At 45.7% G+C, this 57671-nt stretch carries 53 protein-coding genes, 2 pseudogenes and 1 riboswitch (2 of these 56 running past the window's edge); of the genes and pseudogenes, 32 read left to right on the forward strand and 23 right to left on the reverse strand.

The window, feature by feature from the left end:
• Window positions 1–1286: the 5' portion of a glutamate--ammonia ligase gene (gene glnA, locus M4S28_RS01870; RefSeq protein WP_004735585.1), read on the reverse strand. It extends 124 nt beyond the left edge of the window; 1286 of the gene's 1410 nt are visible here — the first part of the coding sequence; the start codon lies at window positions 1284–1286; its stop codon lies off the left edge, out of view.
• Between the two features lie 564 nt (window positions 1287–1850).
• Between glnA and typA the strand changes: the two genes are divergently transcribed.
• Entirely contained in the window at window positions 1851–3683 is a 1833-nt protein-coding gene (typA, locus tag M4S28_RS01875) for a translational GTPase TypA (RefSeq protein ID WP_004735586.1), read from the forward strand.
• Window positions 3684–4042: 359 nt separating this feature from the next.
• Here typA and M4S28_RS01880 read toward each other — a convergent pair.
• Both M4S28_RS01880 and M4S28_RS01885 read right to left on the reverse strand, forming a co-directional pair.
• Window positions 4043–4572 (reverse strand): annotated as a pseudogene (locus M4S28_RS01880) (AAA family ATPase).
• Between the two features lie 20 nt (window positions 4573–4592).
• A complete protein-coding gene (locus M4S28_RS01885) occupies window positions 4593–5234 on the reverse strand; it encodes a DUF2959 domain-containing protein (RefSeq protein ID WP_249632205.1) in 642 nt (213 codons plus the stop codon).
• A 205-nt stretch (window positions 5235–5439) separates the two neighbouring features.
• On the opposite strand from M4S28_RS01885, the gene M4S28_RS01890 reads away from it, so the two are divergent.
• The 3 genes from M4S28_RS01890 to M4S28_RS01900 are packed head-to-tail and all read left to right on the forward strand — an operon-like array spanning window position 5440 to window position 7739.
• The gene (locus M4S28_RS01890) at window positions 5440–6381 is read left to right on the forward strand and encodes a virulence factor BrkB family protein (RefSeq protein ID WP_017086963.1); all 942 of its coding nucleotides are present in this window, start codon (window positions 5440–5442) and stop codon (window positions 6379–6381) included.
• The gene (dtd, locus tag M4S28_RS01895; protein WP_054542071.1) at window positions 6353–6787 is read left to right on the forward strand and encodes a D-aminoacyl-tRNA deacylase; all 435 of its coding nucleotides are present in this window, start codon (window positions 6353–6355) and stop codon (window positions 6785–6787) included. The genes M4S28_RS01890 and dtd overlap by 29 nt, the downstream gene beginning before the upstream one ends.
• 16 nt (window positions 6788–6803) lie before the next feature.
• Entirely contained in the window at window positions 6804–7739 is a 936-nt protein-coding gene (locus M4S28_RS01900; RefSeq protein WP_004735591.1) for a bifunctional GNAT family N-acetyltransferase/hotdog fold thioesterase, read from the forward strand.
• A 99-nt stretch (window positions 7740–7838) separates the two neighbouring features.
• Here the strand turns inward: M4S28_RS01900 and M4S28_RS01905 are convergent, their stop codons facing one another.
• The 4 genes from M4S28_RS01905 to hslR all read right to left on the reverse strand — a co-directional run bounded on the left by M4S28_RS01905 (window position 7839) and on the right by hslR (window position 13219).
• Window positions 7839–9803 (reverse strand): AsmA family protein, encoded by a 1965-nt coding sequence (locus M4S28_RS01905; RefSeq protein ID WP_249632206.1) that lies wholly within the window; start codon window positions 9801–9803, stop codon window positions 7839–7841.
• A gap of 154 nt (window positions 9804–9957) precedes the next feature.
• Entirely contained in the window at window positions 9958–11583 is a 1626-nt protein-coding gene (gene pckA, locus M4S28_RS01910; RefSeq protein ID WP_004735593.1) for a phosphoenolpyruvate carboxykinase (ATP), read from the reverse strand.
• Between the two features lie 337 nt (window positions 11584–11920).
• Window positions 11921–12814: an Hsp33 family molecular chaperone HslO gene (hslO, locus tag M4S28_RS01915; RefSeq protein ID WP_102454243.1), complete on the reverse strand. Its 894-nt coding sequence runs from the start codon at window positions 12812–12814 to the stop codon at window positions 11921–11923.
• Between the two features lie 18 nt (window positions 12815–12832).
• Window positions 12833–13219, reverse strand: coding sequence for a ribosome-associated heat shock protein Hsp15 (gene hslR, locus M4S28_RS01920; RefSeq protein ID WP_004735595.1), 387 nt, complete (start codon window positions 13217–13219; stop codon window positions 12833–12835).
• 317 nt (window positions 13220–13536) lie between these two features.
• Between hslR and gspC the strand changes: the two genes are divergently transcribed.
• From gspC to M4S28_RS01980, 12 genes are all read left to right on the forward strand, one after another.
• The gene (gene gspC / locus M4S28_RS01925; protein WP_249632697.1) at window positions 13537–14433 is read left to right on the forward strand and encodes a type II secretion system protein GspC; all 897 of its coding nucleotides are present in this window, start codon (window positions 13537–13539) and stop codon (window positions 14431–14433) included.
• A 41-nt stretch (window positions 14434–14474) separates the two neighbouring features.
• Window positions 14475–16499: a type II secretion system secretin GspD gene (gene gspD / locus M4S28_RS01930; protein WP_249632207.1), complete on the forward strand. Its 2025-nt coding sequence runs from the start codon at window positions 14475–14477 to the stop codon at window positions 16497–16499.
• A complete protein-coding gene (gspE, locus tag M4S28_RS01935; RefSeq protein WP_004735599.1) occupies window positions 16499–18001 on the forward strand; it encodes a type II secretion system ATPase GspE in 1503 nt (500 codons plus the stop codon). The genes gspD and gspE overlap by 1 nt, the downstream gene beginning before the upstream one ends.
• A gap of 1 nt (window position 18002) precedes the next feature.
• Window positions 18003–19223, forward strand: a complete 1221-nt coding sequence (gene gspF / locus M4S28_RS01940) for a type II secretion system inner membrane protein GspF (RefSeq protein ID WP_249632208.1) — start codon at window positions 18003–18005, stop codon at window positions 19221–19223.
• 88 nt (window positions 19224–19311) lie between these two features.
• Complete coding sequence (gene gspG / locus M4S28_RS01945; protein WP_004735601.1) at window positions 19312–19755, forward strand: type II secretion system major pseudopilin GspG; 444 nt, start codon at window positions 19312–19314, stop codon at window positions 19753–19755.
• Window positions 19756–19872: 117 nt separating this feature from the next.
• Complete coding sequence (gspH, locus tag M4S28_RS01950) at window positions 19873–20466, forward strand: type II secretion system minor pseudopilin GspH (RefSeq protein WP_065682029.1); 594 nt, start codon at window positions 19873–19875, stop codon at window positions 20464–20466.
• Complete coding sequence (gene gspI / locus M4S28_RS01955) at window positions 20453–20848, forward strand: type II secretion system minor pseudopilin GspI (protein ID WP_017086958.1); 396 nt, start codon at window positions 20453–20455, stop codon at window positions 20846–20848. Before gspH ends, gspI begins: the two co-directional genes overlap by 14 nt.
• Window positions 20835–21620 carry a type II secretion system minor pseudopilin GspJ gene (gene gspJ, locus M4S28_RS01960; RefSeq protein ID WP_249632209.1) on the forward strand — a complete coding sequence of 262 codons (786 nt, stop codon included), beginning with the start codon at window positions 20835–20837 and terminating at the stop codon, window positions 21618–21620. The genes gspI and gspJ overlap by 14 nt, the downstream gene beginning before the upstream one ends.
• Complete coding sequence (gspK, locus tag M4S28_RS01965) at window positions 21604–22653, forward strand: type II secretion system minor pseudopilin GspK (RefSeq protein WP_102490901.1); 1050 nt, start codon at window positions 21604–21606, stop codon at window positions 22651–22653. The genes gspJ and gspK overlap by 17 nt, the downstream gene beginning before the upstream one ends.
• A complete protein-coding gene (gene gspL / locus M4S28_RS01970) occupies window positions 22622–23869 on the forward strand; it encodes a type II secretion system protein GspL (protein WP_249632210.1) in 1248 nt (415 codons plus the stop codon). Before gspK ends, gspL begins: the two co-directional genes overlap by 32 nt.
• Window positions 23870–23889: 20 nt before the next feature.
• Window positions 23890–24378 carry a type II secretion system protein M gene (locus M4S28_RS01975; protein ID WP_249632211.1) on the forward strand — a complete coding sequence of 163 codons (489 nt, stop codon included), beginning with the start codon at window positions 23890–23892 and terminating at the stop codon, window positions 24376–24378.
• 1 nt (window position 24379) lies between these two features.
• A complete protein-coding gene (locus M4S28_RS01980; RefSeq protein ID WP_102464457.1) occupies window positions 24380–25159 on the forward strand; it encodes a type II secretion system protein N in 780 nt (259 codons plus the stop codon).
• Window positions 25160–25293: 134 nt separating this feature from the next.
• Here the strand turns inward: M4S28_RS01980 and cysQ are convergent, their stop codons facing one another.
• The 4 genes from cysQ to M4S28_RS26515 all read right to left on the reverse strand — a co-directional run bounded on the left by cysQ (window position 25294) and on the right by M4S28_RS26515 (window position 28506).
• Complete coding sequence (cysQ, locus tag M4S28_RS01985; RefSeq protein ID WP_249632212.1) at window positions 25294–26121, reverse strand: 3'(2'),5'-bisphosphate nucleotidase CysQ; 828 nt, start codon at window positions 26119–26121, stop codon at window positions 25294–25296.
• A 36-nt stretch (window positions 26122–26157) separates the two neighbouring features.
• Complete coding sequence (gene nudE / locus M4S28_RS01990; RefSeq protein WP_017079321.1) at window positions 26158–26709, reverse strand: ADP compounds hydrolase NudE; 552 nt, start codon at window positions 26707–26709, stop codon at window positions 26158–26160.
• 389 nt (window positions 26710–27098) lie between these two features.
• On the reverse strand, window positions 27099–27683 hold the full coding sequence (gene nfuA, locus M4S28_RS01995) for a Fe-S biogenesis protein NfuA (protein WP_004735612.1): 585 nt from the start codon (window positions 27681–27683) through the stop codon (window positions 27099–27101).
• Window positions 27684–27792: 109 nt separating this feature from the next.
• Window positions 27793–28506, reverse strand: a complete 714-nt coding sequence (locus M4S28_RS26515; protein ID WP_339385596.1) for a ComF family protein — start codon at window positions 28504–28506, stop codon at window positions 27793–27795.
• Between the two features lie 93 nt (window positions 28507–28599).
• On the opposite strand from M4S28_RS26515, the gene bioH reads away from it, so the two are divergent.
• Together bioH and M4S28_RS02010 are read left to right on the forward strand one after the other, a co-directional pair.
• Entirely contained in the window at window positions 28600–29376 is a 777-nt protein-coding gene (gene bioH, locus M4S28_RS02005; protein WP_249632213.1) for a pimeloyl-ACP methyl ester esterase BioH, read from the forward strand.
• Window positions 29377–29715: 339 nt separating this feature from the next.
• On the forward strand, window positions 29716–30189 hold the full coding sequence (locus M4S28_RS02010; RefSeq protein ID WP_004735616.1) for a hypothetical protein: 474 nt from the start codon (window positions 29716–29718) through the stop codon (window positions 30187–30189).
• A gap of 154 nt (window positions 30190–30343) precedes the next feature.
• Here the strand turns inward: M4S28_RS02010 and M4S28_RS02015 are convergent, their stop codons facing one another.
• Together M4S28_RS02015 and greB are read right to left on the reverse strand one after the other, a co-directional pair.
• On the reverse strand, window positions 30344–32674 hold the full coding sequence (locus tag M4S28_RS02015; protein ID WP_249632214.1) for a Tex family protein: 2331 nt from the start codon (window positions 32672–32674) through the stop codon (window positions 30344–30346).
• 665 nt (window positions 32675–33339) lie between these two features.
• Complete coding sequence (gene greB / locus M4S28_RS02020; RefSeq protein WP_249632215.1) at window positions 33340–33822, reverse strand: transcription elongation factor GreB; 483 nt, start codon at window positions 33820–33822, stop codon at window positions 33340–33342.
• A gap of 178 nt (window positions 33823–34000) precedes the next feature.
• On the opposite strand from greB, the gene ompR reads away from it, so the two are divergent.
• Together ompR and envZ are read left to right on the forward strand one after the other, a co-directional pair.
• Window positions 34001–34720 carry an osmolarity response regulator transcription factor OmpR gene (gene ompR, locus M4S28_RS02025; RefSeq protein WP_004735642.1) on the forward strand — a complete coding sequence of 240 codons (720 nt, stop codon included), beginning with the start codon at window positions 34001–34003 and terminating at the stop codon, window positions 34718–34720.
• A 145-nt stretch (window positions 34721–34865) separates the two neighbouring features.
• Window positions 34866–36161 carry a two-component system sensor histidine kinase EnvZ gene (gene envZ / locus M4S28_RS02030; RefSeq protein ID WP_017080818.1) on the forward strand — a complete coding sequence of 432 codons (1296 nt, stop codon included), beginning with the start codon at window positions 34866–34868 and terminating at the stop codon, window positions 36159–36161.
• A 209-nt stretch (window positions 36162–36370) separates the two neighbouring features.
• Here envZ and recG read toward each other — a convergent pair whose 3' ends face one another.
• The 4 genes from recG to gmk form a co-directional block, all read right to left on the reverse strand.
• Complete coding sequence (gene recG / locus M4S28_RS02035; protein ID WP_249632216.1) at window positions 36371–38449, reverse strand: ATP-dependent DNA helicase RecG; 2079 nt, start codon at window positions 38447–38449, stop codon at window positions 36371–36373.
• A gap of 481 nt (window positions 38450–38930) precedes the next feature.
• The gene (spoT, locus tag M4S28_RS02040; RefSeq protein WP_004735646.1) at window positions 38931–41057 is read right to left on the reverse strand and encodes a bifunctional GTP diphosphokinase/guanosine-3',5'-bis pyrophosphate 3'-pyrophosphohydrolase; all 2127 of its coding nucleotides are present in this window, start codon (window positions 41055–41057) and stop codon (window positions 38931–38933) included.
• A 45-nt stretch (window positions 41058–41102) separates the two neighbouring features.
• Complete coding sequence (rpoZ, locus tag M4S28_RS02045) at window positions 41103–41375, reverse strand: DNA-directed RNA polymerase subunit omega (protein ID WP_004735648.1); 273 nt, start codon at window positions 41373–41375, stop codon at window positions 41103–41105.
• A gap of 292 nt (window positions 41376–41667) precedes the next feature.
• Complete coding sequence (gene gmk / locus M4S28_RS02050) at window positions 41668–42291, reverse strand: guanylate kinase (RefSeq protein ID WP_017109197.1); 624 nt, start codon at window positions 42289–42291, stop codon at window positions 41668–41670.
• 324 nt (window positions 42292–42615) lie between these two features.
• Window positions 42616–42715: riboswitch (purine riboswitch) on the forward strand.
• 58 nt (window positions 42716–42773) lie between these two features.
• Between gmk and M4S28_RS02055 the strand changes: the two genes are divergently transcribed.
• The 4 genes from M4S28_RS02055 (at window position 42774) to cspE (ending at window position 46334) form a co-directional block, all read left to right on the forward strand.
• Window positions 42774–44144 carry an NCS2 family permease gene (locus M4S28_RS02055; protein ID WP_249632217.1) on the forward strand — a complete coding sequence of 457 codons (1371 nt, stop codon included), beginning with the start codon at window positions 42774–42776 and terminating at the stop codon, window positions 44142–44144.
• 236 nt (window positions 44145–44380) lie between these two features.
• On the forward strand, window positions 44381–44806 hold the full coding sequence (locus M4S28_RS02060; protein WP_249632218.1) for a phosphate-starvation-inducible protein PsiE: 426 nt from the start codon (window positions 44381–44383) through the stop codon (window positions 44804–44806).
• 212 nt (window positions 44807–45018) lie between these two features.
• Window positions 45019–45651: an alternative oxidase gene (locus tag M4S28_RS02065; protein ID WP_017093622.1), complete on the forward strand. Its 633-nt coding sequence runs from the start codon at window positions 45019–45021 to the stop codon at window positions 45649–45651.
• A gap of 470 nt (window positions 45652–46121) precedes the next feature.
• The gene (gene cspE, locus M4S28_RS02070; RefSeq protein WP_004735656.1) at window positions 46122–46334 is read left to right on the forward strand and encodes a transcription antiterminator/RNA stability regulator CspE; all 213 of its coding nucleotides are present in this window, start codon (window positions 46122–46124) and stop codon (window positions 46332–46334) included.
• A gap of 311 nt (window positions 46335–46645) precedes the next feature.
• Here cspE and M4S28_RS02075 read toward each other — a convergent pair whose 3' ends face one another.
• Window positions 46646–47512, reverse strand: coding sequence for a YicC/YloC family endoribonuclease (locus tag M4S28_RS02075; RefSeq protein ID WP_004735725.1), 867 nt, complete (start codon window positions 47510–47512; stop codon window positions 46646–46648).
• Window positions 47513–47795: 283 nt separating this feature from the next.
• Here M4S28_RS02075 and rph point away from each other — a divergent pair, with 283 nt between their 5' ends.
• Window positions 47796–48512, forward strand: a complete 717-nt coding sequence (rph, locus tag M4S28_RS02080) for a ribonuclease PH (RefSeq protein ID WP_004735726.1) — start codon at window positions 47796–47798, stop codon at window positions 48510–48512.
• A 215-nt stretch (window positions 48513–48727) separates the two neighbouring features.
• Entirely contained in the window at window positions 48728–49369 is a 642-nt protein-coding gene (pyrE, locus tag M4S28_RS02085) for an orotate phosphoribosyltransferase (protein ID WP_004735727.1), read from the forward strand.
• Between the two features lie 129 nt (window positions 49370–49498).
• Here the strand turns inward: pyrE and lpxL are convergent, their stop codons facing one another.
• From lpxL to coaBC, 3 genes are all read right to left on the reverse strand, one after another.
• Window positions 49499–50479 (reverse strand): LpxL/LpxP family Kdo(2)-lipid IV(A) lauroyl/palmitoleoyl acyltransferase, encoded by a 981-nt coding sequence (gene lpxL, locus M4S28_RS02090; RefSeq protein ID WP_249632219.1) that lies wholly within the window; start codon window positions 50477–50479, stop codon window positions 49499–49501.
• Window positions 50480–50518: 39 nt separating this feature from the next.
• A complete protein-coding gene (gene slmA / locus M4S28_RS02095) occupies window positions 50519–51109 on the reverse strand; it encodes a nucleoid occlusion factor SlmA (protein ID WP_016768952.1) in 591 nt (196 codons plus the stop codon).
• A gap of 139 nt (window positions 51110–51248) precedes the next feature.
• Window positions 51249–52490: a bifunctional phosphopantothenoylcysteine decarboxylase/phosphopantothenate--cysteine ligase CoaBC gene (gene coaBC / locus M4S28_RS02100; RefSeq protein ID WP_102440946.1), complete on the reverse strand. Its 1242-nt coding sequence runs from the start codon at window positions 52488–52490 to the stop codon at window positions 51249–51251.
• A gap of 223 nt (window positions 52491–52713) precedes the next feature.
• Between coaBC and radC the strand changes: the two genes are divergently transcribed.
• The 6 genes from radC to M4S28_RS02130 all read left to right on the forward strand — a co-directional run bounded on the left by radC (window position 52714) and on the right by M4S28_RS02130 (window position 56882).
• Complete coding sequence (radC, locus tag M4S28_RS02105) at window positions 52714–53388, forward strand: RadC family protein (RefSeq protein WP_249632220.1); 675 nt, start codon at window positions 52714–52716, stop codon at window positions 53386–53388.
• A 292-nt stretch (window positions 53389–53680) separates the two neighbouring features.
• Window positions 53681–53917, forward strand: coding sequence for a 50S ribosomal protein L28 (rpmB, locus tag M4S28_RS02110; protein ID WP_004728407.1), 237 nt, complete (start codon window positions 53681–53683; stop codon window positions 53915–53917).
• Between the two features lie 13 nt (window positions 53918–53930).
• Window positions 53931–54098 (forward strand): 50S ribosomal protein L33, encoded by a 168-nt coding sequence (rpmG, locus tag M4S28_RS02115; RefSeq protein ID WP_002535344.1) that lies wholly within the window; start codon window positions 53931–53933, stop codon window positions 54096–54098.
• A gap of 327 nt (window positions 54099–54425) precedes the next feature.
• A complete protein-coding gene (locus M4S28_RS02120) occupies window positions 54426–54974 on the forward strand; it encodes a hypothetical protein (RefSeq protein ID WP_249632221.1) in 549 nt (182 codons plus the stop codon).
• Between the two features lie 2 nt (window positions 54975–54976).
• Window positions 54977–55786, forward strand: coding sequence for a bifunctional DNA-formamidopyrimidine glycosylase/DNA-(apurinic or apyrimidinic site) lyase (mutM, locus tag M4S28_RS02125; RefSeq protein WP_249632222.1), 810 nt, complete (start codon window positions 54977–54979; stop codon window positions 55784–55786).
• Between the two features lie 91 nt (window positions 55787–55877).
• Complete coding sequence (locus M4S28_RS02130) at window positions 55878–56882, forward strand: NAD-dependent epimerase (protein ID WP_249632223.1); 1005 nt, start codon at window positions 55878–55880, stop codon at window positions 56880–56882.
• A gap of 72 nt (window positions 56883–56954) precedes the next feature.
• On the opposite strand, the pseudogene coaD reads toward M4S28_RS02130, so the two are convergent.
• Window positions 56955–57062 (reverse strand): annotated as a pseudogene (gene coaD / locus M4S28_RS26590) (pantetheine-phosphate adenylyltransferase); the annotation flags it as partial.
• 44 nt (window positions 57063–57106) lie between these two features.
• Window positions 57107–57671, reverse strand: partial view of a glycosyltransferase family 25 protein gene (locus M4S28_RS02135; RefSeq protein ID WP_249632224.1) — the 3' portion only. Its footprint extends 188 nt past the window's final position; only the last 565 of its 753 coding nucleotides appear in the window; the start codon falls outside the window, past its right edge; its stop codon occupies window positions 57107–57109.

Genomic DNA, 57671 nt, shown 5'->3' on the forward strand with positions numbered 1-57671 from the left:
AGGAACTCACGATCGTCGTCTAGCGCTTTAAGTGCTACTTCTAGAGATTCAGCAACGGTTGGGATTTCAGCCGCTTCTTCTGCTGGAAGGTCGTATAGATCTTTATCCATAGCTTCGCCTGGGTGGATCTTGTTCTTGATACCGTCAAGGCCAGCCATCAGCATTGCTGAGTAACATAGGTATGGGTTCGCTGCTGGGTCACCAAAACGTAGCTCGATACGACGTGCTTTCGGGCTTGGTACTACTGGGATACGGATAGAAGCAGAACGGTTACGTGCTGAGTAAGCAAGCATTACCGGAGCTTCAAAACCAGGTACAAGACGCTTGTACGAGTTCGTTGATGGGTTAGCAAATGCGTTGATTGCACGAGCGTGCTTGATTACACCACCGATGTAGTAAAGCGCCATTTCAGATAGGCCGCCGTACTTATCACCAGCAAACAGGTTAACGCCGTCTTTTGCTAGAGATTGGTGAACGTGCATACCAGAACCGTTGTCACCAACCAGTGGCTTAGGCATGAATGTCGCTGTTTTACCAAATGCGTGAGCAACGTTGTGTACAACGTACTTGTAGATTTGAGTCTCATCCGCTTTTGTTGTTAGCGTGTTGAAGCGAGTTGCGATTTCGTTTTGACCCGCAGTTGCTACTTCGTGGTGGTGAGCTTCAACTACTAGGCCCATCTCTTCCATTACTAGACACATTGCTGAACGGATGTCTTGAGATGAATCTACAGGAGCTACTGGGAAGTAACCGCCTTTAACGCCAGGACGGTGACCTTTGTTACCGCCTTCGATGTCAGAACCTGTGTTCCAAGCTGCTTCTACATCATCAATCTTGAAGAAAGAACCAGACATGTCGTTTGAGAACTTAACGTCATCGAATAGGAAGAATTCTGGCTCTGGACCAACTAGTACTGTGTCTGCGATACCCGTAGAACGTAGGTATTCTTCAGAACGCTTAGCGATAGAGCGTGGGTCACGGTCGTAGCCTTGCATTGTTGCAGGCTCAAGGATGTCACAACGGATGTTTAGCGTTGCATCTTCTGTGAATGGGTCCAGTACAGCTGAAGCTGCGTCTGGCATCATTACCATGTCAGATTCGTTAATGCCTTTCCAACCAGCTACTGAAGAGCCGTCAAACATTTTACCTTCTTCGAAGAAGTCTGCATCAACTTGGTGAGAAGGAATAGAGATGTGCTGCTCTTTACCTTTTGTATCAGTAAAACGTAAGTCGATAAATTTAACTTCGTTCTCTTGGATCAGGGATAGTACATTTTCTACTGACATCTTGGATAACCTCCAGTGTTATTAATTCGGTATTAGCTCGATTCGGTTGAAACTAGCATTGATTAATGTCTATAAGTGCATTAATCGATGCTGATTTATCTATAGCCAAAAACGTGCCAATAAAATTATTCCATTAATTTCAATGATTTACTTGTTTTCTTGTTTCGTTCACTTTGGTTTTTGCACCAAAATGATCTTCCAGTGCACCTTGTTGGTGCAGCTGCTTGTCTGTGCACCAATATGAAACATAAGCGAGCACCATTCAGCAATGAATTGCCTAAGTTGTCAATCCACTTTTGTTATTTTGCCGGAGATTTGGCTGTCCATCTTGCGGCTGATGCTTTTTTAGAATCCTACGAATTAGACTGTTAGATACTGTATTGAATCAAAGTTAAGCGGATATGAATCGCTAATAAAGAAAAAAGCCTTGGTTGAGATCACATATTTCTGGGTTTTTGTCTAAAATCTGGTATATTATTGACCGTTTTTTAAATCAAGCTAGCGGTTATTATCCAAACTTTTGAGATAATTGACGGCTACCTTTTATGAGTGAATCGAGAATCCATGTCTACTCCACAGATTGATAAGTTAAGAAATATCGCGATCATCGCGCACGTTGACCACGGTAAAACGACTTTGGTTGATAAACTACTACAACAGTCAGGCACTCTTGAGTCTCGTGGTGAAGCTGAAGAGCGTGTCATGGATTCGAATGACATCGAAAAAGAGCGTGGCATTACAATCCTTGCTAAGAACACAGCAATTGACTGGAATGATTACCGTATCAACATCGTAGATACCCCTGGACACGCGGACTTCGGTGGTGAAGTTGAACGTATCATGTCTATGGTTGATTCAGTTCTTCTGATCGTTGATGCAGTTGATGGCCCAATGCCTCAAACTCGTTTCGTAACGCAAAAAGCTTTCGCACACGGCCTTAAGCCAATCGTTGTTATCAACAAGATTGACCGTCCTGGTGCTCGTCCTGATTGGGTTATGGACCAAGTATTTGACTTGTTCGACAACCTAGGCGCGACTGATGAGCAACTAGACTTTACTGTTGTTTACGCTTCAGCTCTAAACGGTTGGGCAACAATGGAAGAAGGCGAAGTTGGCACAGACATGGAACCATTGTTCCAAGCTGTTGTTGATACAGTAGAAGCACCTGCAGTTGACCTTGAAGGTCCACTACAAATGCAAATTTCGCAACTTGATTACAGCTCTTACGTAGGTGTTATCGGTGTTGCTCGTGTTACTCGTGGTTCTGTTAAGCCAAACCAACAAGTAACTATCGTGAATGCTGAAGGCAAAAAACGTAACGGTAAAGTAGGTACTGTACTTGGTTACCTAGGTCTTGAGCGTCACGAAGTAGAACAAGCTAACGCTGGCGACATCATTGCAATCACAGGTCTTGGTGAACTGAAAATTTCAGACACTATCTGTGACGTAAACAATGTTGAAGCAATGGAACCACTGTCTGTTGATGAACCAACAGTAACAATGACTTTCCAAGTAAACACTTCTCCGTTCGCGGGTAAAGAAGGTAAGTTTGTAACTTCACGTAACATCCTTGAGCGTCTTGAAAAAGAATTGGTTCATAACGTTGCACTACGTGTTGAAGAAACTGAAAGTCCAGACCGTTTCCGCGTATCAGGCCGTGGTGAGCTTCACCTTTCTATCCTGATCGAAAACATGCGTCGTGAAGGTTTCGAGCTAGCAGTATCTCGTCCAGAAGTAATCATCAAAGAAGAAGATGGTCAGAAAATGGAACCGTTCGAAACGGTTACTATCGATGTAGTTGAAGAGCACCAAGGTGCGATCATGGAAAGCATCGGTCTACGTAAGGGTGAGCTAACAGATATGGCACCAGATGGTAAAGGCCGTGTTCGCATGGACTTCATGATGCCTTCTCGTGGTCTTATCGGTTTCCAAACTGAATTCCTTACAATGACGTCTGGTTCTGGTCTTATTTACCACTCGTTCGATCACTACGGTCCTTACAAAGGCGGTATCATTGGTCAGCGTAACAACGGTGTTCTAATTTCGAACGCAACGGGTAAAGCACTGACTTACGCATTGTTCTTCCTTCAAGCTCGTGGTCGTCTATTCACAGAGCACGCTGATGAAGTTTATGAAGGTCAAGTAATCGGTATTCACAACCGTTCAAACGACCTGACAGTAAACTGTCTGAAAGGTAAGCAACTAACGAACGTTCGTGCATCTGGTACTGATGAAGCACAAGTTCTTTCTCCACCGATCAAGCACACTCTAGAGCAAGCTCTTGAGTTTATCGATGAAGATGAACTAGTAGAAGTAACGCCACTAAACGTACGTATCCGTAAGAAACTTCTTACTGAAAACGACCGTAAGCGTGCAGCACGTCCAGCTAAGGCTTAATTGCCAGCTGACTAGCTTCTAGCTATCAAGCAATACGTTTTAGAATAAGTAAGAAAGCCCCGAGTAGCCTAGCTGCTCGGGGCTTTTGTTTTATGTGGTGTTGGAGTAGATACGGGTAAACGAGAGGCGAGATACGAAGAGCATGCTCCATACCAATTCATTTAATCGTCATTCCAGAATTGAGGGACGAGATATCTGGAATCTTTCTTTTAAGGCATCCAAGAGGTTCCCTATCACGCTCGTTCTTCACTGTAGGGAATGACGGTAAGTTTGTTCAGATACGGGTAAACGAGATGAGAGATACGAAGAGCGTTTAAGTATTCGTCATCCTCAAGAGGGAGGGACGACCGAGTGGGGATCTAGCTTTTGATACCTAGGTGGCTTTTAACAAATAGAGCCCGCTCTTCGACTGACATAAATGGCACCTCGACAACCTCATACCCAAGCTCTTGATAGACTCTGACCAACGCGTGGTGAATCTCTAATGCTTCTTCAAGGGGTAAGGGCGCACTTCATCTTGAATATAAATCGATGCCTCAGGGCGACAGAACAAGGCTTGTGAGTGATAGCCTTGGCTAGCTTCTCGGTAGATTTCGTCAATCTCAAGGTTTGCCTGAGTTAAGTAACCGCAGATATCTGGAATGGCGCGATCGAGAAACGCAACCGGATGCTGGTTGGCCTGTTCCTTTTGCTCATTCATGACAGTGAGACACAGGCGAGCAAAGCCCGGTAGGTCGAACCAAGGTAAGATACCGTTCTCAAGTTGGCTCTGCTGTTCTATTAACTGACGAGAGGACTCAGCGAAGGTTGGGTAACCCATGTCACCCAAGGTATTGATCAGTGTTGTCTTCCCGGCTCCGGGGCCGCCAGTAATAATGATAGGTTGCATCGTGTTCTTTATCTGTAGCGCTACTTCTGGTTCAGCTGCGCTAGGAACTTATCTGATTCTGCTATTGCAGCATTCATCTGTTCTATCGCGTAGGCGATGTCTTTTTCTAAGCTCATAAATTCGCCCTGCAACGAACCGACAGCACTCGCATTGAGGTTATGCTTTAGATAAAGCGTATTGTCGCGAAGGGTGTTGAGTACCGGGTCCATTTTCTTCTCGGCGCGTTTCATTGCTGAAAGCATGGTCTTGTAAGACGATTGGGTTTCTCGCAGTTTTTGTTCACTCGAACGGCGCAGTGAAGCACTGGTGTAGAGGTCTAACTCGCTCTGCCACTCTGCAAACAGCGCATCTGACACGTCTTCAATCGCAGCAATGCGATCACTGACATTTTGTGCGGCTTTCTCGCTGTCTTGGTATTTATCGTTGATTTGGTTGTACATCTCTTCAAGGTCGCCGCCACTGAAGTTCGTCAGGCTACTCAAGGCTTCAAGTGCGCTAGTAAACTCTTCCTGAGCATCCTGCTGCGACTCTTTAGCGTCTTCCACTCTATCGACCATAATGTCACGCTTGTGGTAACCCACTTGCTCCATGGCGGAGTAATAAGCTGATTGGCATCCAGTAAGAGTAAAAATAGAGAGGACTATAACTATTAAATAAGGCATCCTAGTTTCCTATAGTTAAATAATATCAATCGTAGTAAATAACTGCTCAACCTAGCTTGTTAAAATGCTCGATAACAGCGTTAGAATTTTTGATTGTAGAATAACTACTTATCAAAAAACTCTGCCTTGTTCTCAAGCCTTTTTCCTACGCTATTTTTGAACCCTTACTTACTGTGATTAATACAACGGAATATTAATTAGGACTATGAACGAGTTACCAGGGAGTTACAAGTTGAAGATAAAAAACGCAGTCACAGGGAGCATTCAGTTTTCCCGCTATCTTTTGGCGCGAATGACGCACGATAGGGTCAATGTGAATGCGGGTTACTTGGCGTACATTACTTTGCTCTCGATCGTACCGATGTTGACGGTTTTGCTCTCTATCTTATCGTCATTTTCAGTCTTTGCTGATGTTGGCCTAGTGATTCAAAACTTCGTTATTACCAACTTTGTTCCAGCATCTGGAGATGCGGTGCATGGTGCTCTACTCGAGTTCGTTGCCAATACCGGCAAAATGACGGCGGTGGGCAGTGTGTTCTTATTCATTGCAGCATTGATGCTGATCTCCAACATCGATAAGAACCTTAACTACATCTGGCGAGTAACAGAAAAGCGTCGGGCTGTGTTGTCCTTTTCAATGTATTGGATGGTGCTAACGCTTGGACCTATTTTGATTGGGGCGAGCATTGCTGCAACGTCGTATGTGACATCATTGAACTTGTTACAAAACGAAGTCGTGTCGAGTGCTTTTAATACCGTGATTCGCAAGCTCCCTTTGATTACCTCATTCTTTGCGTTTTTCGGTCTGTATCTGTTAGTTCCCAACAAAAAGATACACTTTTCTCATGCGGCGGCGGGCTCTCTGGTTGCGGCTCTGTTGTTCGAACTCAGTAAGAAAGGCTTCGCGGCTTACATTACTCAATTCCCTTCTTACCAATTGATTTATGGCGCATTAGCGGCGATTCCCATTCTTTTTGTCTGGGTGTATTTGTGCTGGTTGATTGTGTTGGTGGGTGCTGAGGTGACTGCTGCATTGGGCGAGCAGGAACAGTGGAGTGACTCTCAAGAAATGGTACACTCGTCGGATAAAGAAAAAATCACAGAGCAAGGAAACAACAGTGATAGCACTGATCCAGAGAGTAAGTGAAGCTGCCGTCCGTGTTGATGGCGAAGTAGTGGGTGAGATTGAGCAAGGCTTATTGGTTTTGTTAGGCGTAGAAAAAGGTGATGACGAAGCCAAAGCCAAACGTTTGATGGAACGAGTGACCACTTATCGTGTCTTTGGAGATGAAGACGATAAAATGAATCTCAATGTGAAGCAGGTGGAAGGCAAGGTGCTTGTGGTTTCTCAATTCACTCTGCCAGCCGATACCAAGAAAGGCACACGAGCAGGATTTTCTCGTGGCGCTCCCCCAGAAGATGCCGAGCGTCTTTACAACTATTTCTCTGACCAGTGTGAATCAGTGTTGCCAACGGAACGTGGCCGATTCGCAGCCGACATGAAAGTGTCTTTGGTTAATGATGGCCCAGTAACATTCTGGCTGCAGGTTTAGGCTTAAAGGAATAAGCATGTTTAAACTCATAACACCGACCACCGAAAATCAACTGAACAAGTATTACCATTTTCGCTGGCAGATGCTCCGTGAACCTTGGCGCATGCCGGTAGGTTCAGAGCGCGATGAATACGATGCCATGAGTCACCATCGCATGATTGTCGATGGTCGAGGTCGCCCGATGGCGATTGGTCGTCTCTATATCACCCCAGATCTAGAGGGGCAGATTCGCTATATGGCGGTGAAGAAATCTCGCCAAAGTAAAGGTATGGGCTCACTTATCTTGGTTGCGCTAGAGTCACTGGCACGTCAAGAAGGGGCGAAGCGTTTGGTGTGTAATGCACGTGAAGATGCGATCTCATTCTATGAGAAGAATGAGTTTGAACGTCGTGGTGAAATTAACGATCAACGCGGCCCTGTGCGTCACCAACAGATGGTGAAACCTCTTGATCCAATGGCTGATGTACTGCGCAAACCAGAATGGTGTAATGAGCTTCAGCAGCGTTGGGAAAATCAGATCCCGATCAGTGACAAAATGGGCATCAAGATCAACCAATACACGGGTTATCAGTTTGAGTGTAGCGCTCAGTTGAATCCCAACCTTAACCCTCATAACACCATGTTTGCTGGCTCAGCTTTTACCTTGGCGACTCTAACGGGTTGGGGAATGACTTGGTTACTGATGAAAGAACGTGGGCTGACCGGTGATATCGTACTGGCAGACAGTAATATTCGTTATCGTCACCCAGTCGAGCAAAACCCAGTCGCATCTACGTCATTGGATGGGATCAGTGGCGATTTGGATCGCCTCGCGTCGGGCAGAAAAGCTCGCATCATCATTCATGTGACCATTAACAGTGGCGATGTGGAAGCGGTTGAGTTTACGGGAACCTATATGCTGATCCCTGACTACAAAAAGCGATTATCAACAGACTCCAACGTAAGCGTATAGCTGACACTGGCTAACAGATACAGATACAGATACAGATACAGATACAGATACAGATAAAGATACAGATAAAGATACAGATAAAGATACAAGGCGCTACTCCTATGGAGTGGCGCTTTTTTGTTGGCAGTCGTTAATCTCGGAATACTCAGCTTGGGTGAGCTTTCCTGAGATTTGATGGCATTGGTCCGATAACGAAATGGATAGAGTGTGTTTGCTAGTTTCTAGCAAATCGAGCTCTCCAGAGACCTCACCGTTGAGCGTTTGAACTCTTTGTGTACCTTGCTCTGCTGAGGATGCACCAATAATGTGCATTGGTTCGAGAGTGAAGCGACCACGGTCAAAATTCGCATTAAGCTCTGGGATTTCAAACACGTTATCGGTCGATGTTTCAGAAAGCTTATCGTCAAAGGTCATCACACCTTGGCGAACACTGCCAGTGAGTTGCCCTGTGGTTGAATAACCGAGCATCAACGAATCGCCATACAAGCCTGCGGCTTGAAGTTCAAACTCACCATAGCCGGTTGCATCGAGCGGTAATTCGAGTTGCTGCAGCATGGGTGCTATGGGTAGCCCATCGGCAGAGATATCTAAGCTCCATGGCTTACTGATTTGGTTGAAGTCGAGTGTCGCGTTGGCTTCAATGTAGCCGTGCTTTAGTGGCATAAACAGGCGTGTCAGCGTCCATTTCCCTTGTTCGCTATTCATTTCAACCACGGGTTGAACACTGACAATATTTTGATAGCTTGCATCGTTGGCGCTAACCATCAACTTGCCTTGCCACAGTCCTAACTTTCTCTGTTGCAGCAGTTGAACTTGATGTCCTTCAACATGCAGCCCTGAGACCTGCCAGTAAGGTTTGTTTGCGAGTTGGATAAGTTGGCTACGTTCTATATTAAGTCGGTCAATAGAGGCTTGCTGAAGCTGTGTCAGCCAAGGCAATAGGCGAGCGGATGGTAGAACTTTATCTTGGCTTTCCGTAATCCACTTTATGCCTTGCAGGTCGAGCTGCGCTAATTGAATGCTGCTAGGGGTTACTTCGCCATTAAGCTGAATACTGCCTTGTAAGAATTGAGTATAGAAGTCTTCAATCAGAATCTGGTTCGGATCTAAATTGAGCTTGATACTTGGCTCTATGAAGATGTCATCATCAATGGTCACCCCCTCTGCTTGCAGAGAGAAAATGGCTTTCTGTTGCTTCCACAGCTCAAAAGGCAGTTGGATATTTTCTAGTGAGGCATCAAAAGCTGCGAGGTGACCATCTTGCCATTCCACGTCGCTGCGCAGAATATCTAAGCTATTGATGTGATTGATCTGAATACCGGCTACATCCCACTCTTTGCTTAGTAGGCTTTGGGTCTGTTTCTGATTGAGTCGTAAGCCATCGACGGTCACATTCACCAACGACCAATCTTGCTGATACTGCTCTGCTTGTCCTGAAATCTTGGCACCGCGCCAGTCAAATGAAGCGCCATAAAGCGTGCTATCGCTAGGTTTTAAATCTAGGTCAAACAACAGGTTATCGAAGGCTTCTCCTTGCCAATACAGCTGCGTGGCTGAGAGTTGGATTTTGCCATAAGGCAGCAATGCGTTGTTGTCATCCCACGTTGGCTCGGAGATCTGGAGGTCGATGCCTCGCGCATTAAAGTCTGGGGTCGAAAAGTCGAGATTATTGATGGCTAGCTGGTGGAGCTTGATGTTTGGTTGGGTGAATAACGGCGTGAATGCCTCTAGATCGCTTATTTCCAACTGTAGGCCACTGATCAAGGCGGAGTCCAAGACCAGTTTAGCTTCTGTAATCGAGCTGGGACTGAACCAAAGATCGATCTTGTCGATATAGAGAGGTTTTTGTTTATCAGGTTGGCTTTGGGTAATGCCCATCAAGGTGATGTGATAAGGCGCCTGATACTCAACGTCTTCAATGAGTACAGGTTGTTCAAGCGTATGCTTGATAAAAAAGTTAGCAACATCCGATCGGTATTGAGTTTGTAGGCTTAATAACAACGCTGCGATAGTCGCAACGATGATGGCCACCACAATGCCAATCACCATGAATACCTTTTTCATTCCCTGAAAGCCTTAAATTTCAATAGTCTCAAAACAGAGTGGAACAAAAAGGGGCAAGCAGCAACAAAAAAGCCCCTCAAAAGAGGGGCTTGCTACAAAAATATCATTTTAAATTGGGCGTTCGCTTTTGGCTAAGCCCGAGCAGATGGTTGGGTTAGTCTAGTTGAGGGCCAGCCGCAACCAGTGATTTACCTTCAGCGTTGTCGGTGTACTTATCAAAGTTGTTGATGAAGCGCTCTGCTAGATCTTTCGCTTTGCTTTCCCATTGTAGTGGGTCAGTGTAAGTATCTCGTGGGTCAAGAATCGCTGGGTCAACATCGTGCAACGCTAGCGGTACTTCTAGGTTAAACATAGGGATAACCTTAGTTTCAGCTTGGTCGATTGAGCCATCTAGGATAGCGTCGATGATGCCGCGAGTATCTTGGATTGAGATACGTTTGCCTGTGCCATTCCAACCTGTGTTCACTAGGTAAGCTTCAGCGCCAGCCGCTTCCATACGCTTCACAAGCACTTCAGCGTACTGAGTTGGGTGAAGAGTTAAGAATGCCGCACCAAATGCCGCAGAGAACGTTGGTGTTGGTTCAGTAATACCGCGCTCTGTACCTGCTAGCTTAGCTGTGAAGCCAGATAGGAAGTGGTACTTAGTTTGCTCCGGAGTCAGCTTAGATACTGGTGGTAGCACACCAAACGCATCTGCTGTTAGGAAGATAACTTTTTGAGCGTGACCGGCTTTTGATACTGGCTTAACAATGTTGTCGATGTGGTGAATCGGGTAAGAAACACGAGTGTTCTCTGTTTTTGAACCGTCATCGAAATCGATAGAACCATCACCACGAACCGTTACGTTTTCTAGCAGTGCATCGCGACGGATTGCATTGTAGATTTCTGGTTCTGCTTCTTTAGATAGACGAATCGTCTTCGCGTAACAACCACCTTCGAAGTTGAAGATACCATCGTCATCCCAACCGTGCTCATCATCACCGATTAGCTCACGCTTAGGATCGGTTGATAGGGTTGTTTTACCGGTACCTGATAGGCCGAAGAATACAGCTACGTCGCCTTCTTCGCCAACGTTTGCACTACAGTGCATTGAAGCAATGCCTTGCAGAGGAAGTAGGTAGTTCATCATTGCGAACATGCCTTTCTTCATCTCACCGCCGTACCAAGTACCACCGATGATTTGAACGCGCTCTGTTAGGTTGAAAGCAACGAAGTTTTCAGAGTTTAGACCCTGCTTTTCCCAGTTAGGGTTCGTTGTTTTAGCACCGTTCATTACCACGAAATCAGGTTCGAACGTTGCTAGCTCTTCGTCAGTTGGACGAATGAACATGTTCTTAACGAAGTGCGCTTGCCACGCTACTTCAGTGATAATACGCACACTTAAACGCGTATCTGGATTAGCACCACAATAACCGTCGATGACAAACAGGCGCTTGCCAGATAGCTGAGTTGTCACAAGCTCTTTCAGCTCACTCCATACTTCAGTTGTAATCGGTTTGTTGTCATTTTTGCCTTGATCTGACCACCACATGGTATCGCGCGTAGTGTCATCTTTAACAATGTACTTATCTTTTGGTGAGCGGCCAGTAAAGATACCAGTGTCAACCGCAACAGAGCCTAGTTCCGTTACTACGCCTTTTTCGTAGCCTTCCAAACCTGGCAGTGTTTCTTCAACGAATAACTGCTCGTAGCTAGGATTACGAAGAACTTCAGTAACGCCAGTCAGTCCGTGCTTAGTTAGATCAATTTGTGCAGCCTTAGTATGTTCCATAACGGTCATAGGTGCTCCTTGTAGGATATTTTGTAGGGATTTTGTATTAATTTTTTATTGTTATCTGCTCACCATGCTAGCAACGAGGCTCGGGGGAAACAGGGATACAGCTCAAAAAATATCCATATTAACCGTGAGGTTTTAAGCGTCTCGTCACATATTGGCCCGACTAGTCTATCCTGTACGCAAACCTTTGCGCTAGGGGCGAGAACATTATTAATTGATTAAAATTAAGCGGTGATTTTATTACGAGATGTTACGGGCTTTGCGCTATTTTGATCACAAAAAAGGCCAGCTTAGTGCTGACCTTTTTGGGGTAAATTACGTGTTTTTGGTACGCTGTAAATTAATGAACCGTATTGTCGCCTTTATCTGCTGCTTCTGCGTACAGTGCATCAACGTCGCCCTTATCGAACGAGTAGTTTGTGCCACAGTAATCACAGTGAAGAGCAACACTACCTTCCGTACTCAGGATGTCGTAGATCTCCTCTTGAGCAACGGTAATGATAGCGGCACCACTGCGTTCACGAGAACAACCACAGAAGAACTCGACAGGTTGAGGGGTAAATACCTGAACCTTCTCTTGGTTATATAGGCGGTACAACAAATCATTCGCTTCTAGAGAGAATAGTTCTTCGTTTTTAACCGTGTCAGTTAACTGCTCTAGGTGCTCGAAGTCATCTGGCGAACCAGTGCCGTCTGGCATAACCTGCAGCAACATACCCGCAGCGTGTGCTTTGCCTTCATGTTCACCCGTACGTAGCCACAGACGAGTCTTAAGCTGTTCTGAGTTAGCAAAGTAACCTTCAAGAACGTCAGCAAGTGTTTCGCCTTCAAGACCAACGATGCCTTGGTAACGCTCACCTTTTTTAGGATCGATAGTGATCACTAGGTGGCCTTTACCTATAAGGTCGTGCAGGCCAGCGTCGTCAGCAATATCACCGTCAAAGCGCGCAACACCACGAATCTTCTGATCGTTATCGCCATTAATAACAGCGAGAGATACTGGACCATCACCTTGCAGTTGCATCGTGATAGAACCTTCAAACTTTAGCGTCGCCGTTAGTAGCGTCGTTGAAACCAGTAGCTCACCCAACAGCTTTTGTACTGGAGCTGGGTATTCCTTGCTAGAAATAATCTGTTGGTACGCTTCGTCCATCTGTACCAATTCACCACGTACTGATAGGTCTTCAAATAGGTAGCGATTTAAAACATTACTTGTAGACATTGGGTCTGCCATTTGGCTATTCCTTCTAGCTTATTGAGTCTTGAACTTGATGATGTCACGACGTTGCTTTTTATCTGGGCGACGTTCTGGTGCTGGGCTATGAGCATTTAGCTTGCGTTGTTGTGCAAACTCTTCTCTTTTTGCCAAGCTTTCGGTGGTTTCTTCATAGAGGGTTTGAGCGACTGGCGCCCCGCCACGGTGTGCGGATATTTTCTCTATGGTGACCGTCTTTTCTTCATTCCCTTGGCGCAGGGTAATCACTGCCCCAAGTTCTACGATTTTGCTGGGTTTGCTGCGCTGACCATTATAGTGGACTTTGCCACCATCGACCATGTTGCGAGCAATTGAACGAGTTTTATAAAAGCGTGCTGCCCACAACCATTTATCGAGTCTGACAGCTTCATTAGTCGTTTTCATATAGGACAGTGCCTTTTCAGTTAGAAATGAATGCGGTTTAACTGTTATTCACAGTATGCAACTTATTTTATTTGATGACGCTTATCACATTTAGTAGAAGCTTATGTGGAGGCGATTGGCTTTTTTTTCAAGGAAGATTACAAAATAGCTCAGGTAATGCCGATTTATAGATTTGCTATGATATAGTTCAGGATCTTATGCTTTTAATAAGCAGGAACAGAATTTATGAACAAAAAAGCTGATAGTTTAGTAGGTTACAGCTTTATTCGTTATAGAAAGGGTTAGGGAACGTGAACTTTTTAGAGCTCAAACTTCGCATGGATAACTCTCCGGTGCTGAGCCGATTTTTAGAGAATGGATTTTTACTCCAGCAGAAACTGAGCCTTGTTCTTTGTTGTGTGTTAATCGCAGCTTCCGCATGGATTTTAGGACAGCTTGCATGGTTTATCGAACCTGCCGAGCAAACCGTCGTGCCTTGGAAAGCAACTGCTTCATCGTCTTCTGCTCCTCAATCGACTCTTGATATCTCTTCTTTGCAGCAGAGCAACCTGTTTGGTGCCTATAACCCAACCACGCCTGCTGTGGTTGAGCAGCAAGTTATCCAAGACGCACCAAAGACACGATTGAATCTGGTTTTGGTGGGTGCGGTTGCCAGTTCTAACCCCAAATTAAGCTTAGCTGTGATTGCGAATCGCGGCACTCAAGCAACCTACGGCATTAATGAAGAGATCGAAGGCACACGAGCTAAGTTAAAAGCGGTATTAGTCGATCGCGTGATTATTGATAACTCAGGTCGAGATGAAACCTTGATGCTTGAAGGCATTGAGTACAAGCGTTTGGCCGTTTCAGAACCTGCGCCACCTCGCGCCTCTTCTTCTGTGCGTGGCAACAACCCCGCTTCTGCAGAAGAGAAGCTTGATGAAATTAAAGCGAAGATAATGAAAGATCCGCAACAAATCTTCCAATATGTTCGACTGTCTCAGGTGAAGCGCGACGATAAAGTGATTGGTTATCGTGTGAGCCCTGGCAAAGATTCAGAACTTTTTAACTCTGTTGGGCTCCAAAACGGAGATATTGCCACTCAGTTAAATGGACAAGACCTGACAGACCCTGCTGCTATGGGCAACATATTCCGTTCCATCTCAGAACTGACAGAGCTAAATCTGGTGGTCGAGAGAGATGGTCAACAACATGAAGTGTTTATTGAATTTTAAAACTTTGCGTCTAACGAAGGACGAAAGTGTAGGAGAAGTACGTGAAGCATTGGTTTAAGAAAAGTGCATGGTTATTGGCAGGAAGCTTAATCTGCACACCCGCAGCCATCGCGAGTGATTTTAGTGCCAGCTTTAAGGGCACTGACATTCAAGAGTTTATTAATATTGTTGGCCGCAACTTAGAGAAGACGATCATCGTTGACCCTTCGGTGCGCGGGAAAATTGATGTTCGTAGTTACGATGTGCTCAATGAAGAGCAATATTACAGCTTCTTCTTAAACGTATTAGAGGTTTACGGCTACGCGGTTGTCGAAATGGACTCGGGTGTTCTTAAGATCATCAAAGCCAAAGATTCTAAAACATCGGCAATTCCAGTTGTTGGCGACAGTGACATGATCAAAGGTGACAATGTTGTCACACGTGTCGTGACCGTTCGCAATGTTTCAGTACGTGAACTTTCTCCTTTGCTTCGCCAGCTGAATGACAATGCGGGTGCGGGTAACGTGGTGCATTACGACCCTGCAAATATCATTCTGATTACTGGCCGTGCAGCTGTTGTTAATCGTTTAGCCGAAATCATCAAGCGTGTTGACCAAGCGGGTGATAAAGAGATCGAAGTCGTTGAGCTAAAGAACGCTTCTGCGGCAGAAATGGTGCGTATTGTCGATGCATTAAGCAAAACCACTGATGCGAAAAACACACCTGCATTTCTACAGCCTAAATTAGTTGCCGATGAGCGTACCAATGCGATTCTTATCTCAGGTGACCCTAAGGTACGTAGCCGTTTAAGAAGGCTGATTGAACAGCTTGATGTTGAAATGGCAACCAAGGGCAACAACCAAGTAATTTACCTTAAGTACGCAAAAGCTGAAGATTTAGTCGATGTGCTGAAAGGCGTGTCGGATAACCTGCAATCAGAAAAGCAGACATCAACCAAAGGCAGTTCATCGCAACGCAACCAAGTGATGATCTCCGCTCACAGTGATACCAACTCTTTGGTGATCACTGCCCAGCCAGACATCATGAACGCGCTACAAGATGTGATCGCACAGTTAGATATTCGTCGTGCTCAAGTCTTGATTGAAGCCCTAATTGTCGAGATGGCAGAGGGTGACGGCATCAACCTTGGTGTGCAATGGGGTAACCTTGATACTGGTGCTGTGATTCAGTACGGCAATACAGGTGCATCGATTGGTGGTGTGATGGTTGGTTTGGAAGAAGCCAAAGATACTGAAACGACCACCGCGGTATATGACTCTGATGGTAACTTCCAGCGTAATGAGACCACTACCGAAAAGGGTGACTATTCAACTCTAGCTTCTGCACTTTCTGGCGTAAACGGTGCCGCGATGAGTGTCGTTATGGGTGACTGGACAGCGTTGATCAGTGCGGTAGCAACCGATTCAAACTCTAACATCCTATCTTCTCCGAGTATTACCGTGATGGATAACGGCGAGGCTTCATTCATTGTGGGTGAAGAGGTGCCTGTTCTAACCGGTTCTACAGCAGGTTCAAGCAACGATAATCCATTCCAAACGGTTGAACGTAAAGAAGTGGGTATCAAGCTGAAGGTCGTGCCACAAATCAATGAAGGCGACTCGGTTCAGCTACAAATAGAACAAGAAGTATCGAACGTATTAGGTGCCAACGGGGCAGTAGATGTTCGTTTTGCTAAGCGTCAGCTAAACACGTCAGTGATTGTTCAAGATGGTCAAATGCTGGTGCTTGGTGGTTTGATTGACGAGCGAGCACTGGAAAGTGAATCTAAGGTGCCGTTCTTGGGTGATATCCCTGTTCTAGGACACCTGTTCAAATCAACCAGTACTCAGGTTGAGAAAAAGAACCTAATGGTCTTCATCAAACCAACCATTATTCGTGATGGTATGACAGCCGATGGTATCACGCAGCGTAAATACAACTTCATCCGTGCTGAGCAGTTGTACAAGGCTGAGCAAGGACTGAAATTAATGGCAGACGATAACATCCCGGTATTGCCTAAATTTGGTGCCGACATGAATCACCCGGCTGAAATTCAAGCCTTCATCGATCAAATGGAACAAGAATAATGGCTGAATTGGTAGGGGCGGCACGTACTTATCAGCGCTTGCCGTTTAGCTTTGCGAATCGCTATAAGATGGTGTTGGAATACCAACATCCAGAGCGCGCACCGATACTTTATTATGTTGAGCCACTGAAATCGGCGGCGATCATTGAAGTGAGTCGTGTTGTGAAAAATGGTTTCACGCCACAAGCGATTACTCTCGATGAGTTTGATAAAAAACTGACCGATGCTTATCAGCGTGACTCGTCGGAAGCTCGTCAGCTAATGGAAGACATTGGTGCTGATAGTGATGATTTCTTCTCACTAGCGGAAGAACTGCCTCAAGACGAAGACTTACTTGAATCAGAAGACGACGCGCCAATCATCAAGTTAATCAATGCGATGCTGGGTGAGGCGATCAAGGAAGGTGCTTCGGATATTCATATCGAAACCTTTGAAAAGTCACTTTGTATCCGTTTCCGAGTTGATGGTGTGCTGCGTGATGTTCTAGCGCCAAGCCGTAAACTGGCTCCGCTATTGGTTTCACGTGTCAAGGTTATGGCTAAACTGGATATTGCAGAAAAACGCGTGCCACAAGATGGCCGTATCTCTTTGCGTATTGGTGGCCGAGCGGTTGATGTTCGTGTTTCAACCATGCCTTCTTCGCACGGTGAGCGTGTGGTAATGCGTCTGTTGGACAAAAACGCCACTCGTCTAGACTTGCACAGTTTAGGTATGACAGCAGAAAACCATGAAAACTTCCGTAAGCTGATTCAGCGCCCACACGGCATTATCTTGGTGACCGGCCCGACAGGTTCAGGTAAATCGACGACCTTGTACGCTGGTCTGCAAGAACTCAACAGCAATGAACGAAACATTTTAACCGTTGAAGACCCGATCGAATTCGATATTGATGGCATTGGTCAAACACAAGTGAACCCTAAGGTTGATATGACCTTTGCGCGAGGCTTACGTGCCATTCTTCGTCAAGATCCTGATGTGGTTATGATTGGTGAGATCCGTGATTTGGAGACCGCTGAGATCGCTGTTCAAGCTTCTTTAACGGGTCACTTAGTTATGTCGACTCTGCATACCAATACTGCCGTCGGTGCGATTACACGTCTGCGTGATATGGGCATTGAACCTTTCTTGATCTCTTCTTCACTGCTGGGTGTTTTGGCTCAGCGCTTGGTTCGTACCTTATGTAACGAATGTAAAGAACCTTATGAAGCCGATAAAGAGCAGAAGAAACTGTTTGGGTTGAAGAAGAAAGAAAGCCTGACGCTTTACCATGCCAAAGGTTGTGAAGAGTGTGGCCATAAGGGTTATCGAGGTCGTACTGGTATTCATGAGCTGCTGATGATTGATGACTCAGTACAAGAGCTGATTCACAGTGAAGCGGGTGAGCAGGCGATTGATAAAGCAATTCGTGGCACAACACCAAGTATTCGAGATGATGGCTTGAGCAAAGTTCTGAAAGGGGTAACTTCCCTAGAAGAAGTGATGCGCGTGACCAAGGAAGTCTAGTATGGCGGCATTTGAATACAAAGCACTGGATGCCAAAGGCAAAAGTAAAAAAGGCTCAATTGAAGCAGATAATGCTCGTCAGGCTCGCCAAAGAATCAAAGAACTTGGCTTGATGCCGGTTGAGATGACCGAGGCTAAAGCAAAGATAGCAAAAGGTGCTCAGCCATCGACCAGCTTTAAACGCGGCATCAGTACGCCTGATCTCGCGCTTATTACTCGTCAAATATCCACGCTCGTTCAATCTGGTATGCCATTGGAAGAGTGCTTGAAAGCGGTTGCCGAACAGTCTGAAAAACCTCGTATTCGCACCATGCTACTCGCGGTAAGATCTAAGGTGACTGAAGGTTATTCGTTAGCAGACAGCTTGTCTGATTATCCCCATATCTTCGATGAGCTATTCAGAGCCATGGTTGCTGCTGGTGAGAAGTCAGGGCACTTGGATGCGGTATTAGAACGATTGGCTGACTACGCAGAAAACCGTCAGAAGATGCGTTCTAAGTTGCTGCAAGCGATGATCTACCCAATAGTGCTGGTGGTGTTTGCGGTGACGATTGTGTCGTTCCTACTGGCAACGGTAGTGCCTAAGATCGTTGAGCCTATTATCCAAATGGGACAAGAGCTTCCTCAGTCGACACAATTTTTATTAGCATCGAGTGAATTTATCCAGAATTGGGGCATCCAATTACTGGTGTTGACCATTGGTGTGATTGCGTTGGTTAAGACTGCGCTGAAAAAGCCGGGCGTTCGCATGAGCTGGGATCGCAAATTATTGAGCATCCCGCTGATCGGCAAGATAGCGAAAGGGATCAACACCTCTCGCTTTGCACGAACACTTTCTATCTGTACCTCTAGTGCGATTCCTATCCTTGAAGGGATGAAGGTCGCGGTAGATGTGATGTCGAATCATCACGTGAAACAACAAGTATTACAGGCATCAGATAGCGTTAGAGAAGGGGCAAGCCTGCGTAAAGCGCTTGATCAAACCAAACTCTTTCCCCCGATGATGCTGCATATGATCGCCAGTGGTGAGCAGAGTGGCCAATTGGAACAGATGCTGACAAGAGCGGCAGATAACCAGGATCAAAGCTTTGAATCGACCGTTAATATCGCGTTAGGCATTTTTACCCCAGCGCTTATTGCGTTGATGGCTGGCTTAGTGCTGTTTATCGTGATGGCGACGCTGATGCCAATGCTTGAAATGAACAATTTAATGAGTGGTTAACCTGCTGCTCATCAGACGTTAGTTTTTGGATTATCGAGAAGAAGGACATCATTCCCCTTAACTCGCTATCTGTAATTTGGAGAAAATAATGAAAAATAAAATGAAAAAACAGTCAGGCTTTACCCTATTAGAAGTCATGGTTGTTGTCGTTATCCTTGGTGTTCTAGCAAGTTTTGTTGTACCTAACCTGTTGGGCAACAAAGAGAAGGCGGATCAACAAAAAGCCATCACTGATATCGTGGCGCTAGAGAACGCGCTCGACATGTACAAGCTGGATAACAGCGTTTACCCAACAACGGATCAAGGCCTTGACGGGTTGGTGACAAAGCCAAGCAGTCCAGAGCCTCGTAACTACCGAGACGGCGGTTACATCAAGCGTCTACCTAACGACCCATGGGGCAATGAGTACCAATACCTAAGTCCTGGTGATAACGGCACAATTGATATCTTTACTCTTGGCGCAGATGGTCAAGAAGGTGGTGAAGGTATTGCTGCAGATATCGGCAACTGGAACATGCAGGACTTCCAATAAGCTTCGGCTTGTTGTCGGTTGATACGTTCCTGTTGTTTGATTCGTTATTGTTGCTTGATACGTCATTGTCGCTTGATACGTTATTGATGGTAGTACGCAAAAAATGGAGTCTACAAGGTGAAAACTAAGCAAACACAGCCAGGTTTCACCTTGATTGAGATTCTTCTGGTGTTGGTATTACTGTCAGTATCGGCGGTCGCGGTGATCTCGACCATCCCTACCAATAGCAAAGATGTTGCCAAAAAATACGCTCAAAGCTTTTATCAGCGAATTCAGCTACTCAATGAAGAGGCTATTTTGAGTGGCTTAGATTTTGGTGTTCGTGTTGATGAAAAAAAATCGACTTACGTTCTGATGACTTTGAAGTCTGATGGCTGGCAAGAAACGGAGTTCGAAAAGATCCCTTCTTCAACTGAATTACCGGAAGAACTGGCACTGTCGCTGACATTAGGTGGTGGCGCGTGGGAAGACGATGATCGTCTTTTTAATCCAGGAAGCTTATTTGATGAAGACATGTTTGCGGATCTGGAAGAGGAAAAGAAGCCCAAGCCACCACAGATCTACATCTTGTCGAGTGCTGAAATGACGCCATTTGTACTGTCGTTTTACCCAAATACCGGTGACACAATACAAGATGGTTGGCGCATTCGAGTATTGGATAATGGTGTGATTCGATTACTCGAGCCGGGAGAAGAAGATGAAGAAGAATAACCGTTCTCCTTATCGTTCTCGTGGTATGCCTCTTGGTTCACGAGGAATGACTCTGCTTGAAGTATTGGTTGCGCTGGCTATCTTCGCTACGGCGGCGATCAGTGTGATTCGTGCTGTCACCCAGCACATCAATACGCTCAGTTATCTCGAAGAAAAAACCTTCGCGGCGATGGTCGTTGATAATCAAATGGCCCTAGTCATGCTACATCCTGAGAAGCTTAAAAAAGCACAGGGCACGCAAGAGTTAGCGGGAAGAGAGTGGTTCTGGAAGATTACCCCTATCGATACCAGCGATGATTTATTAAAGGCGTTTGATGTGAGTGCGGCAACCAGTAAAAAAGCGTCTCCAGTCGTTACGGTGCGCAGTTATGTGGTCAATTAAAAGCGTGTGGTCAACTAAAAGCGTGTCGCTAAGTAAGAGCAAGTTGCTAAGTCAGAGCATGTCGGCAAATAAGCGTACGCCGCGTAAACAAGGTCTATCTTCCAAAGGGAGAGGCTTTACCCTAATTGAAGTCTTGGTCTCGATTGCTATCTTTGCCACGTTAAGTATGGCGGCTTATCAGGTGGTTAATCAGGTACAGCGAAGCAACGAGATCTCGATTGAGCGCAGTGCTCGTTTGAACCAACTGCAACGCAGTTTAGTCATTTTAGATAATGATTTTCGCCAGATGGCGGTGCGAAAATTTCGTACCAACGGTGAAGAAGCATCATCTAAGCTGATCTTAATGAAAGAGTATTTATTGGACTCCGACAGTGTAGGCATCATGTTTACTCGTCTAGGTTGGCACAACCCACAACAGCAGTTTCCTCGCGGTGAAGTCACGAAGGTTGGCTACCGTATTAAAGAAGAAACACTTGAGCGTGTATGGTGGCGTTATCCCGATACACCTTCAGGCCAAGAAGGTGTGATTACCCCTCTGCTTGATGATGTTGAAAGCTTGGAATTCGAGTTTTATGACGGGAGTCGCTGGGGTAAAGAGTGGCAAACCGATAAGTCCCTGCCGAAAGCGGTGAGGCTCAAGCTGACACTAAAAGACTATGGTGAGATAGAGCGTGTTTATCTCACACCAAGCGGCACTCTAGATCAGGCCGATGATTCTTCAAACAGTGACTCTTCAGGTAGTAATGAGGGGAATAATGACTCATCGAACTAACAAGCGTGCAGCGAACATACCTGTTCTAGGGCGCAGGCAGCGTGGTGTCGCGCTGATCATTATTTTGATGCTATTGGCGATCATGGCAACCATTGCTGGCAGCATGTCCGAGCGTTTGTTTACGCAATTCAAGCGCGTTGGTAACCAGTTAAATTACCAACAGGCTTACTGGTACAGCATTGGTGTGGAAGCGCTGGTGCAAGACGGTATTAGGCAAAGTTACAAAGACAGTGATACCGTGAACCTAAGCCAACCATGGGCGTTAGAAGAGCAGGTATACCCATTGGATTATGGCCAAGTTAAGGGCCGCATTGTTGATGCTCAGGCATGTTTTAATCTTAATGCCTTAGCCGGAGTGGCTACCACTTCAAGTAACCAGACTCCTTATTTAATCACGGTTTGGCAAACCTTATTGGAAAACCAAGACGTTGAGCCTTATCAGGCTGAGGTTATCGCAAATTCAACGTGGGAATTTGTTGATGCGGATACACGAACCACCTCTTCGTCTGGTGTAGAAGACAGCACGTATGAAGCGATGAAGCCCTCTTATTTGGCGGCGAATGGCTTAATGGCCGATGAATCCGAGCTACGAGCGGTTTATCAAGTCACTGGTGAAGTGATGAATAAGGTTCGCCCCTTTGTTTGCGCGCTGCCAACCGATGATTTCCGCTTGAATGTGAATACTCTCACGGAAAAACAAGCACCGTTATTGGAAGCGATGTTTGCGCCAGGCTTAAGTGAATCGGATGCCAAACAGCTGATAGATAAACGCCCATTTGATGGCTGGGATACGGTGGATGCTTTTATGGCTGAACCTGCCATTGTTGGTGTAAGTGCCGAAGTCAGCAAGAAAGCGAAAGCATATTTAACTGTAGATAGCGCCTATTTTGAGCTAGATGCAGAGGTATTAGTTGAGCAGTCTCGGGTACGTATACGGACGCTTTTCTATAGTAGTAATCGAGAAACAGTGACGGTAGTACGCCGTCGTTTTGGAGGAATCAGTGAGCGAGTTTCTGACCGTTCGACTGAGTAGCGAACCACAAAGCCCTGTGCAGTGGTTAGTTTGGTCGACAAGCCAACAAGAAGTGATAGCAAGCGGTGAACTGTCTAGCTGGGAGCAGCTTGATGAGTTAACGCCTTACGCTGAAAAGCGCAGCTGTATCGCTTTATTGCCGGGAAGTGAATGCTTAATTAAGCGTGTTGAGATCCCGAAAGGTGCTGCTCGCCAGTTTGATTCTATGCTGCCGTTCTTATTAGAAGACGAAGTCGCACAAGATATCGAAGACTTACACCTAACCATTTTAGATAAAGATGCCACTCACGCTACCGTGTGTGGTGTGGATCGTGAATGGTTAAAACAAGCTTTAGACCTGTTTCGCGAAGCCAATATAATCTTTCGTAAGGTATTGCCAGATACGCTAGCCGTGCCTTTGGAAGAGCAAGGCGTCAGTGCACTACAGATCGACCAACATTGGCTATTGCGTCAAGGTCACTCTCAACGTCAAGGTAACTATCAAGCCGTATCGATCAGTGAAGCATGGTTACCGATGTTCCTGAAAAGTGACTGGATTGTCGCTGATGAGCAGGAAGAACCCACTAAAATTTTTAGCTATACCTCATTGCCGAGCGATGACGTTCAGCAGAACAGTGGTATGGAATGGCATGCTAAACCTGCAGAGTTGGTGATGGCTTTATTGAGCCAACAAGCGATCACAAGCGGCGTGAATTTACTGACTGGCACTTTTAAAACCAAATCTTCATTCAGTAAATATTGGCGTGTTTGGCAAAAAGTGGCGGTTGCTGCTTGCTTGCTGGTAGCGGTGATTGTGACTCAACAAGTGTTGAAGGTTCAGCAATACGAAGCGCAAGCCCAAGCCTATCGAATGGAGAGTGAGCGTATCTTTAGAGCCGTACTACCTGGCAAGCAACGGATTCCGACGGTGAGTTACCTCAAGCGTCAGATGAACGACGAAGCTAAGAAGTACGGTGGTTCAGGCGAGGGTGATTCCTTACTTGGTTGGTTAGCTTTGCTGCCTGAAACCTTAGGGCAAGTGAAGACGATCGAAGTTGAAAGCATTCGCTACGATGGCAACCGTTCTGAGGTTCGACTGCAGGCTAAAAGTTCTGACTTCCAACACTTTGAGACCGCAAGGGTGAAACTCGAAGAGAAGTTTGTCGTTGAGCAAGGGCCATTGAACCGTAATGGCGATGCCGTATTTGGCAGTTTTACTCTTAAACCCCATCAATAACCTGCGTAAGGAGATCAGTGATGAGAAATATGATTGAACCACTCCAGGCGTGGTGGACTTCAATAAGTCAAAGAGAGCAACGATTAGTCATTGGTTGTTCTATTTTATTGATACTGGGTGTTGTCTATTGGGGATTAATACAACCACTTAGCCAACGAGCCGAGCTTGCACAAAGCCGCATTCAAAGTGAGAAGCAACTTCTGGCTTGGGTAACCGACAAAGCCAATCAAGTGGTTGAACTACGAGGCAGTGGTGGCATCAGTGCGAGTCAGCCTTTGAACCAATCTGTGCCTGCTTCTATGCGCCGTTTTAACATCGAGCTGATACGCGTACAACCACGCGGTGAGATGCTGCAAGTTTGGATTAAGCCTGTGCCATTTAATAAGTTCGTTGACTGGCTGACATACCTGAAAGCAAAGCAGGGTGTTGAGGTTGAGTTTATGGATATTGATCGCTCTGATAGCCCTGGGGTTATTGAGATCAACCGACTACAGTTTAAACGAGGTTAATGTGAAACGCGGTTTATCTTTCAAATATGGCCTGTTATTCAGCGTCATTTTTATCGTTTTTTTCTCGGTAAGCTTGTTGCTGCATTTGCCTGCCGCTTTTGCTCTCAAGCATGCACCCGTTGTGCGTGGTTTAAGCATTGAAGGCGTAGAGGGCACAGTTTGGCAAGGTCGAGCTAACAATATCGCGTGGCAGCGTGTCAATTACGGCTCAGTGCAGTGGGACTTCCAGTTCTCGAAACTATTCCAAGCCAAAGCAGAACTCGCGGTTCGCTTTGGCCGTAACAGCGACATGAATTTATCAGGTAAAGGACGCGTTGGGTACAGCATGAGCGGTGCTTACGCGGAAAACTTAGTGGCCTCCATGCCAGCTAGCAACGTGATGAAGTATGCGCCTGCTATCCCAGTGCCAGTCTCCATTGCAGGACAAGTTGAACTAACGATTAAGCATGCGGTTCATGCTCAGCCTTGGTGTCAATTAGGCGAAGGTACGCTTGCTTGGTCTGGTGCGGCGATCGACTCTCCGGTTGGTTCGTTAGATCTTGGTCCTGTGATTGCGGATATTACCTGTGAAGACAACACAATTGCAGCCAAAGGTACTCAGAAGAGCGAGCAGGTGGACAGTGAGTTCTCAGCGAGCGTAACACCTAACCAACGCTACACGTCGGCGGCATGGTTTAAACCGGGTGCAGAATTCCCACCGGCGATGCAGAGTCAGCTTAAGTGGTTGGGCAATCCTGATAGCCAAGGTAAGTATCAATTTACCTACCAAGGACGTTTTTAGGCCGGTATCTACTTCTAAGCTAGTATCTGTTGGTTAACCAATCTGGCAATTAAATAATGAGATATAAAAAATGGGCACCTCAGTGAGGTGCCCATTTTGTTTGAATATATCGGTCGTTGCAGAGAACAAGCGGTTTAGTCTTTACCCTGTAATATTTCTGACCAAGGCAAGTCAGCATCACCTAATACAATGAAATTCGGGTTCTCAAGCGTCTCTCTTTCATTGTACGAGAGCGGCTCTAATTGAGTGCTTAGGATTCGGCCTCCGGCTTCTTCAACAATGCACTGGGTTGCCGCGGTATCCCACTCTCCGGTTGGTCCAATACGTAGATAACAATCGACAGCGCCTTCGGCAACCAAGCATGCCTTCAGCGCAGCAGAGCCTAAAGGAACCAAATCATAGTTCCAAGCAGAGCTCATACGGTTAGTGATGCGATTGATGTCTTGGCGACGGCTGATTGCCATCGCGATCGATTGGTTTGGCAGCTCGTGACGATGCGTTTTGATTTTTACACTGTCATTGAGGTCTGGGATCTTCCAAGCGCCTTTACCACTGTAAGCGTAATAGCTCACACCCGAAACTGGCGCATACACCACACCCATAACCGGTTTGTTATGTTCAATTAGGGCGATAATTGTCGCGAAATCGCCACTTCTAGCGATGAACTCTTGTGTGCCATCTAATGGGTCAACCAACCAGTAGCGATCCCATTGAGAGCGTTGCTCTAGGCTGATGTCGGCGTCTTCTTCTGATAATACGGGAATATCAGGCGTGAGTTCAGTGAGTTTTTTTAATATTAGCTTATGTGCTGCAAGATCGGCACTAGTTACTGGAGTGTCATCACTCTTGATGAACTCTTCGTAATCCTTTTTCTCGTAAATCTCTAAGATGAGTTGGCCTGCAGAGCGAGCAATCTCAATGATAGAGGGTAGGAGGTGAGACAAATCTTTTGTTATTGGCATAAATATTCTCTTACTCTTCGAGTGAGCCTGAATGTTCTAATTATTGTTTAATACACGAAGGGCTAATAGCAGGGCAGTAATACTGCGAGCCTCACAGAAGTCGAGATGCGTTAACAGTTCTTCGGCTTGAGCAAGTGGCCAGCGCACAATGTCTAGTGGCTCTGGCTCATCGCCTTCTAGTTTCTCTGGGTAGAGTTCTTCTGCGATAAACAGCGTCATTTTGCTAGAGAAATAAGAGGGTGCAAGGATCACTTCTTTTAGAGGGGTGAGCTTGTTGGCACCAAAGCCAATCTCTTCTTTTAGTTCACGAACGGCTGCTTGATTGGGCTGCTCACCTGGATCAATGAGCCCTTTTGGAAAGCCCAATTCATAGCGTTCAGTGCCTGCTGCGTATTCACGCACTAACAGAATATCGCCTTGTTCAGTAATCGGAACCATCATTACTGCGTTGCGACCGCTGGGCTTCATGCGTTCGTAAGTGCGCTCTACACCGTTTGAAAAGCGTAAATCGAGAGACTCGATAGAGAATAGTTTTGATTGAGCGACAGTTTGTTGAGCCAAAATTTCTGGCTTGGTCCTTTTTGTCATTGCGCTCGCTCCTTAGCTCATTGGAATTCTTTCTTATAAAGTCATTCTAATATAGGGGAAATAGAGTTGAGTTCCTAGATCCTAGTTTTCATATCCTGGAATTATTGGATCAGGAACCGATTGCGATCACTTGAATACCTTACTCCAAATGGTAACGCGCCCGTCATTATTGGCATTGAACGAGAAATAGACGGTTCGGAAGTGCTCTGCTGTTTTAAACATAAAAAAAGGTTGATGCTTGCGCATCAACCTTTTGATTGAATCTTTAACTTTCTACTGGCTCAGACTGCATGAGTACTTAGTCGTAGTAGCACTTAGTTGTAAGGTACTTAGTCGTGAAGTAGCTAATCATGACGTACCTAGTTGTAAGGTGCTTGGTCGTAAAGTGCTTAGTAGTAAGAGTGCTCACCGCGATCGTGCTCAGTTGCATCGCGAACCGCAGTCAGTTCACCTTCAAATTGTTGAAGAAGTTCTTTTTCGATGCCTTCTTTTAGTGTTACATCAACCATAGAACAACCGTTACAACCGCCGCCGAATGCAACGATAGCTGCGCCTTCTTCAGTGATCTCTACTAGGCTAACGTGACCGCCGTGGCCAGCAAGCTGTGGGTTCACTTGTGTTTGGATTGCATACTCAACACGCTCTATCAGAGTTGCGTCGTCTGATACTTTACGCATTTTAGCGTTTGGTGCTTTTAGCGTGAGTTGAGAGCCCATTTTGTCAGTTACGAAGTCAATCTCAGCTTCGTCTAGGAATGGTAGGCTTAGCTCATCAACGTATGCCGAGAAAGCGTCGAAAGAAAGCTTAGTGTCAGATGCTTCGATAGCATCTGTTGGGCAGTAAGAAACACCACACTCAGCGTTTTGTGTGCCTGGGTTTACCACGAACACACGAATGTTTGTACCTTCAGGCTGCTGTGACAGCAGATTGGCAAAGTGAGTTTGAGCTGTTTCTGTAATAGTAATATTTGACACGACGAATACCTGAGTAGATTTGTAGGTTATTAGCGCCATTCTACTCCTGTCAGATTTGTAATTCAGCCCTTTTTTGTTGGATTGCTGTACAAGTAGCGATTCACAGCAATTATCCAGAGGGCTCAGGAGTGCGGCAGATGCAGTAAATATCAATTCTTTTCACGCCCACTTCAAGTAGTAATTGGCATAATTGATACACTGTACTGCCTGTGGTTACAACATCATCAATTATCGCGACGTGAGGGTAATCAATCGCTGAGAAATTCGTATTACGCAGCGTGAAAGCATCTTTGAGATTGCTCTGTCTTGCTGATTTGGTTAATCCTTGTTGTGAAGGTGTTGAGTGAGAACGTCGAAATAACACCGTGTTTTTAACGTTCAGCTCCTGAGCTGTGTAATGTGCCAATAACTGGCTTTGATTGAAGCCTCGATGAATGTATCGAGTCCAATGTAAAGGAACACTGGTAATCAACGGTGCTGGGTGTTGAATACGTGACGCTAGCAGCTTCGCCAGATCACGAGCAAACCAGAACTTATCGGCGTATTTCATCTGTTGGATATAACGTGCCGTTGGGAAGGTATAGTCGCCTACGCAATAGAGACGATGCCAAGGTGGAGGTTGAGATAAACACTGTCCGCACTGTTCTACTGTGAGCAGTGTTTTTAAACCACATCGTTGGCAGCGAGGAATTGACTCAAAGAGATTAAGACAAGAATCACACCATCGAGGGTGAGTATCGCTGTGCGATTTATCTAGCTTGCACAGGTGGCATTGAGGTGTGACCAGACGTGGTGTGTGTTTTTGTAGCCAATCAGATAACATAGCTCGTGATGCTTTTGGGTTATGGTGTTCCTTTTACTCACCATACTGAAAAGCACAGATAATCGCCGATGAAAAAAGTAGGGAATATTGAGAATGAGTGACGCGTTGTATTGGCATGTTTCTGGGCAAGGGCCTGATTTAGTTCTGGTTCACGGTTGGGGTATGAATGGTGCCGTATGGCAGCAAACGGTTACTGCTTTAGAAACTGACTTCCGAGTGCATGTTGTTGACCTTCCTGGGTATGGACACAGCGCGCACTGCCACGCTCAAGATCTGGAAGAGATTGCTCAGCAACTATTGGTCGACGCGCCCAAGCAAGCGATTTGGGTGGGTTGGTCACTCGGTGGCTTAGTCGCGACGCACATGGCTCTCCATCACTCAGATTATGTCAGTAAATTGGTGACTGTCGCCAGTTCTCCTAAATTCGCCGCCGCAAAAGAACCGGTGTTATGGCGAGGCATTCAGCCAAACGTATTAAGCGCATTCACTGAACAGTTGGTTGAAGATTTCCAAACCACCATCGAACGTTTTATGGCACTGCAGGCCATGGGTAGCCCTTCAGCAAGACAAGATGTCAAACAGCTCAAACAAGCGGTGTTGTCGCGCCCATTACCAAATCCTGATTCATTATTGGCTGGTTTAAAGATGCTGTCTGATGTCGACCTCCGTGAACAACTGCCGCAGATCTCTGTGCCTATGCTGCGTTTATACGGTCGATTAGATGGGCTTGTGCCAATCAAGGTTGCAAAAGATTTGGATAAAGCCTTACCTCATACCGAGCAATATATCTTTACGCAGTCTTCGCATGCGCCATTTATGACGGAAGCGGGTGCCTTTTGCAGTGAACTGGTCAGCTTCGCCCAAAAATAATCGCTAAATTTATCGCTGGCTTGGTCGATATATAACCTAATACCAATCACAGTAAGTAAGTGTTCAAAAATAGCGTAGGGAAAAGGCTTGAGAACAAGGCAGAGCTTTTTGATAAGTAGTTATTCTACAATCAAAAATTCTAACGCCGTTATCGAGCATTTTAACAAGCTAGGATGAGCAGTTATTTACTACGATTGGTATAACACCAATGCACAGCATGATACTCAGACCTAACTCTCTCCTGAGCTGATTGCGGTAAGTTGGGCTATGCCTGTTGTGCTGACTCACAGTGCAACAGCGTTATAGCAATAACGATGGGCGATTCTTGAGGAGTTCGCGATGATTGTGTCACCTGCAACTGCAGTGAGTGTGCCACTGATCGCCCCATCCGTTAATGTGCAAACAGAGCAAGTTGCGCGTGATAATAGAGTTCGAGAACCTGTCGCTCCCGCCGTAGCATTGGCGAAAACCAATGCAGAGCGAAAGGTAAAACCGGACGATAAGCGAAGGCAGCAGTCGGCTTGGGATCCTTCAGACCATCCAGGTTATGAAATGGAGAACGAGTCAGAGGCCAATTCGATTAGCCAAGAAGAGCCACAAGATCCTTTTGATAGGTTGTTCAGCTTATTGGCACTGAGAACATACAGTGCTGATCAAGGAAAGGGCTATACCATGCGTTTCCGCCTGCCAAAGCATGTTTTAGATGCGGCGATTCAAGAGGGACAGATGGAGAAGCGACGTAAGGTCATAAAATATCATTATGGTCATGCTGTTGCGCCTCATGCTCCATCAGGAATGCTGGTTGTTTTGTAGCATGATCGTGTTGTGTTTAGAACACGCAGAATACAGCTAAGCTTCGATGTCTTTTTTGAACACATAATAAAAAAACCTGCATACCCTAAGGGATGCAGGTTTTCTGTTTTTACAGGCTATTTATTTCACGACACGCAGTCGTTTCATTGACCTATTATTTCTTCGCTTTAGCAAAAGCAGCGGCAAAAGCACCACCCATCGCCGCGTTTTGTTGCGGTTCCTCACGGCGGCGTTGTCCACCTTGCGAATTTTGATTCGGGCGGTTTTGCGTGCGAGGTGCACTTGAACGTTGTGCGCGGTTGTCTTGGCCGGGTTCATCTTTCATACGCATGCTTAGCGCAATACGTTTGCGTTGAACATCCACTTCCATCACCTTCACTTTGACGATTTCCCCCGTTTTCACGACTTCATGAGGATCAGAGACAAAACGATCGGTTAGCGCTGATATATGCACTAAACCGTCTTGGTGAACACCAATGTCAACGAAGGCGCCAAAGTTAGCTACGTTTGAAACCACACCTTCTAAGATCATGCCGGGTTCTAGGTCAGACATGCTATTTACGCCATCGGCGAAGGTTGCTGTCTTGAATTCAGGACGAGGATCTCGACCCGGCTTATCCAGCTCTTTAATGATGTCGGTTACCGTAGGTACACCGAAGTTCTCATTGGTGTAATCAACCGCATGTAAACCACGTAAGAAGTCTGTATTACCTACCAGAGACTTGATGTCTTTGTGGTTTTTCTCGGCGATGGCTTTCACCAATGGGTAAGCTTCTGGGTGAACTGAAGATGCGTCTAGTGGATTCTTACCATCCATGATTCTTAGGAAACCCGCACACTGTTCAAACGCTTTTGGCCCTAAACGAGCGACCTTTTTCAGTGTTGTACGCGCTTCGAAGCGACCGTTTTCATCACGGAAGTCCACGATGTTCTGGGCGATGGTGTTAGAAAGGCCAGCAACACGAGTTAACAGTGCGGCAGAGGCCGTATTCACATCAACACCAACCGCGTTTACACAGTCTTCGACAATCGCATCTAGGCGCTTAGCGAGCATAGTTTGGCTCACGTCGTGTTGGTATTGGCCCACACCGATCGATTTAGGGTCAATCTTCACTAGCTCTGCCAGTGGATCTTGCAGACGACGAGCAATGGACACCGCACCACGAATCGATACATCCATGTTCGGGAATTCTTTCGCCGCTAACTCAGACGCGGAATAAACCGATGCGCCCGCTTCGCTGACAATAATCTTTTGTGCTGTTAGGTTGCCGCGTTTAATCACATCAGCAACAAAGCTGTCTGTTTCGCGTGAAGCCGTACCGTTACCAATCGCAATCAAATCAACATTGTATTGGCGAACCATCTGCTCAACCACGTGTGCAGATTTGTCGTATTGCTTCTGTGGTGGGTGAGGGTAAATGGTCTCTGTTGCCAGAACCTTACCGGTTGAATCTACAACGGCGATTTTTGAACCGGTACGTAAACCCGGATCCAAGCCCAAAGTTGCTCGAGGGCCAGCAGGCGCCGCCATCAACAAGTCTTTAAGGTTGGTTGCGAACACTTCAATCGCTTCGATTTCACCGCGTTCTTTCATCGCGCCCATCAGCTCAGTTTCCATGTGCATAGAAACCTTGATGCGCCATGCCCAGCTAATCACTTGCTTGCGCCATGCATCCGCAGGAGCGCTGCTCAGGGTAATACCGTAGTGATCAGAGATGATGCTCTCGCAGTAAGAACCACGTACACCTTCTTCTTGCTCAGGGTCAGCATTCATCGCCAGCGTTAGGAAACCTTCATTTCGGCCTCGCAACATCGCAAGTGCACGGTGTGAAGGTACTTTGTTGAGTGTTTCGTTGTGTTCGAAGTAATCTTTGAATTTCTCGCCGGCTTGCTCTTTTCCCGTCACGACACGTGAAACGAGTTCTGAGTTACGCGTGAGATGTTGGCGAATCTTTTCAAGTAGGTTGGCGTCTTCTGCAATACGCTCCATCACGATTGCACGTGCACCATCCAGTGCCGCTTTGGTATCAGCAATGCCTTTATCGCTGCTGATGAAGTTAGCGGCTTCGGTTTCAGGATCGTGCTGTGGTTCATTCCAAAGTGTATCGGCAAGTGGCTCTAAGCCTGCTTCGATTGCGATCTGACCTTTGGTACGACGCTTTGGTTTGTATGGCAGGTATAGATCTTCTAGGCGCGTTTTGCTGTCGGCTTGAGTGATATCACGCTCTAATTCTGGCGTGAGTTTGCCTTGGTCTTGAATCGACTTAAGAATCGTTTGGCGGCGATCGTCAAGTTCGCGAAGGTATGAAAGGCGACTATCAAGGTTACGTAGTTGGGTATCGTCTAAGCCACCCGTGACTTCTTTACGGTAGCGAGCAATAAAGGGAACGGTGTTACCGTCGTCAATTAGGTTTACTGCGGCGGTGACTTGCTCTGAACGAACATTCAGTTCTTCAGCAATCAGTCGACAGATAGCTTGGCTCATCCGATGAATCTCTTATTTAATATCATGACAAATACATGGGGGTGAGCGTACGCTTTTTCTAGCTTTGGCTGTGTAATTATCGTGTCAGAAGTCGAATTTCCGTTTGTGATATCCGCTTTGTGCGAGATCTCTTACACGTGATGTAAGCCTAAGTCGCCTTAAACCTGTAAATATGTCTTAATTCAAATGTAAGTTGTTGATTTTTAATGGCGTGATGTTCTGGGGCGTATTTCTCACTCGAAATGTTTTTTTGGACTACCTAGGAAACTCGCCCAAATACCGTAATATTTAACTTGTCGACAGGGAGTTGGCAGGAACAGGAAAAAGCCTAATGGACTAGGTATCTTCAGGATGAAGATTTGATTACTTAGGATGAGTGGTCAGCAAGGAAGTAATAATCTCTGGATGAGATTCGCCAGTCAGGATGACAGGCTAGAATGGACACCGCTAGGATGGCGATGAACAAAAAGGAAATTGGTTAAAGGATTTAGCCACTATCAAGGACAGATGCAGGGAGCACCTTATCTCGAAGAGATAAACAGTAGCCGGATTGCTGCGATAGAGACTTAACCCCGCCAGGCGCAAGCCTAGCGGGGTTTTCTTTTATCTGGAATTTGGGTTTTGCATAAACACTTGGCTTGTCGCTCAATGTTTATTCGGTCTGGTTATGCGTTGTCTGCGTAGCGAATCGAGTTAATGAACCACTCTTTATCGCCTTCCGGTGTGGTTACCGTAAAATCATCATCCACTTCTTTCTTCAGTAGAGCTCTAGCCATTGGTGAGTCGATAGAGATATAACCTTTAGCATCGCCGTAGATCTCTTCTGGGCCGACAATACGAAACTTCTTAATTTCCCCATCATCATTCTCAATTTCCACCCAAGCACCGAAAAATACCTTACCTTCTTGTTGCGGAGAGTAATCCACGATAGTGACATCAGGTAGGAACTTACGTAAGAAACGTACTCGGCGATCTATTTGACGAAGTAAACGCTTGTTGAAAGTGTAATCTGCGTTCTCCGAGCGATCTCCAAGGCTTGCAGCCCAAGTGACTATTTTGGTGACTTCCGGACGTTTCTCGTGCCATAAGTGGTCATGTTCCGCTTTGAGCTTGTTATAACCTTCTCGGGTGATCAGTTTGGTTTTCATAAATCTGACTTAATGAAATGATGTTCTAAGATAGAATATATAGAAAGGCAACATACGTTAACAATTATTTAGGCGACTTTTTCTCCAATAATGTTACATTTTTAATGTCTTATACCAATATACAATTTACCAAGAATGCTTAACCTTAGGTTTGAGCTTTAATAGGTGGAACCATTACATGCAAGAAAACTACAAAATTTTAGTGGTCGATGACGATGCTCGTTTACGTGCACTGTTAGAACGCTATCTGTCAGAGCAAGGCTTTCAAGTGCGTAGCGTGGCAAACAGTGAGCAGATGGACCGCCTGTTAACCCGTGAAAATTTTCACTTGATGGTATTGGATTTAATGTTGCCGGGCGAAGACGGTCTATCGATCTGTCGTCGTCTAAGAAACGCAAACAACTCGCTGCCTATCCTTATGTTGACGGCAAAGGGTGATGAAGTGGATCGCATTGTGGGCTTGGAAGTGGGTGCTGATGATTACCTGCCAAAACCATTTAACCCGCGTGAACTGCTTGCTCGTATCAAAGCGGTAATGCGCCGCCAAGTGATTGAAGCTCCGGGAGCGCCGAGCACAGAAGAATCTGTGGTTGCCTTTGGTGAGTTCCGCTTGAACTTAGGTACACGTGAAATGTTCCGTGGTGAAGAGCCAATGCCTCTGACCTCAGGTGAATTTGCGGTACTTAAGTCACTGGTCACTAACGCTCGTGAGCCAATGTCTCGCGATAAGCTGATGAACATGGCTCGTGGCCGTGAGTATTCAGCGATGGAACGTTCTATCGATGTTCAGATTTCACGTCTGCGTCGTCTAGTTGAAGAAGATCCAAGTAAACCTCGTTACATCCAAACGGTGTGGGGCTTGGGTTATGTATTCGTTCCAGATGGCAAAGCTGTGTAATCTAGCTTTGCTCGTTCTGTGATTCAGAATTCTTTATTTACGGGTCATCTCATTAATATGCGATGGCCCGTTTTGTATTCAGCACAAGGGTTTACAGCTATAGTTCCCACTATATCCCTTTATCATCCCTCACTTTAGGTCTTCTATGCGCATACGTAGCTCCTTTACTCAGTCGATAGTGCTCTTTTTAACCCTGTTGGTTGCTAGCCAAATTTTTTCTTATTACGCGGTGTTTAACTATGCATTGATGCCGAGTTTGCAGCAGTTTAATAAGATTCTGGCTCACGAGTTAAACCTCGTCTTGGATCAAGGCAGTGATATCGAGATTGATGCGCCACTGCGTCAACGTGTGCTTGAGCAACTCGGAGTGACGGTTCACGCCAAGGACAGCGAAGCTGCAGGTGAGTATTACCATGCGGTAGCAATCGACCTGATGAGTGAGGAGATGACCAAAGAGTTGGGCTCTGAAACCGAAGTGCGATTGATCTTGGGTAAAGAGAGCTACGTGTTGTGGATGGACATCGCGCAGCTGCCTAACTCCTTGATTCGTATTCCTCTGTCTGAGCTGCAAGAAGAAGACTTTGCGCCTCTGTTCCGTAACAGCCTGATCATGGCGATGTTGATTGTTGCGGGTGGCTGGCTGTTCATTCGCTTGCAAAACCGGCCTTTAATAGCGCTAGAGAAAGCCGCCCAAGGTGTGGGGCGTGGTGATATTCCACCACCATTGCCAGTGCAAGGTGCGCAAGAGATCCGCTCGGTAACTCGAGCCTTTAATCAGATGTCGAAAGGTATCCAAGAACTCGAAGAAGACCGCGCTTTGTTGATGGCAGGTATCAGTCATGATTTGCGTACTCCGTTAACGCGTATTCGCTTAGCGACCGAGATGATGTCGCCAGAAGACAGCTATTTAGCGGAAGGGATCATCAGTGATACCGAAGAGTGTAATGAGATCATCAGCCAGTTTATGGATTACCTAAAGCCCGTTGACCGAGATTCATTCCAAGAGGTATTTGTCGATGATATTGCCCGAGAAGTTTCTAGCTCAGAAGGTGGCTACGAGGTACAAATTGAAACCGATATTCCAGAGTCGATGAAGCCTGCGCTAGGTAACCCGATCGCGATGAAGCGTGCCGTGAGTAACTTGGTGGTGAATGCGCTGCGCTATGGCAATGGTTGGGTCAAGGTATCGACTGGCATGACGGCCGATAATAAACTGGCTTGGGTGACCGTTGAAGATAATGGCCCTGGGATCCCGCAAGACCAAGTCGGCAAGTTGTTTGAACCGTTCACGCGTGGTGATACCGCTCGTGGCAGTGAAGGTACCGGCTTAGGCTTGGCGATCGTCAAACGTATCGTCAGCCAACACCAAGGTGCCGTAGTGGTTAATAACCGCAGTGAAGGTGGCTTAAAAGCGCAGATCAGTTTCCCTGTGAAGCCTTAAATATCATCGGTCTGTATTATGGTGACGGGTTCGGTTCGGGAAGCTGTGAAGAGATCCCCGACTCGGTCATTCTTCCCTATCGTGAGGAACGAGCGAATAGGGAATCTCGCTCTTGCTTGATGAAAGTAACGCACACTAAAAAGGCTTCCTTGAGGAAGCCTTTTTTACGTTTGAATGCGGTCTCAGTGTTAACTATGACTTAATGTTAACTACGCCTTAGAGTAAACATCGCGCTCGCCTAGCCAGCGGTTGATGATCGCCTTGGCGTTGTCTGGGTAGCTATCGTGAATATGACGCGCAATACGCTGCACTTCAGGTATCAAACGTTGGTCACGAATTAGATCGGCGATCTTGAAATCAGCCAAGCCAGTTTGTTTGGTACCGAGCAATTCACCGGGGCCACGGATTTCTAAGTCGCGCTGTGCAATCACAAAGCCATCGTTACTTTCACGTAGCACACCTAAGCGTTTCTGAGCGGTTTTAGACAGCGGTGAGTGATACAACAGTACACAATGGCTTGCGACCGAACCTCGGCCGACACGGCCACGCAGTTGGTGCAGTTGCGCTAGGCCAAGACGTTCTGGGTTCTCGATGATCATTAAGCTCGAATTCGGAACATCCACACCAACTTCAATCACGGTTGTCGCAACCAATAGATGCAGCTTGTTCTCTTTGAACTCTCGCATCACCGCTTGTTTCTCGGCGGGTTTCATACGGCCATGGACTAAACCAATTTTTACGTCAGGCAGTTTGCGTTGTAGCTCTTCTGCGGTATCAGCTGCAGCTTGAGCTTCCAGTACTTCCGATTCATCAATCAGCGTACACACCCAGTAGGCTTGCTTGCCTTCATTGAGACACGCATTTTTCACACGTTCAACAATGTCATCGCGCTTGGTATCAGGAATCGCTACGGTTTGAATTGGGGTTCGTCCCGGTGGCAGCTCATCAATAATTGAAGTTTCGAGGTCGGCATAGGCCGTCATTGCTAACGTTCGTGGGATTGGAGTGGCGGTCATGACCAACTGATGGGGGTAGTAGCCTTGTTTTGCGCCTTTCTCACGTAGTTCTAATCGCTGGTGGACGCCAAATCGGTGTTGCTCATCAATGATCACTAAACCAAGGTTTTTGAACTCGACATGCTCTTGGAATAGCGCATGAGTTCCCACCACCATTTGCGCTTCGCCGCTGGCAATACGTGTTAGTTCCGTTTCACGAGCCTTACCTTTGAGTTTACCTGCCAGCCAACCGACTCGAATGCCCATCGCCTCAAACCAGTTAGCAAAGTTAATCGCGTGCTGTTCTGCCAATAGCTCGGTTGGTGCCATCAGTGCCACTTGCTGACCATGTTCGAGTGCGCGAACGGCTGCCAGTGCGGCGACTAAGGTTTTACCTGAACCTACATCACCCTGTACTAAACGCATCATAGGGTGTGGCTTTTCAAGGTCGGCTTCGATCTCTTTAGTCACCCTTACTTGAGCATTGGTTGGTGAAAACGGAAGTTGAGCTAACAACTTATCTTTGAGGGTGTTTACCGGAGGGAAAGGCATCGCTTTGTCTTGCTGCCCTTTACTACGAACAGACAGCATCGATAGGTTTTGCGCCAGTAGCTCTTCCATAATCAGGCGCAGCTGCGCAGGGTGTTTACCTTCATCAAACAGCTCTAGGTCAATGCCTGGAGGAGGCCTGTGAATGGTATGCAGTGCTTGCGCGAGTGTTATTTGGTGGTCGTATAAACCGGATGGGAGAAGCTCGTTAACTGCGGCCTTATCGATTAACTCTAAAGCTTGATCGGTAAGATTACGCAGCGTGACTTGTCTTAGCCCTTCGGTGGTTGGGTACACCGGAGTTAGGTTGGCTTCAACGTCTGGCTGTTGCCTCGGCGCAAAGAATTTGTAGTCAGGATGGACGATCTCAAGCCCCATATTACCGCGCTTGATCTCACCATAAGCATGCACTTGTTTGCCTTCAGCAAAGTTATTCTTCATGCCTGCAGTGAAGTTGAAAAAACGTAGGGTAATAGTGCCATTGCCATCACTGATCTTTACTGCGAGCATCTTACGTTTACCGAAAATGGTATCGACGTGCATTACCTTGCCTTGCACTGCTGCCCATAAACCAGCATGCAGTTTTACGATGGGATAGATACGCGTTCGATCTTCATAGCGCAAAGGCAGGTGAAATAGCAGGTCTTGTACATTGTTAAGCCCAACCTTCTCTAGTTTCTCTGCGACTTTAGCGCCGACTCCAGATAAAGAGTTGAGAGGGATAGCAGATAAAAGCTGTGACATAACAAGGCTCATAAACGTAAGAGAGATAATCTATTCAAGCATTTTACTGGATTTTTGTACAGGGTAAAGCTTAGAAGCAGATGAGGGATGAGAGTGAACGAGATTCGAAGGGAATAAGAGCAGATGCGGGATACGGGTAAACGAAATACGAAAGGATGAAGGGCAGGTTCGGGTTGCTAGTAAGCTAGATGCGAAGGGAATAAGAGCAGATACGGGATGCGGGTAAACGAGATACGAAGAGATAAGAGTAGATTCGGGATGCGAGTAAACGAGATACGAAGAGATTAAGAGCGGATACGGGATTTGGGTAAACGAGATACGAAGAGATAAGAGTAGATGCGGGATACGAGGATACAGAAAACAGGGCAGTACAAAAAATTAAAGCAGACTCGAAATACGAAGAGTTGAGGTGGTGAAAAGTTTTTGCTCTTCGCATCTCGAGACTCGTATCTCTCATCTGCTTTATTTATCTGCTTTTAGATCAGTTCTTACGGCGTTTTACTTTCAGCGCGTGTGGCATCACACGTAGCTTTTTCATAATACTTGCAAGATGAACACGATCTTTGGTCGTCAGCAAGATAGTCACTGTGTACAGGCGTCCATCACGTTCTTCGGTTGAAATACCGTGAATGTTTGAGCCCGTTTTCGAGATAACGTTCGTTAACTCTGCCAGTGCACCTTGGTGGTTCTGGATGTCGATCTGAAGTTCAGCTGTGAACTCTTGATCGTAATCGTCAGACCATTCTACCGCCATGTATTTGTCTGGTTCTTTTTGGTAGCCACGAACGTTTGGACACGTTTCGCGGTGAACCACAAGACCACGACCTGGAGATACATGAGCAATGATGTGATCGCCTGGGATCGGGTGACAACAATTTGCAAAAGTCAGTAGTAGACCTTCAGCTCCGCGGATAGCTAGTTTCTTCCTAGGCGCATCGCTGTTGTTTTTCACTTCAGTCAGTTCGTCAGCATCACCCAGTAGGCGACGAGCAATGACGATACTCATCAGCTCGCCAAGACCAATCGATGCTAGCAAGTCTTCAACGCTTTCTAGGCGTAAGTCAGACAATACATGCTCGAGGTTCTCTTGGCCGATATCGGCAATAGAGTGCTCACCAAGTGCGTGATTCAGTAGACGACGACCTAGGGTAATCGACTCTTCACGGCGCATGGTCTTCAGAACCTGGCGGATCTTAGTACGAGCGCGTGAGGTCACCACGTAGTTGAGCCATGCTGCATTTGGGCGTGCGCCCGGAGCACTGATGATCTCAATAGTTTGACCATTCTTCAGCGATTTGCTGAGTGGGTAAGGGTTCATGTCGACACGAGCCCCTACACACATATTGCCGACGTCGGTATGTACCGCGTAAGCAAAATCGACCGCTGTTGCACCCGCAGGAAGTTCGACGATGCGACCTTTCGGCGTGAACACGAAGATCTCATCTGGGAACAGATCAGATTTAACGTTTTCAATGAATTCGAATGAGTTACCTGCGCTTTGTTGCAGCTCAAGTAAGCTCTGCATCCAACGCTGTGCTTTAACCTGTGCGGTTGTCCCATTGCTACTGCGTGAGCCACTGCCTTTGTAAGACCAGTGCGCCGCGACGCCTTTATCGGCCATTTGCTCCATATCTTCGGTACGGATCTGAACCTCTACAGGTACCCCGTGAGGGCCGATCATTGACGTATGAAGAGATTGGTAGCCGTTGGCTTTTGGTACCGCAATGTAATCTTTCATGCGGCCCGGACGTGGCTTGTACAAGCTGTGAGCCTGGCCAAGTGCGCGATAACAAGTATCTGGGGTATCAACCACTACGCGGAAAGCGTAGATGTCCATAATGGTGTGAAAGCGCTGTTCTTTGGTTTTCATCTTGTTATAGATGGAGAACAAGTTCTTTTCACGACCTACGACGCGAGCAGACAAACCGACTTCTTCAAGACGGCCTTCAATTTCGCTATGGATACGTTGGATCATTTCCTTACGGTTACCACGCGCAGCTTTCACTACATTTCTGAGTACGCGATAACGGTTAGGGTAGAGGGCTTCGAAGCCCAACTCTTCTAGTTCGGTCTTGATGTTATGAATACCAAGACGGTGAGCTAGCGGAGAATAGATCTCTAAAGTTTCACGAGCAATACGACGCTTTTTGTCAGGACGAAGTGCCCCAAGCGTACGCATGTTGTGAGTACGGTCAGCTAATTTGATCAAGATAACGCGGATGTCTTGCACCATGGCGAGAACCATCTTACGGAAGTTCTCTGCTTGCGCTTCTTTGCGATCACGAAATTTAAGCTTATCCAGCTTAGATACACCATCAACCAGTTCAGCAACGGTATTGCCGAATTGAGCTTCTAGCTCCTCTTTTGTAACTTCAGTATCTTCAATTACATCGTGGAGTAGTGCGGCTTGCAGAGTTTCGATATCCAGACGCATTTCTGCCAGGATTCTTGAAACAGCAACAGGGTGGATTATGTATGGTTCACCCGTTGAACGGGTTTGCCCTTCATGGGCATTTCTCGCTACCACATAAGATTGACGCAGAGCCTCAATTTGAGGCTCTGTTAGGTATTCTTGGGCAACGTCTTTGAGGCTATCGAATAGATACAAATTAAAGGCCCGGAAGGTTAATTAGTTCGAATGACGTTGATTCTATCAGCGAGTGTGAGCGATGCTGCTTACTGCTGCAAGTTCAGCCGCTTCTTGCTCTTGTTGCTCTTGACGCTCACGAGCATCTAGTACGTCTTTAGTGATAAGACCTTCTTCGATTTCGCGAAGAGCGATAACCGTCGGCTTATCGTTTTCTTCAGGCACTAGTGAATCTTTGCCGCCAGTTTGCATTTGACGTGCGCGGCGAGCCGAAATAAGAACTAGGTCGAAACGGTTGCCAACTTTTTCAACAGCGTCTTGAACAGTTACGCGTGCCATGAGGACTCCAAATAGTAATTAACTAATAAATTTTATATGACGAGAAAGTATACAAGTTTAACTAGAGACTTTCTAGCTCACCGTATACTTATCTCAATGGAAAATCCAGTTATACCAATCACAGTGAATAAGTGCTCAGAGATAGCATAGGAAAAAAGTTTGATAACAAGGCAGCTTTACTCGACAAAGAGTTCCGATAAGTAGTGACCCTACAATCAAAAATTCTAACGACGTTATCAGGCTTTTTCACAAGCTAGAATGACCAGCTTTTTACTACGATTGGTATCAGAGATTATTCCGCTAGTAGTGCTGTAAGCATGCCGCTGTATTTAGCTGCTTGCTTATCTTCTTTCAAACGTTCCGCACGAATGATTGCTCTGAAGTCCATTAAGGCTGCATCAAAGTCATCATTCACGATCACATAATCGTATTCTGCATAGTGAGAAATCTCTGATTTTGCTTCGCTCATGCGTTTCGCAATAACTTCGTCGCTATCTTGACCGCGAACATTTAAACGACGCTCTAGCTCACCATTTGATGGTGGAAGAATGAAGACACTCTTCGCTTGAGGCATTTGTTCACGGATCTGACGAGCACCTTGCCAGTCGATATCTAGGAATACATCGATACCGCGGTTTAGGTTTTCTTCAATCCAAACACGTGACGTACCGTAGTAGTTGCCGAATACTTCAGCGTACTCTAGGAACTCACTCTTCTTGATGAGATCTTCAAAGTGATGTTTCTCTACAAAGTGGTAGTGAACACCATTTTCTTCACCAGGGCGCATACCGCGAGTGGTGTGTGAAACAGATACCTTCATTGCGTAGGTTGGATTGGTTTCCAGCATTGCTGAGATCAAGCTCGATTTACCTGCGCCACTAGGTGCAGATACGATGTAAAGAGTACCTATGCCCATCTGTATATTTCCACTGTTGGTTGGATTGAGTGAAGGCGATAAACCGACACTATAAAAGATAGCACTGACCCTAATTTTTGTTCCGGTGGTTACGTCTATAAAGGAATAACTAGTAAAACTAATAGGTGCAACTGGTGAAAATTAGGTCAGAAAAATGGAGGCGAAGAGTAGCATATTTAGATGATTGAGAACAACTGGCTTGATCGTTATTTATCAGCGAATGATCTTTTCAAGGATCTTTGTATAACTGCAATGGCTCGTCATCTTCACTTTTTTATGTGATCTGGACAAAATTTGTTGAAGTTTTAATCTCAATCCTTACAATCCGCGCAAACGATTAAATGCTGTATATATCTAGTGATATGGACTAGATGTTTCTACTACCGAGCCTACCTTGGTGACTACAGTTTTTAGTGTAGAGACCCCTCTATTCTCACAGCATTTGAATCTCAAATTTCTTAATTTATTACATAGGTTTTGTTGTGAATACCGACTCCACCCTGAAAGCCCAGAAAACGTCTGGCTCGCTTGACACCCTGTTCAAACTCTCAGAGAGAAAGACCACGATCAGCACTGAGCTCTACGCAGGTTTTATTACCTTCTTAGCGATGAGTTATATCTTGGCGGTTAACCCAGCAATTCTGGGGGGCATCCCGGGGATGGACAAAGGGGCAGTCTTTACGGCTACCGCTCTTTCTGCTGCTATCGCAACGCTTATCATGGGTATTTGGGGCAACTACCCAGTCATGCTGGCTCCGGGCATGAGTATGAACGGATTCTTCAAAGGTCTACTGTTAAGCGGTTCTGTGGCGGTACTTTGGAATGAAGCGCTATTTGGTATCTTTCTATCCGGTATCCTTTATCTCGCTTTCTCGTTGACCAATATCCGTAAGTCGATGATTGAATCGATTCCTGAAGATTTGAAGTTGGCGATTACCGTATCTCTCGGCTTGTTCATTGCTTTCTTAGGCCTTAAGAATGCAGGAATCATCGTGTCTAACCCGTTTGTACTGGTTGGCTTAGGTGACATCTCAGACCCACAAGTGGTTATCGCTTATGTGAGTATCTTCATCGCTCTGGGCTGTATGGTTCGTGACATTAAGCTGGCAACGTTTATCTCGTTTGTTTCAGCGATTGCATTGACGATTCTGGCTGATGTGTTCTTAGGTACATCAAACGCACCAATCCCAGACCAATTCATTTCTATGCCACCAAGCATGGCGGGCAGCTTCGGCGCGATCTTTGATTTCTCAGCTTTCACCCCTGAGAAAATGTTCGACCTATTGTTCATCGTCCTCATTTTCCTGATTGTCGATTTCTTCGATGGCTTAAGCACGATTGTTGGTGTGGGCCGCGATGCAGGTATCATCGACAAAGACGGTAAGGTGCCAAACGCGAAATCGGCGCTAGTGGCAGATGCAGGCGGTACGGTGATTGGTTCGATTCTCGGTACCACATCGATCACTGCGTTCTCTGAATCGGGTATTGCTTCTTCTCAAGGTGCGAAAACAGGTTTAGCGGCAGTCATGGTGGCTGGCTTATTCCTAGTGTCGCTATTCCTATACCCAATCTTCTCTATCTTCTCAGCGGCAATGGTCGCGCCTGCGATGGTAGTGGTAGGCATCTACATGGTGGGTCGCCTTGGTCAGATAAACTGGGAAAAGAAAGAGTCACGCATTGCAGCCTTCTTCACCATCATGTTCACCGTTCTAAGCTTCTCTCCAGCAAACGGTATGGCGATGGGCTTTATCAGCTACGCATTCACAATGGTTGTGGTAGGTAAGCGCAAAGAAGTACACCCGCTTATCTACGGCCTGTGTGTGGTGTTCTTAACTTACCTGATTCTCCTTTAAGGCTAATTAACCACCACCAATTAGCCACTATAAAAGTCGCTAAGTAAAAGACAAACAGATGGCTCTGCAGTGAATGTGGGGCCATTTTTGTATCTGTTGTTTATTACCTTTGCTTCTTCCTGGTGGTTACCGATGAATTGATAGCGTTATCCCCAAGTCGATGCTTTGACAGTACGCGACTTATATTGATGCATGCTATTGTAGAGACTGGATTAATTATTTTTTGAAGAGTGACTATGCCTTCTAACTTACCTAAATCTTTTAGTAAGCCGTTTTTAAAAGTATTCCACATTATGGAAGCGGTATTGCTGGTGGCGATCACACTGGCGACCTTGTTTGCGATGGTCGAAGAGTTCATGCATGTCTTCGCTGAACGCCGAGTGCAATTGACCGACATTCTGCTGATGTTTATCTATTTAGAAGTGTTGGCAATGGTTCAGCAGTTTGTGATGAACGGTAAGATCCCAGTGCGATACCCAATCTACATCGCGATGATGGCAATTGCTCGTTACATCACTTTGGGCATGAAAGAACTCGATGCGGTATTGATCGTTTGGTTATCTTTAGCGGTATTTATCTTGGCCGCAGCAACACTCTTGATTCGTGTGGGACACCATTATTGGCCATATGTCGATCTAAGAACCAAGCAACCGGATGAGTAAATAAATCAGGTTATAAGTTAATAAGAGCCCAGCCATGTTGCTGGGTTTTTTATTGCTCTTGATGTGTCCAAAAGACTCAATAGTGTCTTTTTAATTATCTTAATCATGCTGTCTATATGACTCTAATTGTTATTTTTGCCTTGATGTACAAGGCTTTGTGTCTTGGCATGAATGTTGATTGGTAAGTATTAGACTCATATAAGGAACACGCTATGCATTTTGAAAGCACTCATTATAAACCTGAAATATTCTCCGAAAAGGTTGCACTTCTTGTTACTCGACTTCTCAAAAAGACACTTAACTTGTTTTATGGAAAACACTTAGCCAAACGAGCCATGTTGTTGGAAACCATAGCGGCGGTGCCGGGCATGGTGGCGGGAGTGTTCAACCACCTCAAAGCTCTGCGCCGCATGAAAGACGACGGTGGTTGGATCAAAGAGCTACTGGACGAAGCGGATAATGAACGGATGCATTTGATGATTTTCCTTACCGTTACCAACCCGTCTATTATAGAACGCATCTTAGTGATGCTATTACAGTTCATCTTTCTACTCATCTATGGCGTGATCTACTTAGTCTCATCTAAAACCGCGCATAGGATCGTTGGGTATTTTGAAGAGGAAGCTTGTAATAGTTACTCCGAATATATCTCGAAAATTCAAGATGGCACGTTGCCCAATCATCCCGCTCCTGAAATTGCGATTAAATATTATCGCTTACCCGAGAATGCTACGTTTTTGGATGTGCTTTTCTGCATAAGGGAAGATGAAGCTAAACATAGAGATAAGAATCACGACATTGCCGATCTCTATAAAACCCAAGACTTACCCGATCATCAGTGCTAATCATCAAAAAGACATAATTATGACAAATAAAGCTCAACAACCAGAAAATAAGGTCGTCTTAATTACTGGTTCAAACCCGGGGTGGGGTTGAGCTTTTCTATGCATACTAGAAATACGGACTTACCTGAGGGGGAGTGCTTAGAGAGTCGTACTATGAGTAAATTTCTTAAGATCAAAGCGTTATAAATGAGCTTAATGGCGTAGTAGGGCTGTAATTTAAGCCAACCGAACAAAAAAACATCAATTATTTTCAAATAAAGCTTTACAACCCGACCCAGATCACCAAGAATGGCCTCGCTCTGTTTTCAGAGTTATTAAATGAAACATCAGTTGTAAAGTAAAACCCTTAGTATTGCTTCATTGTTATTCTCAGTGTTTCCCTTGGCTTCATAGATACATTAAATAATTCAAGCTTTCAGCGCATCGCACTTTTGGCGATTAATTTTTTATTTTTATATAAGGGACACATCATGTCTAACAAAACAAACGGCGTAGTAAAATGGTTTAACGAAGAGAAAGGTTTCGGTTTCCTAACTCAAGACAACGGCGGCGCTGACGTATTCGTTCACTTCCGTGCTATCGCTTCTGAAGGTTTCAAGACTCTTAAAGAAGGCCAACAAGTGTCTTTCGAAGTAGAGCAAGGCCAAAAAGGTCTTCAAGCTGCAAACGTTGTAGCTCTATAAGATTTTAAGTCGACGCAAGTTGCATTAGCAACTTGCGTCACTTTCTCCCTTAAATCTTTCCCCTCTAGTTCCACCTGTAATATCCCCCTCAAAATATTCTAAAATCCTTTGTTACATCCGCTTCTCTGTTTTATCTATAGCTGTATCTATCTCTTGGTCCAAACAAATCTCCTGCGTAACAACCTGCTCACTTACTCATCCTGATTGGCATTATTGTATCCATAAAAAAGCCCCTAAAACTAGGAGCTTATCTTGATATAATCAACACTGATTCAGCTAATGGCTATTCACAGCGTGTTACTGACAAACTGTTATTCAATGTTCTGGATCTGCTCACGCATCTGTTCGATAAGAACCTTAAGCTCTACGCCTGATGCTGTGATGTCTGTGCTGATAGACTTAGACGCTAGCGTGTTTGACTCACGGTTGAACTCTTGCATCATGAAGTCAAGCTTACGGCCACAAGCGCCACCTTTCTTCAGTACTACATTTGCTTCTTTCACGTGAGAGTCTAAACGGTCTAGCTCTTCTGCTACGTCTGACTTCTGCGCAAGTAGGATAAGTTCTTGCTCAACACGAGAACCTTCAAGTTCAATTTTAGCATCTTCAAATTTGGTAAGAAGGCGCTCACGTTGCCATTCTAGGATCTCAGGCATACGCGCACGAACTTTAACAACTTCTTCAGTGATTGCATCTAAGCGCTGTACGATGAGCGCTTTCATGTTCTCGCCTTCACGAGCACGAGCATCAATGAACTCTGCGATGGCATCGTTGAATGCTTCTAGCAGGTCTTTGTTGATGGCATCCATGTCTTGCTCTGGCGTTTCCATCACACCAGGCCAATTCATGACTTGGAATGGGTTCAAACGGCTGTCTTCACCTGTCATCGTCATTACTTGGTTCGCAGCATTGATTACTTGTTGAGCCAAACCTTCGTTAATGCTTAGCTCGCCTTTCGCTGCTGGGTTTGCTTCAAAACGTAGGTTACATTCAACCTTGCCGCGAGCTAGACGCTTACGGAAACGCTCACGTAGGATTGGCTCTAAACCACGGAACTGTTCAGGCATACGGAAGTAAGTTTCAAGGTAGCGTTGGTTTACACTACGGATTTCCCATACTGCTGTACCCCAATCGCCTTTTACTTCTTTGCGTGCATACGCGGTCATACTATAAATCATCGAATTTTCCTGTCTTTTATCATTCTGAAAATAACGCGCACGCATAGTATCACGATACGGGGTGCACCCGAAGCCTGTCGCTTTTCGGCGATAAATAGCCTTTCACGGTAAGTATCTTTGAGTCGTAAGTCGCTTTAAGTCGTAAGTCGCTTTGAATGGTAAATAGATTTGAAAGATAAACTGCTATATAATCTTGCCCCAATCAAAACTGTCTCACCCCTTTCTTAGGTGATGCACTCTTTCGATAGTAAATCACTTCAGACTGTTAATAAGGTAGATACCAATGCGTCCAAATGACCGCGCTGTAGATCAAATTCGTCCAATTAAAATTACTCGTAACTACACGGCTTATGCTGAAGGTTCTGTATTAGTTGAGTTCGGCAACACTAAAGTTCTATGTAATGCGACGGTAGAAGAAAACGTACCGCGTTGGTTAAAAGGCCAAGGAAAGGGTTGGGTAACGGCTGAATACGGCATGCTGCCACGTGCAACGCACACTCGTAACCGTCGTGAAGCGGCGAGCGGTAAGCAAGGTGGTCGTACGATGGAAATCCAACGTCTGATCGCGCGTAGCCTACGTGCTGTTGTTGACCTGAAAGTAATGGGTGAAATCATGATCACTGTCGATTGTGATGTTATCCAAGCAGACGGCGGTACTCGTACTGCTTCTATCTCAGGTGCAAGCGTTGCAATGGCTGATGCTATCAACAGCCTACTAGCAAGCGGCAAACTGAAAAAGAACCCAATGAAAGGCCACGTAGCGGCAGTTTCAGTGGGCATCGTTGGTGCACAAGCACTGTGTGACCTTGAGTACGTTGAAGACTCAGCAGCTGATACCGACATGAACGTTGTAATGACGGAAGACGGTAAGATGATTGAGATTCAAGGCACCGCAGAAGGCGAACCGTTCAGCCACGAAGAGCTGATGCAGCTTTTAGCCCTGGCGAATAAGGGTATTACCGATATCGTCGAAGCGCAGAAAGCTGCGTTGGCCGACTAGTTTCTAGATAGCTCCCACATTGGGGGCTATTTTTTTATCTTCTTCGTATTCGCGCCCTCCGCGTTGTTAACTGTGCTTACTCACCCGAATCACTTACTACTCGTAAGCTCACGGGTTTCGTAAGCTTGTTGCCTAGCGGAAAACACGACTACTTAGAAGATACTAAGAAGAGTTTAAGTTAATTAAGTTTTATTGGATAAACGTAGAGGAAAAACATGAAAGCATATCAACGTGAATTTATTGAATTTGCACTAGAGAAAGAAGTACTTAAGTTTGGTGAGTTTACTTTAAAGTCTGGCCGTAAGAGCCCTTACTTCTTCAATGCTGGATTGTTTAATACAGGTCGTGACTTAGCGCGTTTAGGTCGCTTCTACGCAGCAGCATTGGCAGATTCAGGCATTGAGTTCGACGTACTATTTGGCCCTGCGTACAAAGGTATTCCTATCGCAACGACAACAGCGGTTGCACTTGCTGATCACCACGATGTGGACACGCCTTACTGTTTCAACCGTAAAGAAGCGAAGAACCACGGTGAAGGTGGCAACCTAGTGGGTAGCGAACTTGAAGGTCGCATCATGCTAGTGGATGACGTGATCACTGCAGGTACTGCGATTCGTGAGTCGATGGAAATCATCCAAGCAAACGGTGCTGACTTAGCGGGCGTGCTTGTTGCGATTGACCGTCAAGAGAAAGGCAAAGGCGAATTGTCTGCGATTCAAGAAGTAGAGCGTGACTTCGGTTGTGCAATTATCTCAATCGTTAGCCTGACTGACCTTGTGACTTTCCTTGAAGAGAAAGGCACAGACGCAGCACATCTAGAATCAGTAAAAGCATACCGCGCTCAATATGGTATCTAATTCGTAAACTGAAGAAGTTGAACCTGATGGTTTAGCGCTCTAGGTTAAGAATCGAAAAAGCAAAAAGGCCCGAGAGAGATAACTCTTTCGGGCCTTTTACTTTTCTATTGAGATGAGCAGCTTTCTTATCTATTTATAACGAATACCGCGCTCAATTTCTGAGTCTTCCATGGTTTTGAAGCGCTTGTGTAGCCACATCCATTGCTCTGGAGATCGTAAGATAATTTTCTCAAGATAGCGGTTTAGATAAGCGGCCGCGGCTTTTTCATCTTTGCGTGGATAGTCATCTTCGATTGACTCATCCGCCATGATTTCATACTTACCATCGGCATTTCTAAAACCAGACCCCGGAACGAGTGCACATCGGCTAGTGTAAGCCAGAATACTGGTGCCTGTTGTAGTACATGCATCTTCTACAGCGAAGAAAGGCACAAACACAGACTTGTTACGGCCGTAGTCATGATCCGGCAGATAGAAAAGGATCTCACCTTGACGCAGGATTCGAATCATACGCTTCACGTCTTTACGGTGGATAAGACGGTTGCCGTTCTGAGTACGACCACGGTATTGAATGAATTCATAAGCTGGGTTGTTGTGCGGGCGGTAAACACCTAAACCAGAAATACCAAGAACGGCCATTGCTCGCGCAGTGATCTCTAGGTTCAAGGCATGTACACAGCACAACAAAACACCTTTACCGTTGGCTTTGTGAGTGCGCAATGTTTGGGTGTCTTTATCCACTAGGATTCTTTTGAAACGCCACGTTGGCCAGAACCAGGTAATGCCCGTTTCGATCAGCGCCATACCGGTATTTTTAAAGTTTTCACTGACCATGGCAGCGACTTCGTCTGCTGGCTTATCTGGGAAGGCGAGTTCCAAGTTACGTATTGCGACCGCTACGCGCTTTTTACCATAGCGAGCCCCAAGAGAGCCCAATGAACGACCTAGCAGTAATAATATACGGTAAGGGAGAACATTAACGATAAGCGCCAATAGCCCAAAACCGAACCACACTCCCCAGTATTTAGGGTGGAGTAGTGCCAGAGTAAAAGGTGGCTTAGTAATAACGTGTTGTGCCGTACTGTTTGTCGGAGAAGTTTTCGTCGTCATAACCATCACTTAAGATTTGATTGCTACTTAATTTGATTGCTACTTAATCTGAGCGCTCAGCAGTGCCCAATAAGCATCAAAGTTTTCTGTCGGTTGATATTTGAAGTCAGAACGTACAAATCGATTCAAGCTGCCTTCAACCTGACCGAGCAGTTGAGCCGCTAAGATCTTCTCATCAACCGGGAACGATTTCCCTTCACGAAGCTTCCTTTCACGCAAGATCTGGCGAAGTTGAGTTTCAATACGCTCAAAAAGCTGATTGATGCGTTCACGCAGGCGCTCATTCTCAAACATTAGGGCATGGCCCGACAAAATACGAGTCAAACCAGGGTTGCGCTCAGAAAAGACTAAGATAAGTTGCATCACGAGGCGGATACGCTCAAGAGTGTCTTTTTCTTCATCGAGAATACGGTTGATTCGAGACATCAACGCTTCTTCAATGAACTCGATCAGGCCTTCAAACATGCGAGCTTTGCTTGGGAAGTGGCGGTAGAGCGCAGCTTCAGATACGCCGACTTGCTTGGCCAACTTTACCGTTGTGATACGAGAAGCACCTTCGGTCGATTCCAACATTTGTGCGAGAGCTTGTAGGATTTCTTCACGACGGTTTGATTTTCGAGTACCAGCCATCTATTTACTTCCTTTCCTAAAGATGAGGATTGAGTGAAGCAGGATTATAAACACCATTCAATTCTGTTTCCTAGTTTTGTGAGCCCTAGGTCAACAGAATCGAGAGGTGTCAGCAGATTGTCAGAGCAAATTTGTGCGTTTATGCACCAATAAGCTGTTGGATCTGATCGAGGATCTGGAAACCAAGGGTGTCTTTGCTATCCAGTGGCAGAGATTTATCACCGTCTTTCCAATAAAGGTGCAATTCATTGCTGCTGCTATTGAAGCCTTGGCCTTCGACAGAGACATCATTAGCACAAATCATATCGAGGTTCTTTCTTTCCAGTTTGCCGCGCGCGTACTTCTCAACATCTTGAGTTTCTGCTGCGAAGCCTACGGTAAATGGACGGCCTTCCGTCATTGAGGCAACAGAAGCGACAATGTCCGGGTTCTTAACCATTTGAATGGTCATGTCATCTTTACCATCGACCTTTTTAAGCTTTTGGTCTGCAATGGTCTCAGGGCGGTAATCGGCAACTGCGGCGCAGCTGATGAAAATATCGTGTTGAGCCGCGTTGGCACTAACGGCATCAAACATCTGTTGTGCGCTGTCGACATCAATACGATTAACCTTGCTTGGCGTCGCTAATGAAACAGGGCCACTGATTAGAGTCACTGTTGCGCCTTGTTTCGCGGCCGCTTCAGCCAGTGCATAGCCCATCTTGCCTGAGCTGTGGTTAGTAATGTAACGCACCGGGTCGATGGCTTCACGAGTTGGGCCTGCAGTGATTAACACAGAGCGGCCAGCAAGTGGTTTAGGTTGGAAGAAGTCTTCGCAACGGTGCACGAGCTGCATTGGTTCTAGCATGCGACCCATGCCGACATCACCACACGCTTGTTCGCCTGCGGCAGGGCCCCAGATTTCACAGCCTCGACGTTTTAGCGTCGCGATGTTCTCTTGAGTCGCTGGGTGGCTGTACATCTGTTGGTTCATTGCCGGAGATACCGCAACTGGCGCATCGGTTGCTAAAAGTAGCGTGGTCAGCAGGTCGTTGCCCATACCCGCCGTCATGCGAGCAATAAGATCTGCGGTTGCTGGCGCTAGTAATACCAAGTCAGCCCATTTTGCGAGCTCAATATGCCCCATGGAAGCCTCAGCAGCAGGATCAAGCAAACTATCAGACACTGGCCTTCCAGAGACGGCTTGCATGGTGAGAGGAGTGATGAACTCCTTGGCTGCATTCGTCATCACGACTTGTACTTGCGCCCCACGTTCAATTAAGCGTCGAGTCAGTTCGGCACATTTATACGCAGCGATACCACCACTAATGCCAAGTAGGATTTTTTTCCCAGCTAGGCCTTGTAGGTCAGCGTTATCCAGTTGATTAACCAATGTTTGCATGATTCTGTTCCTTAATTTCTCTGGGACTTACGATATCAGAACAAAGGATTAGTGCCTAGAAGCAGAATTCGAACAGACTTGATGCTCATCAAATTGGTGTTATCAAACTTATCAATTACACAGTTTTGCTAGCGACTCGTTTCCTTTTCTCTTTATCAAAGGATCTCTGGTGGCAAGCTCATTAAGCTGACGGGTCGTATTCATGACCCTAAATAGCCTTTATATGCCTATAAGTAAGATGCCTGTTGAGTCGATGCCAAGAGAAAAACTACTGAGTCGAGGGCCAGACTCTTTAAGTGATGCGGAGTTGTTAGCGATATTTCTTCGAACGGGCACACAAGGAATGAACGTTTTAGAGCTTTCTGACAAGTTGATCAAAGATTTTGGTTCGTTGCGCCAACTTTTTTCTGCAACCGAGACTGAGTTTTGTGCTCATAAAGGGATGGGGCAGGCGAAATATGTCCAGTTGCAGGCCGTTTTAGAGATGACGCAACGTTATTTGGCCGAAACTTTATCTCGAGGCGATGCACTCACTAGCCCAAGCCATACCAAGTTGTATCTTTCGAGTATATTGCGCGATCGCCAGCGAGAAGCCTTCTATATCTTGTTCCTAGATAATCAAAACAGGGTAATAAAGGATGAAGTGATGTTTGAAGGAACCATCGATGCCGCATCAGTTTACCCTAGAGAAGTAGTGAAACGGGCACTTCATCATAATGCAGCTGCATTAATGTTAGCGCACAACCATCCTTCTGGTGTCGCGGAGCCAAGCCAAGCAGATAGGCGAATTACACGCAGATTAACCGACGCGTTGGCGCTGGTGGACATCCGAATTCTCGACCATTTTGTGGTTGGAGATGGCGAAGTTATCTCTTTTGCAGAACGCGGATGGATTTGAATCACATTTTAGGTTGTTAGTTGCGTTAAATCTGCTATCATTCCGCCCACATTTTAGAACCTTAAATCAGCTCTGATTACTCAAATAGCTGCCCTGTTCAAAAAAAGATCACGAAATCCTTAAAAAGGATCTGTTCGGGTCTTGAGCAATGCATGTCAAGTTAGTATAATACGCGACCTTTGATAGCCTTGAATGGATTTTCCATTATGGTTTTTACCTCTATTTTCAGAATTGATAGAGAGGTTCGGCCACCAAGGTTGATATCGAGCTGAAACGATTTGGAGAGACATTCATGTCCCGAGTATGTCAAGTAACTGGTAAGCGTCCAGTAACGGGTAATAACCGTTCACACGCACGCAATGCTACCAAGCGTCGTTTTCTGCCGAACCTACAAACTCACCGTTTCTGGGTAGAGAGCGAAAAACGTTTTGTTAAACTACGTCTAACTGCTAAAGGCATGCGTATTATTGATAAGAAAGGCATCGATGCTGTTCTTGTTGATATCCGTGCACGTGGCGAAAACGTTTAAGAGGAATTAAGCAATGGCTAAAGGCATTCGTGAGAAAATCCGTCTAGTATCTTCTGCTGGAACTGGTCACTTCTACACAACTGACAAGAACAAGCGTAACATGCCAGGCAAATTTGAGATCAAAAAATTTGATCCAGTAGTTCGCCAGCACGTTATGTACAAAGAAGCTAAAATCAAGTAATTGATAGCCCCTTTGTATCTTCTTTTATAGAAGAATAAATTAAAAACCCAGCTTATAGCTGGGTTTTTTTATGCCCAAAATTTGGGAAGCCCCATTGTTTGAGAGGTCTAAGGTTTTTCGAGAAGACTAAGTGTTTTTGATTGGCGGTAGTTTCATTGGCTCAATTTGGCACCTACCGCACAGACGTGACACTTGCCGATGGGCTTATGTGATAGAAAATAGCGCAACATAGAAAGTATAGACTTTTTCACGATATACTGAACACTCAATAGGTTAGATGAGCAGAATCAGATGAGATATCGTGGACGCCGATGGAACAACATACTCATGTTCAGTGTGATTGCTTTTATTGGGGTGTTAAACCTTCCAACATTGATCAAAGCTTATTTGATCGAGCCCGAACCTGAAGTTACGGTCAGCAGCCCTTATCCTTCTCTTTTAAATCCAGCAGCTGAGCTTCAAGCTTTGCACTTTGCTCATTGGTCAGTTGTGCTAGAAGACGATCATTGGGTTTATCAATTTAAAGAGACAACACTTCCTCAAACTACCAGTGCACAAGAGTTGTCGCAGCGATGGAAAGAGCTTGTGGGCACCGAAGTCGATTCTCAAACCTATACCGACCTCTCACCACAACTGAATACCCCGCACACCATCGAGGTGTGGTATCAAGATCAAGAAGAACCACAACGCATTACCTATTATCAACTGCCTCAGTTCTGGCTGCTAAAAAACTGGAATGATCAGTGGTTGGCGGTGTCTATTGAAGAGATCTACTTGTTTCCAAGTTTTGGCTCAGACCAGTCCTTTAAATCAGACCAGTCATTTAAGTCAGACAAGCGATCTATATCAGACAAACCACCTAAATCGGACGACTAACTATGCCTGAATTACCCGAAGTTGAAGTAAGCCGTATGGGGATCTCGCCTCATTTAGTTGGTGAGAAGATTAAATCCCTGACTTTTCGCACGCCCAAACTGCGTTGGGATATCCCTCAAGAACTTAAGCGATTAGAAGGGCAGGTGATTCGTTCAATCTCGCGTCGCGCAAAGTACCTATTGATTGAAACCGATATGGGCACAGCTATAGTTCACCTCGGTATGTCTGGCTCACTGCGCGTGTTAGATGCCGATTTTCCGCCAGCAAAACACGATCACGTGGATCTTAAGCTCACCAATGGCAAGGTACTGCGTTATAACGATCCGCGCCGCTTTGGTGCGTGGCTCTGGTCGGCGCCTGATGAGATACATACTGTATTACTGGGATCTGGTCCTGAGCCACTAACCGATGACTTCAACGCTGATTACATTGCTGAGAAAGCAGAAAAGCGTAAAGTGGCCGTCAAACAGTTCATTATGGACAACAAAGTAGTGGTAGGTGTGGGAAACATCTACGCCAATGAAGCGCTATTTTCTTCACGAATTCATCCACTTCGCCCTGCTAACAAGATAAGTCAAGCCGAGTGGGTCTTGTTAACTCAAGAGATTAAAGAGGTGCTTGCGACTGCTATCAAACAAGGTGGTACCACTTTAAAAGATTTCGCGCAAGCAGATGGCAAGCCGGGGTATTTCGCTCAAGAACTGCAAGTTTATGGGAAAGCCGGTGAAAAGTGCCCTACCTGTAAAGCTCTAATCCAAGAGTTAAAAATAGGGCAGCGGAATACGTTCTTTTGTGAAGAGTGCCAAGTTTAAAAAAACTGAACTTACGTTCACTTTTTACTGCTAGTAGATATGCGGGCTAGTCGCTACAATTACATTAATGATACGAATTGAGAATAGTAGAATGAAATATTTAGTAACTGGCGTTGCCGGTTTTATCGGCTCCGCAGTGTCAGAGCGACTATGTGCGGCAGGACATGAGGTTATCGGTATTGATAACTTAAATGATTACTACCAAGTCTCTTTAAAACATGACCGACTAAAACGCATTGAACATGAAAACCTGACCTTTATCGAGTTAGATCTTGCTGATAGAGAAGGAATGGCTTCGCTGTTTGCTGAGCAAAAGTTTGACCGTGTGATTCATTTAGCAGCGCAAGCTGGCGTTCGTTACTCAATTGATAACCCAATGGCGTATGCTGACAGCAACCTTGTTGGACACTTGGCTATTCTAGAGGGTTGTCGTCATAACAAAGTTGAACACCTCGTTTACGCTTCATCGAGCTCTGTTTATGGCTTGAATCAAAAAATGCCATTCCATACAGCAGACAGTGTTGATCACCCGATCTCACTATACGCCGCGACCAAGAAGTCGAATGAGTTGATGGCGCATACCTATTCTCATTTATATGACGTACCGACGACCGGTCTACGTTTCTTTACGGTATACGGCCCTTGGAGTCGCCCTGATATGGCGATGTTCAAGTTTGCGAATCTAATCGTAGCAGGCAAAGAAATCGACATCTATAACAACGGTGACATGATGCGCGACTTCACTTATATCGATGATATTGTTGAAGGTATTATTCGTGTACAAGATCGTATTCCAGCCAAGCAACCAGACTGGACGGTTGAGCAAGGCTCACCTGCAACCAGTTCCGCGCCATATCGCGTGTTTAATATTGGTCATGGTAGCCCAGTTAAACTAATGGACTACATCGAAGCATTAGAAGGCGCTCTAGGTATTGAAGCGAAAAAGAACTTCATGCCAATGCAGCCAGGTGATGTGTACGCAACTTACGCTGATACTGACGATCTGTTTGAAGCAGTTGGCTATAAGCCTCAAGTGAAGATCCAAGAAGGAGCAAAAGCTTTCGCGGATTGGTATAAAGCCTATTACTCGCTGTAGTAATTGATAGCTTTGAATTAAAAATAGCGGCTCAATGAGCGCTATTTTTGTTTTCTGGGTAGGTAAAGGGAATTACTTTGCTGTTTTTAGCTTTATTTCGGCTGCCACTTTTTGTGGCACAAACTGACGAATATCTCCGCCATGAATAGCGACTTCACGGACAATTATCTTAGTAAGGAATTGGTTTATGGTAAGGAGAGAGCCAGTGTTTCGTTTTTCTACCTTTATAACTTTGGTCTGTATTCTTTACCTAAGGCAACAAGGTGATAAAGATTGGTTGTCAGATTGAACGTCATGCTTTTTATTTTGTTAACAATCTTCATAAAGGCTACAAAATAATTTTTTTTACCTTTATGTTTACGGTTGCCAATAATGGAAGGCTGTTTACTACGTTGTAAGCCCGCAATAGAAACGCCGAACATGGGGCGTTTATGGACCCAAGTGTTTCTCAAAAAGACATCTATGGGGTAACTAAAAACTTGGCTATGCTCAATAAAAGATCTTGCTGCATTAGGAGATAAAGCATAGGCAGCAGTACCTTGAGGAACTTTTAAGTACTTTACAAGTTTCTGGCTTTTGTAGCGGCATACAGGATAATGTAATTTGTTCTTACTGTTTTGTAAGCGAATATAGCCGCATTGTTCTATATTTTTTTCTGCAATAGAGAGCGTTTTTTGAAAGGTACTTGATTCAATATCGAGATGGTCTTCAAATACAAAAATTGGCTCGTTAAGTTCCACGCACTTTTGCCAAATAAGGTAATGACTTGCATAGCACCCGACTTCACCG

Source organism: Vibrio sp. J383 (assembly GCF_023503985.1).
In the GTDB taxonomy this organism is placed as follows: Bacteria; Pseudomonadota; Gammaproteobacteria; order Enterobacterales; family Vibrionaceae; genus Vibrio; species Vibrio splendidus.

Excerpts from the sequence above, each read along its gene's own strand:
- hslR (WP_004735595.1), bottom strand. The coding sequence starts at position 13,219 with ATGAAAACGACTAATGAAGCTGTCAGACTCGATAAATGGTTGTGGGCA.
- M4S28_RS01885 (WP_249632205.1), bottom strand. The coding sequence starts at position 5,234 with ATGCCTTATTTAATAGTTATAGTCCTCTCTATTTTTACTCTTACTGGA.
- M4S28_RS02060 (WP_249632218.1), top strand. The coding sequence starts at position 44,381 with ATGCCTTCTAACTTACCTAAATCTTTTAGTAAGCCGTTTTTAAAAGTA.
- lpxL (WP_249632219.1), bottom strand. The coding sequence starts at position 50,479 with ATGACGACGAAAACTTCTCCGACAAACAGTACGGCACAACACGTTATT.
- mutM (WP_249632222.1), top strand. The coding sequence starts at position 54,977 with ATGCCTGAATTACCCGAAGTTGAAGTAAGCCGTATGGGGATCTCGCCT.
- M4S28_RS26515 (WP_339385596.1), bottom strand. The coding sequence starts at position 28,506 with ATGTTATCTGATTGGCTACAAAAACACACACCACGTCTGGTCACACCT.
- rpoZ (WP_004735648.1), bottom strand. The coding sequence starts at position 41,375 with ATGGCACGCGTAACTGTTCAAGACGCTGTTGAAAAAGTTGGCAACCGT.
- rpmG (WP_002535344.1), top strand. The coding sequence starts at position 53,931 with ATGGCTAAAGGCATTCGTGAGAAAATCCGTCTAGTATCTTCTGCTGGA.
- gspK (WP_102490901.1), top strand. The coding sequence starts at position 21,604 with ATGACTCATCGAACTAACAAGCGTGCAGCGAACATACCTGTTCTAGGG.
- recG (WP_249632216.1), bottom strand. The coding sequence starts at position 38,449 with ATGTCACAGCTTTTATCTGCTATCCCTCTCAACTCTTTATCTGGAGTC.
- gspG (WP_004735601.1), top strand. The coding sequence starts at position 19,312 with ATGAAAAATAAAATGAAAAAACAGTCAGGCTTTACCCTATTAGAAGTC.
- M4S28_RS01900 (WP_004735591.1), top strand. The coding sequence starts at position 6,804 with ATGTTTAAACTCATAACACCGACCACCGAAAATCAACTGAACAAGTAT.
- M4S28_RS02075 (WP_004735725.1), bottom strand. The coding sequence starts at position 47,512 with ATGATTTATAGTATGACCGCGTATGCACGCAAAGAAGTAAAAGGCGAT.
- M4S28_RS02015 (WP_249632214.1), bottom strand. The coding sequence starts at position 32,674 with ATGAGCCAAGCTATCTGTCGACTGATTGCTGAAGAACTGAATGTTCGT.
- envZ (WP_017080818.1), top strand. The coding sequence starts at position 34,866 with ATGCGCATACGTAGCTCCTTTACTCAGTCGATAGTGCTCTTTTTAACC.
- M4S28_RS01975 (WP_249632211.1), top strand. The coding sequence starts at position 23,890 with ATGAGAAATATGATTGAACCACTCCAGGCGTGGTGGACTTCAATAAGT.
- M4S28_RS02010 (WP_004735616.1), top strand. The coding sequence starts at position 29,716 with ATGATTGTGTCACCTGCAACTGCAGTGAGTGTGCCACTGATCGCCCCA.
- cysQ (WP_249632212.1), bottom strand. The coding sequence starts at position 26,121 with ATGCCAATAACAAAAGATTTGTCTCACCTCCTACCCTCTATCATTGAG.
- coaBC (WP_102440946.1), bottom strand. The coding sequence starts at position 52,490 with ATGCAAACATTGGTTAATCAACTGGATAACGCTGACCTACAAGGCCTA.
- M4S28_RS02065 (WP_017093622.1), top strand. The coding sequence starts at position 45,019 with ATGCATTTTGAAAGCACTCATTATAAACCTGAAATATTCTCCGAAAAG.
- rph (WP_004735726.1), top strand. The coding sequence starts at position 47,796 with ATGCGTCCAAATGACCGCGCTGTAGATCAAATTCGTCCAATTAAAATT.
- nudE (WP_017079321.1), bottom strand. The coding sequence starts at position 26,709 with ATGACAAAAAGGACCAAGCCAGAAATTTTGGCTCAACAAACTGTCGCT.
- M4S28_RS01905 (WP_249632206.1), bottom strand. The coding sequence starts at position 9,803 with ATGAAAAAGGTATTCATGGTGATTGGCATTGTGGTGGCCATCATCGTT.
- gspE (WP_004735599.1), top strand. The coding sequence starts at position 16,499 with ATGGCTGAATTGGTAGGGGCGGCACGTACTTATCAGCGCTTGCCGTTT.
- M4S28_RS02130 (WP_249632223.1), top strand. The coding sequence starts at position 55,878 with ATGAAATATTTAGTAACTGGCGTTGCCGGTTTTATCGGCTCCGCAGTG.
- typA (WP_004735586.1), top strand. The coding sequence starts at position 1,851 with ATGTCTACTCCACAGATTGATAAGTTAAGAAATATCGCGATCATCGCG.
- bioH (WP_249632213.1), top strand. The coding sequence starts at position 28,600 with ATGAGTGACGCGTTGTATTGGCATGTTTCTGGGCAAGGGCCTGATTTA.
- rpmB (WP_004728407.1), top strand. The coding sequence starts at position 53,681 with ATGTCCCGAGTATGTCAAGTAACTGGTAAGCGTCCAGTAACGGGTAAT.
- radC (WP_249632220.1), top strand. The coding sequence starts at position 52,714 with ATGCCTATAAGTAAGATGCCTGTTGAGTCGATGCCAAGAGAAAAACTA.
- ompR (WP_004735642.1), top strand. The coding sequence starts at position 34,001 with ATGCAAGAAAACTACAAAATTTTAGTGGTCGATGACGATGCTCGTTTA.
- pyrE (WP_004735727.1), top strand. The coding sequence starts at position 48,728 with ATGAAAGCATATCAACGTGAATTTATTGAATTTGCACTAGAGAAAGAA.
- slmA (WP_016768952.1), bottom strand. The coding sequence starts at position 51,109 with ATGGCTGGTACTCGAAAATCAAACCGTCGTGAAGAAATCCTACAAGCT.
- cspE (WP_004735656.1), top strand. The coding sequence starts at position 46,122 with ATGTCTAACAAAACAAACGGCGTAGTAAAATGGTTTAACGAAGAGAAA.
- gspF (WP_249632208.1), top strand. The coding sequence starts at position 18,003 with ATGGCGGCATTTGAATACAAAGCACTGGATGCCAAAGGCAAAAGTAAA.
- M4S28_RS01890 (WP_017086963.1), top strand. The coding sequence starts at position 5,440 with ATGAACGAGTTACCAGGGAGTTACAAGTTGAAGATAAAAAACGCAGTC.
- gspC (WP_249632697.1), top strand. The coding sequence starts at position 13,537 with ATGGATAACTCTCCGGTGCTGAGCCGATTTTTAGAGAATGGATTTTTA.
- greB (WP_249632215.1), bottom strand. The coding sequence starts at position 33,822 with ATGAAAACCAAACTGATCACCCGAGAAGGTTATAACAAGCTCAAAGCG.
- gspJ (WP_249632209.1), top strand. The coding sequence starts at position 20,835 with ATGTGGTCAATTAAAAGCGTGTGGTCAACTAAAAGCGTGTCGCTAAGT.
- gmk (WP_017109197.1), bottom strand. The coding sequence starts at position 42,291 with ATGGGCATAGGTACTCTTTACATCGTATCTGCACCTAGTGGCGCAGGT.
- hslO (WP_102454243.1), bottom strand. The coding sequence starts at position 12,814 with ATGGCAGACCCAATGTCTACAAGTAATGTTTTAAATCGCTACCTATTT.
- M4S28_RS02120 (WP_249632221.1), top strand. The coding sequence starts at position 54,426 with ATGTTCAGTGTGATTGCTTTTATTGGGGTGTTAAACCTTCCAACATTG.
- pckA (WP_004735593.1), bottom strand. The coding sequence starts at position 11,583 with ATGACCGTTATGGAACATACTAAGGCTGCACAAATTGATCTAACTAAG.
- gspI (WP_017086958.1), top strand. The coding sequence starts at position 20,453 with ATGAAGAAGAATAACCGTTCTCCTTATCGTTCTCGTGGTATGCCTCTT.